The organism is Lentzea sp. NPDC055074 (genome assembly GCF_053608005.1).
This window is the reverse complement of the sequence record NZ_JBSGUQ010000002.1, coordinates 634091-691761: the sequence shown is the minus strand read 5'-3', so window position 1 is coordinate 691761 and position 57671 is coordinate 634091. Positions and strand designations below refer to the sequence as shown.

Genomic DNA, 57671 nt, shown 5'->3' with positions numbered 1-57671 from the left:
CGATGAACGGCAACGGGTATCCGCCGCCCGGCCACTCGACGCCGACCGGCAGGCGGGGGAGTCCTCCGAACTGAACGGCACCTCCCTCACCGGGACTCGCCACGATCGCGAACCGGAGTTGGTCGGCGAACTCGTCGGACTCGTCGCCGGGGATGCCTCGATCTAGTGCCGCGGTGCGAAACTGCTCGTAACGGTTCACAGCTTCCTTGTCACGTGGTGGGGCGGGCGCGGCGCCGAAGGTGGTCGCGCACCAGGAGTACGCACAGGGCGACCGCGATGATCCCGGAAGTTATCCCCAAAGCGATCGGCAGCGACAACAGGGTCGTGCAGACGTTGGCCGCGACGGCCAGAACCAGCAGAGCCCACAGGAGGGTGCGGGGAACGCCGCGGGCGCGGTTCTCGGTGGACATGACTGGTGCTCCCCGGTCGGGCGGTAGCTCGATGGCTGTCTGACGGGAAATACCGTGGCTGTCAGCGGGATGCGCGCGCATCGGCGAAAAGGCGACAACGCGACGGCTCCTACTTTGGATGTAAACCTGGCGGCCGTCGGCGGGTCGCGCGCCGTCGTGACCGATGATGGGATCCCGCTCGTCAGGTCCCGTGGAGGCCGATGTGTTCCTCGTTGCCCAGGCGCCGCACGGGCCCCGGCCGCTGTATCCGGGCCCCGCGCTCGGGACTGCCGCGGTGGCGATCGGCATGGTGTTGCTCCTTCCGGTCGCGGTGGGGTCCGAGCCCGGCCTGGGGCCGGTGCCCCGAGCCGGTGGAGCGGCGTGGTGGGCGATCGTGGTCGTGTTGCTGCTGCAGGCTTTCGTGGTCGCCTGGGCCGGCCGGGCACCCGAGGTGGCGTTGCCCGGGGTGTCCGCGGTGGCGCTGCTGTCGGTTCCGGCGGCGCCGGGAGCGGCGTTCTCGTTCACCGCGGTCGCGGTGCTGGTCTCGGTGTTCCTCGCGTTCGTGGCCCGTCCGGCGCGACCGTTGTGGGTGCCGCTGATCGCCGCGGGGGTGTTGCTGGCCGCAGGCCAGTTCGTCACCGTCGGTGCCCTCGGCGCGGCGGGGGTGGTCGCGGCCGCGGTCGGCTCGGTGGTGCAGGCGCTGCTGGTGATCGGGATGCCGCTGCTGGTCGGCTCGGTGATCGCGGCGCGCCAGGACGTGCACGAGGCGGGCCGGCAGGAGCTGGCGGCGTTGCGCCGGGAACAGGAAGCGTTGCTGGAGGTGGCGATCTCGCGTCAGCGCACGGCGTTGTCGCGGGAACTTCACGACATCGCGGCCCACCACCTGTCCGGTATCGCGATGATGGCCGCGGCGGTCGCGCGGCAGATCGACACCGACCCCGCCACGGCCAAGCGCTCGGTGACCCAGATCCGGGAGCAGAGCCGTGCCGTGCTCGCCGACCTGCGCCGGTTGGTCGGCCTGCTCCGCGAGGAGACCAGCGCGGTCCGGCCGGTGGAGACCCTCGGCGCCGTGACCGGGCTCGTGGAGACCTGGCGGGCGGCGGGCGTCGAGATCGACCTGCGGATGCCTTCCCGCTGGGAGGAACCAGGTCCGCTGGCCCAGCTGGTCGCGTATCGGATGGTGCAGGAATCGCTGGCGAACGCGGCGGCGCACGCACCGGGTGCCCCGTGCACGGTCGAGATCGGCGCGCCCCTTGAAGGACGGCTCGCGATCAGCGTGCGCAACGGCGTGCCGACCGGCCCCGGCCCGGGCCGGGGCGGCGGGTTCGGCTTGGTGGGCATGGCCGAGCGGGCTCAGCTGGTCGGAGCCGATCTCGGCTACGGGTCCACTCCGGAGGGTGGCTGGGAGGTGCGGCTGCGTCTCCCGCTCGGGGAGACGGTCAGTACGATGTCCGCGCCCGCGACCCTTCCGGAGGTCCACCATGATCCGCGTGCTGATCGCCGATGACCAACCTCTGGTGCGCGCGGGGCTGACAGCGCTGCTGGACGCCGAGCCGGACATCGAGGTCGTCGGCGTCGCCAAGGACGGGTCGCAGGCACTGGCCATGGCGCGTGAGCTGACTCCCGACCTGGCCTGCCTCGACATCCGGATGCCCGGCCGCAGCGGCATCGAGGTGGCCAGGGAGCTGTGCGCCCCGCACGCAGACCCGCAGATACCCGTGCTCGTGCTGACGACCTTCGACCTCGACGACTACGTGTTCGGCGCGCTGGAGGCCGGTGCCTCGGGATTCCTGCTCAAGGACTCCGAACCGGACGACATCGTGCACGCGGTACGCCAGGTGGCCGCCGGGCGCGGCACGATCGACCAGACGCTCACCCGGCGCATCCTGAGCGAGTTCGTGTACCGGCGACGGCTGCACCCGGTGGCCGGGCGGCGGGTGGAGGAGCTGCTCACCCCGCGCGAGCACGAGATCCTGTTGCTGCTCGCGGAGGGCATGTCCAACGACGAGATCGCCCGCACCCTCGTCGTCGAGGTGTCGACGATCAAGTCCCACCTGGCCAGGATGCTGCCCAAGATCGGCGTGACGTCCCGGCTGCAGGCCGTGGTGTGGGCCTACCAGAACCACGTCGTCGCCGTGCCCACACCGGAGCGTTCGCACTGACCCGAGCCGGCACGGGTCTTGCACCTTTGGATGGCATCCGAAGGCTTCGCTCGTAGGCATCTCGTGGCCGGCCGTCCCGGTCCGCAGGATTTGTGGACATGAAGACCTCGAACGACGTCTCGCACGCCGACCCTGGTTCCCAGCCACCGGACCGGCACCGTGCCGGTGTGCTCGGGATGGTGCGCCGTCATCCGCTGCTCAGCTTCTTCGTGCTCGCCAACCTGCTGAGCTGGGCGGCCTGGACGCCGTACATCCTCTCCGGCAACGGACTGGGCTGGTGGGACTACCGGTTCCCGGAAGTCCTGGGCACCAGCCAGTTCAGCGGAGTGCTGCCGGGCGCCTACCTCGGTCCCATCGGCTCGGCGCTGCTGGTCACCGCGATCGCCGACGGCCGTGCGGGCCTGCGGCGGTGGGCGGGCCGGATGTGGCGCTGGAGGGTTCGCTGGCAGTGGTACGCGGTCGCGCTGCTCGGTGTGCCGGTGGCGATGCTGATCACCGGGGCGGTCTTCTCCGGCGGACAGATCGCGGCACCCTCGATGATGGCGGTCGCCGCCTACGTGCCGGCCCTGCTGTTGCAGATGATCACCACCGGCCTGGCCGAGGAACCGGGCTGGCGGGACTTCGCGCTGCCGCGCGTCCAACGGCGGTTCGGCCCGCTCGGCGGCACCATGATCCTCGGCCCGCTGTGGGCCGCCTGGCACCTGCCGCTGTTCCTCACCGAGTGGGGCGGCTGGCCGGACGCGAACTGGACCCGCCCGGTCGTGTTCTCGGTGTTCTGCATCGCGTTCAACGTGGTCATGACCTGGATGTTCAACCGCACCGGGGAAAGCCTGCCCCTGTCGATGCTGCTTCACGTCAGTGTCAACAACTTCGCGTCGGTCATGTGGGCGGAGACGTTCCCCGGCATCAGCGGCGACCGGGCGATGCAGGCGATGGCGACGGGATCGATCGTGGTCGCGGTCCTCCTGCTGCTCGGTACCCGCGGACGGCTCGGCTACCGGCCACCGGTCGAGCGGCGGGATACCTGACCTCCGTCCACACGTGCCGCCGGCCCGGGGGAGTGCGCGCTTTCCTGTTCGAGACCCGGGCCGCGTGCCGGCGCTCGATCGCCCTCCGATGTGTTCGGTTTTCGGGACGGTGACAGAGATCTGTCCGCCTGTGATTCGTCGCCGGCACAGGCCGGCGCGGGTCGAGGGGGATGTGGCATGGACGCGGTCGCGGTGTTGGCTGAGACGGTCGCGACGTACCGGGCACGAGCGGCAGAGGATCCGGCCCACCTGCCGGATCTCGCCACCGCGTTGAACAACCTCGGCATCGCCCATCACCAGGGCGGTGGCACATGGACGCGGCGGAGCAGTTCGAGCAGGCGCTCGTGGCGTGGCGCCTGTTGGCGGCGGACGACCCCGCGCACCGGCCGGCCCTGGCTGCCCGCTGGGCGATCTCGGGGCCCTCTACGCCTTGTCCGGGCGACACGCGGCCGCGATCAGCCGGTACGAGGAAGCCGTTGCCCTGTACCGGATCCTGGCGACGGAGAATCCGGTGTTCACGGCGGACCTCGGCGGCGCCCTGACGAACCTGGGCGGCCGGTGCAGCGGCGTCTGCCAGCGGGACCAGGGGCCGTCGTGGAGGAGGCCGTCACGCTCTACCGGGCCTTGACCGAGCAGGAGTCCGCCCCGCTGCTCAACCTCGCGACGGCGTTGAGTAGGCGGCCTATCCGGCGTGCTCACCACACGCCGACGCCCCAGATCCCGCAACTCCGTGTGCTCCGAACGCGATCGTCGAGCTCACGAACACGTTGGGGCACAAGCCTGTTCACCGGTGCCAACGCCTCCACCGTGAGCGAGCACGAACGGTGATGCGCCGCACCGCCCCGCAGTCACGAACTTCCGGCTGCGCGCCATGTCCGCTCCGCCACCTCCAGCGGCAGTGGGCCAGAACACACGATCATTCAATTTAGGTAAGGCTAAGCTCCACAGCTGCAGGCCGGTCAGGTTGTCAGTGGGGAGGTGGACGTGCGCGATCCGGAAGTTGTTGTGGTGGGCGGAGGAAACGCCGGCTACTGCGCGGCTCACGCGGCGGCCGAACGTGGGCGACGCGTGGTGCTGCTGGAGAAGGCGCCGCGGGCTCATGCCGGCGGGAACAGCTACTACACGCTGGGTTCGACCCGGATGGTGCACGACGGGCTGGACGACCTGATCGACGTCCTCGAGCCCGATGAGCGTCACGCGCGTACCGAGGTCCCGCCGTACTCGGCGAAGGAGTTCCTCGCCGATCTGGAGCGGGTCACCGGAGGGCGGGGTGACAAGGAGCTCGCCGAAGCCGTCGTCGAAGGCTCGCGGGACGCTGTCCGCTGGCTGCATGCCCTGGGACTGCGGTTCCGGCTGATGTACGACCGGCAAGCTCATGAGGGTCCTGACGGGACCTTCGTGTTCTGGGGCGGATCGCACGTGAGCAACGTCGGCGGCGGGCCCGGGCTGATGTCGGTCCATGAGCGCATCGCGTCCCGGCTCGGGGTCGAGGTGCGCTACGACTGCCCGGTCACGGGGCTGATGACCGACGGTGGTTCGGTCGTCGGTGTCCGGGTGGGTGATCAGGAGATCCCGGCGGAGTCGGTGGTGATCGCCAGCGGCGGTTTCGAGGCGAACCCGCAGTGGCGTCAGCGCTACCTGGGGAACGGCTGGCAGCACGCCAAGGTGCGGGGCACGCCGTACAACACCGGTGACCTGATCCACGCGGCCCTGGAGATAGGTGCGGATCGCGGAGGCGACTGGTCGACCTGTCACAGCGTTCCGTGGGACGCGTCCTTTCCCGAGAACGAGAGCAACCGCGATCTGACGAACCGGCTCAGCCGGTACGGCTATCCGCTCGGAATCGTTGTCAACCGCCTGGGTCAACGGTTCTTCGACGAAGGCGCGGACTTTCGCAACTACACGTACGCGAAGTACGGCAAGGTGATCCTCGAACAGCCGGGTTCGGTGGCTTTCCAGGTGTTCGACGCGAAGTCGCGCTCGATGCTGTCGGCGTACGAGTACGAGATGCCGGGGATTGTTCCGGTTGTCGCCGACAGCGTCGAAGAGCTTGCAGTGGCCATGGATGTCGATGTCGACGGATTCGCGCGGACGGTTCGGGAGTTCAACTCGTCGATCGACACCAGTCGTCCGCTCGATCCGACCGTCAAGGACGGCCGTAGTGCGGCGGTGGAGCCCGTCAAGAGCAATTGGGCATCGGCGGTCGAAGAGGCGCCGTTCTACGCGTATCCGGTGACCTGCGGGATCAGCTTCACGTTCGGTGGCGTTCGTGGTGACGTCGACGGCCGGGTGCTCGATCGGTCCGGTGATCCCATCTCCGGGCTCTTCGCGTGCGGTGAGGCGCTCGGCGGGCTTTTCAGCGAGAACTACCCGACCGGTGCGGGCCTGATCGCGGGAATGGTGATCGGGCGACGTGTCGGCTCGCTCGCCTGAGCCGGTGTCCGGGAGTGCTGGCTCACGTGTGCCGCGACGGCTTGCGACGGACGGTCTACCGAAGTTAGCCTTACCTAAGTTTCTGGTGCTATGGTTGGCCCTCGACAAGGGGTGGCCGGTCATTGCGCCATTCGTTCGCGACCTGGGGCAAAAGGGGCCGGCTGCCGGATGACGATGGATGAGTTGGTCGAGGGCGGTGACCGCCGTCTCGGACCGGGAGATCGTGCCGGTGGCGAGGTCGACATTCTTGGTATCGGTTTTGGACCGTCGAATCTGAGCCTGGCGATCGCGATCGAGGAATTCAACGATCGTCGTCGTGCGGACGAGCGGCTGACGGCGAGGTTCGTCGATGTCCGGCCGCGGTTCGGATGGCACGACGGGATGTTGCTGCCGGGTGTGACCATGCAGATCAGTTTTCTGAAAGATCTGGTCTCGCTGCGGAACCCGGCCAGTCCGTTCACGTTTCTGAACTACCTGCACGAGCAGGGACGGCTGTCCGACTTCATCAACCTCAAGACGTTCTTCCCGACGCGACGGGAGTTCCACGGCTACCTCAGCTGGGCCGCGAGCCGGATCGGCCTCCCGGTCTCCTACGGCACGAGGGCGACCCGCATCGACTGGAGCGGCGGAAGGTTCGAGGTCACGCTCGAGTCCGCGGTCGGCGGCTCGGAGGTGACGAGGGTCGCGGCACGGCACGTCGTGCTCGGCCCCGGTAGCCGTCCGGTGCTGCCCGAGGGGATCGCGCCGGGCATCAGGGTCTTCCACAACCACCAGTTGCTGAACAGGCTCGCCGACCTGCCTTCGCGGCCGCACGGCCGTTTCCTCGTCGTGGGGTCCGGGCAAAGCGCGGCGGAGGTCGCCGCGTACCTGCACGACTCGTACCCCGACGCCGAGGTGCACGCGTCCTTCCGCCGGTACGGCTACAGCCCTTCCGACGACACTCCGTACGCCAACCGCATCTTCGATCCGGAAGCGGTCGACGAGTTCTACACGGCGCCGCCCGAGCTCAAGCAGCAACTGCTGGACTACCACTCGCAGACCAACTACTCCGCCGTCGACGCCGATCTCATCAGGGATCTCTACCGGCGTGAGTACGACGAGAGCACGCGTGGTGTGCGCCGGCTGATCGTGCACCGGGTCACCGGGATCGAGCGGCTGAGCGAGCGCACCGACGGGGTCGCGGTGACGATCCGGGACCTGGGAAACCGGGGCAGCACCACCCTCGACGTCGACGCCGTCGTCCTCGCCACCGGGTTCGGTCCCTCGGACACCCGCGGCATGCTCGGGCCGAGCATCGACGGGTCGTCCTCGTTCGAGGGGGATCTCCCGATCGTCGAGCGCGACTACCGGCTGCGGCTGCGCGGCGTTCCCGAACGGATCTTCCTCAACGGCGGGGTCCAGCACAGCCACGGGCTGACGTCGTCGCTGCTGTCCAACGTCGCGGTCCGCGCCGCCGACATCCTGCGTGCGATCACCGACGAGCAGCCCGATCACCCCGCCCGGCAACGACAGCCCGCTGCGATCCGGATCGACCCCCGATAGCGACAACGAGGAGCAGCACCCATGGCCCAGAACCCGTTCGACGACGACAACGGTTCCTTCTACGCGCTGATCAACCGCGAGGAGCAGCACTCGTTGTGGCCGACGTTCAAGCCGGTGCCCGCCGGTTGGACCATCGCGTACGGCGAACCCGGCGGGAGACCGCGTCAGGAAGTGCTCGACTGGATCGACGAGCACTGGACCGACATCCGCCCGAAGTCGTTGCGCGACCACATCTCCCGGCACTGACACCGCAGAACCCACCCCCGTACAACACACAGAGGAGCCGGAAAGATGCTTCACACAGTCCTGGGCGGAAAAATCCATCGCGCCACCGTCACCCAGGCCGACTTGCACTACGTGGGTTCGCTGACTCTCGACGCGGACCTCGCGCATGCCGCGGGTCTGTCCGAAGGCGAGAAGGTCGCGGTCGTCGACATCACCAACGGGGCGCGGCTCGAGACCTACATCATCATCGGTGCGGCCGGAAGCGGCGAGATCTGCATCAACGGCGCGGCGGCGCACCTCGTCCACCCCGGCGACCTGGTGATCATCATGTCCTACGTGCTGGCCGAGCGGTCCGAACTGGCCGACCACAAGCCCAAGGTCGTCCACGTCGACGCCCTGAACCGCATCGTCGCCCTGGGCAACGACCTCGCCGAGCCGGTCCCGGGGGCGGACGGTCAGGTCACCGGTCGCGTGAGGTGAGCCTTCGGCTCCTCGCCGGTGCCAGCACGAACGGGCGGGTTCTGATGCGCAACTGGAACCCGCCGGTGCCGTCCACGCCTGGCTTTTAAGGTAAGGGTTACCTAATATTAGGCGAGGCTTGCGTCGATGGAGCGCGGCCCTCAGCCCGGGAAAGTCGGAAAGGCCCGCCCTCAGCATGCCGAAGACCTCACGCCGTCTCACGGTGCATCCCCTGACCCTGCGGGAGGTCGAGGTCGTGCGGGTCGCGGACCTGACGCCGGGAATGCGGCGGATCACGCTGAGCGGTGAGCAGCTCCGCGAGTTCACCTCGGACCGGGCCGCTACGGGCTCACGGCGGTGCGCGAGGTGCTGACCAACGAGTTCATGACCGACGCTCCGCACCCCGCGGGGGTCGTGGGCCGCGAGACGCTCGGCATCCACGGGCTCACCGAGTCGATCCGCACCGGCCGGCCCTCCTACGCGTCCGTGACTGGGCAGACCTTCGCCGGCGTGCGAGCCGAACAGGACTACGAGGACCGCTACCTGGAACGCCTGGCGGGGTTCCAGTCCGCGCTCGCCATGTCGATCGCCCAGTCCGACCGGCTGCGCCGCGACGTGCCCGACACCATCCCCGACGAGCGGCAGCGCGCGCGGGTCGGCGTGATCGAGCAGTCCGTTTTCGAGCCCGGTCCGGCCTACGACGCCGTGTTCGTCAGCCGCGCCCTCAAAGCCCTGCCCGACCCCGACGCCGCCCACGCACTGCGCCGAGCAGCCGAGAACCTCCTGCCCGGCGGCCGGGCGCTGCTGATCGAGGAAGTCCTCGACACCGTCGCCCTGGACGAGCACGACGGCGAGGCGGACCTGCTCGGCCTCACCGTGCACGGCTCCGGGCTGCGCACCGCGGCCGAACTCGACTCGGTGATCACCCGCGCCGGACTCGTCCGCACGACCGAGCACACCGTCGGCTGGGGCGCCACCGTCCACGAACTCGTACCCGCAGGCAACCGCTGACCTGCCGTGCCCGAATGAAGAAGAGGAAGAGCACACCCATGACCACGACATCCCTGAGAGGACGCGGCGCGGCCCTGACCGCCGCGATCCTGAGCGTCGCGCTCGTCCTCACGGCCTGCGGCAGCTCCGGCGACAGCGGCGGCAACGCCGCCGGCAACTCGGGCGAGACCCGCACCGTCAAGGCGGGCAACGGCGACGTCAAGATCCCCGCCGCCCCGAAGCGGGTCGTCACGATCGGCAACACGGACCTGCCGTTCATCGACATGGGTGGCAAGCCGGTGGGTGTCACCGCGGTGCCCGAGTCCGAACTCGAGAGGTTGCCGGCGGAGCAGCGCGAAACGCACCAGAAGGCCACGAACCTCGGTGAGGAGGTGGACCTCGAGAAGGTCGCCAGTCTCAAGCCGGACCTGATCATGGTCCAGATTCCCGACGCCGAGTTCGAGAAGATGAAGAAGCAGCTCGAGTCGATCGCCCCGACCGTCTTCTGGAGCCTCGACACCGAGTGGAAGGCCCTCGCTGAGTCGCTCGCGGAGGCCGGCAACGTGAAGGAGACGCTCGGCAAGCAGAAGGCGGACTACGAGGGACGCGTCTCCAAGATGAAGACGACCTACGCGGACCGCATCAAGGACACCAAGTTCGTCAACCTCGACCGCTACGCGAACTCCGACCCCGGGACGTTCGTCATCGCGGACATCGGCTGCGTCGAGATCGCCCAGGACGACATCGGCTTCAACTTCCCCAAGGCGCCCGCCGGCTCCGACCCCCTGGCCTACACGGCCATGCCCTTCGAGCAGATCTCCAAGCTCTCCGAGTACAACGTGATCACCTACCCCGCCGACGCGAGCGGCAAGGTGACGGAGGTCTTCGCGCCGGTGGTCGAGACCAACACCTGGAAGGCGCTGCCCACCGTGCAGTCCAACCAGGCGCTCGGCGTCTTCTGCCCCGGCAACAACTCCTACGGCGCCGTCCTGCGGTACCTGGAGTCGCTCGACAAGGCACTGGCGACCCTCCCCGCCAAGAAGTGACTGATCTCGCCCTGAGGCGACCCGTCGGTCCGGGCACCAGCACGGTGTCCGGACCGCGTCGCCGTCTGATCGGACTGGTCGTCGCGCTCACCGTGCTCCTGGGGTTGCTGGTGGCGAGCATGATGATCGGGTCGACGGCCATCGCGCCCTCCGTGGTGTGGGACGCCCTGTTCACCCCGTCGAACGACATCGACCAGTTCGCGATCCGGGACTTCCGGCTGCCGCGCACCGTCGTCGGACTGGTCGTGGGCGTGGCGCTCGGGGTCTCGGGGGCGTTGATCCAGGCGCTGACCCGCAACCCGCTGGCCGACACGGACATCCTCGGACTGAACGCGGGCGCCACCTTCGCGGTGACGGTCGCCGTGGGGCTGCTCGGCGTCCGCGACATCCAGAACTACATGTGGTTCGCCTTCACCGGAGCGCTGATCGTCACGGTCGTGGTGCTCGCCCTCGGGTCGACCCGACGCGGCCAGTCGGCGGTGATGATGGTTCTCGCCGGGGTCTGCGTCGGCGCGGTTCTCCGGGGCGCCGGTTCGGCACTCGAGCTGACCAACCCGGACGCCTTCGACGCGATCCGGTCCTGGAACGCCGGGTCGATCGTGAGCCGCCCGCTCGAACTGTTGTGGCCGACCCTGCCGTTCTTCGCGATCGCGCTCCTCCTGGCCTTCGCGGTGTCCGGCTCGCTCAACGCCATGGCCCTCGGTGACGACCTGGCCGTCGCCCAGGGCGTCCGGCTGGCACGCACCCGGATCCTCGCGATCATCGCGCTGACACTGCTCGCCGGCGGCGCCACGGCGATCGCCGGGCCGATCGGCTTCGTCGGACTGATGGTCCCGCACGTCGCGCGCTGGATCGTGGGCCCGGACCAGCGCTGGATCTTCGCCTACAGCGCGCTGCTGGGACCGGTGCTGCTGCTGGCCTCGGACATCCTCGGGCGGGTCGTGATGCGGCCCGGCGAGATCCCCGTGGGCATCGTCACCGCCTTCGTCGGCGCCCCCGTGCTCATCGCGTTGGTACGGCAGAAGAAAGCGAGCGGGCTGTGAGCGCACACAGCGGACTCGATCCGCACACCGGTTCCTCCGTGACGGACTGGTCGCCGGGGACGCGCCGGGTGGACTTCGGGCGGCGGGTGCTGGTGCTGCGGCGCCGGAGCCTCGCGGTGCGGTTCGAGTGGCGCGCGGTCGTCGTCTGCTCGGTCCTCGCGCTGGCCGTCGTCTGCATGGCCGTGCTCGCGCTCATGACCGGCTCGTACCAGCTCAACCCGGGACAGGTGGTCTCCGCGCTGACCGGTGGGACGACCGGGCTCGTCCGCGACATCGTGGTCGAGTGGCGGCTGCCCCGCGTCCTCGCGGCGCTGGTGTTCGGCGCCGCGCTGGGGGTGAGCGGCGCGGTCTTCCAGTCGACCCTGCGCAACCCGCTCGCCGACCCCGGCGTCATCGGGTTCTCCCAGGGCTCCTACACCGGGGCGCTGGTCGTGATCCTCCTCGTCAACGGGACCTACTGGCAGCTGGTCGGCGGGGCCCTGATCGGCGGGATCGCGACGGCCCTCGCCGTGTACCTGCTCGCCTACCGGCGAGGTGTGCAGGGGTTCCGGCTGATCATCGTGGGCATCGGCATCTCGGCGATGCTCGCCTCGCTCAACACCTGGCTGATCCTCAAGGCCGATCTGGACCAGGCGATGGCCGCCGCGACGTGGGGGGCCGGGTCGCTCAACGGCGTCTCGACGGGCCAGGTGGTCTTCGGCGGCGCCTGCATCGCCGTGCTCCTGCTGCTGACGGCGATGTCGAGCCGGCCGATGCGGCAGCTGGAACTGGGCGACGACGCGGCCGCGGCCCAGGGAGTGCGGGTCTCGGCGACTCGTCTCGGGCTGATCGTGCTGGGAGTGGCGTTGATGGCGACGGTCACCGCCGCGTCGGGTCCGATCGCGTTCATCTCGCTGCTCGCGCCCCAGATCGGACGCCGGCTGACCCGCGGCGCGGGGATCACGCTCGCTCCCGCCGCCCTGGCAGGCGCGCTGCTCTGCCTGGCGGCGGACTACCTCGCCCAGCACGTCGCCCCCACCCCGTTGCCGGTCGGCATCATCACCGTCATCCTCGGCGGTGGGTACCTCGGCTGGCTGTTGATCACCGAGGCCAGGAGACGCCTTTGAGCACCAACACCAGCGCCGTCGACGGTCTCGAGGCAGCGGGAGACGCCCCCGCGTCCACTCCGCACCCGAGCGGCTCACGGCTCCACGTGGAGTCGGCGACGATCGGCTACGACAAGCGCGTCATCTCCCGTGAGCTGTCGGTGGCGATCCCCGACGAGTCGTTCACGGTGATCGTGGGTCCGAACGCGTGCGGCAAGTCCACCCTGCTGCGCGGCCTGTCCCGGCTGTTGAAACCGTCGGCGGGGCAGGTCGTCCTCGACGGAGCCGACATCCACTCCTTCAAGACCAGGGAGGTGGCGCGGCGGGTCGGACTGCTGCCGCAGTCCTCCATCGCCCCCGAGGGCATCACCGTGGGCGACCTGGTCGCCAGGGGCCGGTATCCGCACCAGGGGTTCCTGCGGCAGTGGACCGAGGCCGACGAGAAGGCCGTGCTGCGGGCGATGGACCAGACCTCGGTCACCGAGCTGTCCGGCCGTCTGGTGGACGAGCTGTCGGGTGGTCAGCGCCAGCGGGTGTGGGTGGCCATGGCGCTCGCGCAGCACACGAGCATCATGCTGCTCGACGAGCCGACGACCTTCCTCGACATCACCCATCAGATCGAGCTGATGGAACTGTTCACCGACCTGCACCACGTCGGCCACACCCTGGTCGCCGTGCTGCACGACCTGAACCACGCCGCCCGCTACGCCACCCACCTGATCGCGATGAAGGACGGTCGTGTGGTCGCCGAAGGCGCGCCGGCGGAGATCGTGACCGCCGACCTCGTGCACGAGGTCTTCGGACTCCGCTGCCTCGTCGTACCCGATCCGGTCGCCGGTACCCCGTCGGTCGTGCCCCTGGGCCGTGAACGCCCACCAGCGGCACCCCGAGCCTGACCTCCTTGACGTTGCAGAGAAGTGGGTGTGCTTCCGTTGACGGCTTTTGATCGTGTGGAGTTGACTGCGAGCCAGCGGGGCAACTGGGTGGCGCGGAAGCTCGCTCCCGAGTCGTCCGTGTTCCGCGCGGGTCAGCTGATCTGGCTGGACGGCCAGGTCGATCCGGTGGCGTTCGCGTCCTCGGTGAGCGCTGCTTTCGCGGAGACCGACGCGTTGCGGGTGCGTTTCGGCGACGAGGACGGTGTCCCGTTCGCCTTCGTCGACACCACAACGACTCTCTCGACCGAGATCGTCGAAGCCGGCCGTGGTGATGACCAGATCCGGGTGCTGGCCCGCGAACAGCTCGCCGCGGCACCTGCCACCGCCGCCGGGGAACCGGCGACGACCTCGACCCTCGTCCGTCGCGAGAACGGCACCTGGGCGTGGATCCTCGTCACCGACATCCTGCTGGTCGACGGCTACAGCATCTCGCTGTTCCTCCGCCGCGTCGCCGAGGTCTACACCGCGCTCCGGGCCGGTGACCCGGTCCCGGACCGGTGGCTCGGCTCCCTGAAGAGCTTCGAGCACAACGGTTCCAGCGCCGAGGAGGACGTCACCTCCTGGAGCGGCGTCCTCGGGATCGAGAGCACCGGCCACGGGCAGGACCTGTCCGAGGTCTTCGGATCTTCGAGTCGGCCGGTCGTCGTCCCGGTTCCCGACGACACCTACTCGAAGGTTCAGCGGTTCGCCCGCTCCGCGCGCGTCTCCTGGACCGATGCCCTGATCGCGGTGTGGGGCACCTACACCGCTCTGGTCGACGGTCGCGACCGCGTGGCGGTCCGGGTTCCCTTGATGTTGCGCGACGATCGCGAATCACTGAAAACGCCGAGCGCGACATCGAGGGCGCTGCCGGTCGTCACCGAGATCAGCCCGTACCACGCCGTCGCCGATGTCCTTGGTGTCGTCGCGGAGCAGATGAAGACCGCCCGGCGTCACTCGACTGTCGAAGACCACCAGCTCGCCCGGTTGTGGCCGGACGGTCAAGCGTCCTACCTCACGCTTCCGACGATCAACATCAGGCTCTTCGACTCGATGCCGCGCCTGGGCGACGTCGCCATGGTCTCCGAGACGATCAGCACCGGTCCGGTCGGGTCGCTCGACCTCGCGATCTACCGCGACCCCGACACCGGGATCCGGTTGGAGCTGTCCACGGGTTCCGCCACGGGCGATCCGCTCTTGCACGCCGAACAGTTCGGCCGCTTCCTGGGCACCGTCCTCGACGGTTCTCCCGCCCAGACCCTGCATCAGCTGAGCATCGGGTTCACCCCCGACGGCGATGGGGCACGAGGCGAGGCGCTCGACGTCGCACCGTCCACAGTGGACGCGCTGGTGCGTCGCCGGGTCGAGGCCGATCCGGGCGCGGTCGCGGTCGTCGCCGACGACGGCACCGAACTCACCCACGGCCAGTTCGACGCACGGGTGAACGCGTTCGCCCACTTCCTCGTCGATGAGGGCGTGCGGGTCGGGGATCGTGTCGCGGTCGCCATGACCCGCTCGGTGGACCTGGTGGTGGCACTTGCCGCGGTGTTGCGCGCGGGGGCGGCTTATGTGCCGATCGATCCGGGGTACCCCGCGGCACGCGTCGAGTACATCCTGGACACTGCCGCGCCTGCGCTGGTCGTCACCGAGGTGCCGCAGGACCTGGCCACTGGTGGGAAGAGCGCTCCTGTTCTGTCCCGGCCGTTGAGCGAGTCCGACGCGGCTGTCGTGATCTTCACGTCGGGAACGACGGGCAACCCGAAGGGCGTGACTCTCACGCACCGCGCGCTCGTGAACCGCCTCGCGTGGGGGCAGCGAGTGCTGGGTTACCAACCGGGCGACGTGGCGTTGTCGAAGAGCGGTGTGGGTTTCGTCGACGCGGTGACCGAGCTGTTCGGGCCGATGATCGCCGGTGCGCGAATCGTGGTCGTGCCGGCGGAGACCGCGCAGGATCCGGCCGCCCTGCTGGACACGATCGCCCGGCACCGGGTCACGCATCTGCTGACCGTGCCGAGTCTGGCCGACGTCCTGGTCCGCCACGACGACGCACCCACGGCGCTGGCCTCGCTCCGGTCGTGGGTGTCCTCCGGTGAAGCACTCACCTCAGGTACCGCGAAAACCATGCGCACCGCCGCGCCACAAGCAGTTCTGCACAACTTCTACGGCTCGTCCGAAGTCACCGGTGACGGCACGGCGGCCGTCATCACCGACACCACCTCGATCGGCGCACCGGTCGCGAACACGACCGCGCACGTTCTCGACGCGTGGCTGCGTCCGGTGCCGGTGGGTGTGGCGGGGGAGCTCTATCTGGGGGGAGTGCAGCTCGCCGACGGATACTTCGCACGCCCCGGCCTGACCGCTGACCGGTTCGTGGCCGACCCGTTCGGCGACGACGGCGCGCGGCTGTACCGCACCGGCGACGTGGTGCAGTGGAACGCTCAGGGAGAGTTGGAGTACCTCGGCCGCAGCGATGACCAGGTGAAGATCCGCGGCTACCGGATCGAACCCGGCGAGGTCCGCGCTGTGCTCGAGCAGCACCCAGGGGTGTCGGGTGCGGCCGTCGTCGCGCTGGACCACCCCGCCGGCGGAAAGTACCTCGCCGTGTACATCACCACCACGGATGCGGTGCCGTTCGACGCACTCCGCGAGCACGTGGCACGCACGTTGCCGGACTACATGGTTCCCACGACGTTCACCCTCCTGGACCGGTTCCCGGTCACCCCCAACGGGAAGCTCGACCGCCGCGCGCTGCCGCGACCGGACCTGGCCGCGAGTGCGGCCGACGGCCGGCGACCGGAGACCGGCACCGAGATCGCGCTCGCCGGCATCTTCCGCGACGTGCTGCACCTCGGCGACGACACCGATCTCGGCGTGGACAACGACTTCTTCCGCCTCGGCGGACACTCACTGCTCGCCACCCGAGTCGTCGCACGCGCCAACGCATTGCTCGGCACCGCACTCACCCTCCGCGACGTCTTCGACCACCCCCGCATCAGCGAGCTCGCCCGCATCGCCGCCAGCTCCACCGCCACAGCCGCGACGTCCGGCCCGCGAATCGGCGACCTGCCACGCCCGGCCGTCCTGCCGGTCTCCCATGGACAGCAAGCACTCTGGCTGATCGATCAGCTGGGTGGGCCGGGCGGGCGGTACGTGGTGCCGGTGGTGCTGCGTCTGGGCGGCGCCTTGGATCCTGATGTTCTGACCATGGCGGTACGGGACGTGGTGTCTCGTCACGAGTCGCTGCGCACGCTCTTGGTGGAGAAGGACGGCACGCTGCGTCAGGTCGTCGTTCCAGCGACCGAAGCGGCCGAGAGGCTCTCTCTGTCCGTTGAGGACGTCGATGCTGCCGGCGTGGACGCGCGGGTGGACGCGGTGGTGCAGGCCAGGTTCGACCTCGCGGCCGACATCCCGATCCGCGTCGCGCTGTTCCGCGCCGGTGCCGATGACTGGGTGTTCGTCGTCGCGGTCCATCACCACGCCGTCGATGAATGGTCGTTCCCGTCGCTGCTGAGCGACCTCTCGGCCGCCTACCAGGCGCGGGCCGCGGGGGAGGAGCCCGGGTGGACGCCGTTGCGGGCCCAGTACGCGGACTACGCGATCTGGCAACGCGACGTCCTGGGTGAGGCGTCGGACGCGAGTTCGCCACTGTCCCGGCACATCGCCTACTGGCGTGACGTCCTCGCGGACGCGCCCGACGAGTCCACGATCGCGCTGGACCGGCCCCGGCCGGTGGCACCGACCCACCGCGGCGCGGATCTGCGGTTCACCGTCGATCCCCAGGTCGTCACCGGCCTGCGTCAGGTCGCGGCCGAGCAGGGCGTGAGCATGTTCATGGCGCTCCAGACCGCGACCGCGCTGACCGTGTCGGTGCTGGGCGCCGGTGCGGACGTGGTGATCGGTTCACCGGTCGGCGGACGTACCGAGGACGGCCTGGAAGACCTCGTCGGGTACTTCGTGAACACCCTGCCGATCCGCCACCGGTTCCACGCCGGTGACTCGATCACCGACGTCCTGCGCAACACCAGGCGGACGGTGCTCGGCGGGTTCGAGCACCAGGCCGCGCCCTTCGAGGCGATCACCCGTGCGCTGGGCACCGAGCGAGCCGTCGGCCGCAACCCCCTGTTCCAGATCATGCTCACCCACCGCGTCGCGGACAGCCGCCGCCCGAACGGCCTGCACATCGGGAACGTCACGACGACACCGAGCCACGCGGCGGTGGGTGCGGTCAAGACCGATCTCGACCTCGACGTCTTCGACTCGCTCACCGGTCTGTCGGGGAAGCTCTCCTACGCGACCGATCTGTTCGACGGCGCCACGGCGGAGCGGTTCGTCGCCGTCTTCACGTCGGTGCTGGAGACGATCGCCGCCGGTGCGGAGGCGCGGATCGGTGACCTGGACCTGTTGCCCGCGAAGGAAACGCGGCAACTCGACGCGTGGTCCCGCGGTGAGACGGTCGACGTTCCCGAGACGACTCTGGACGAGTTGATGCGCCGCCAGGTCACGGCGAGCCCGGACGCGGTGGCGGTCATCGCCGATGACGGCACCGAACTCACCTATCGGGACCTCGATGCGCGGGTCGACGCTCTCGCCCACCTCCTCGTCGAAGAGGGCGTGCGGGTCGGGGACCGGGTGGCGGTCGCACTGCCGCGCTCGGCCGATCTGGTGGTCGCTCTGGCCGGGGTGATCCGTGCCGGCGCGGCGTACGTGCCGATCGACCCCGAGTACCCCGCCGAACGCGTCAAGCACATCGTCGAGGACGCCGAACCACGTGTGGTGATCACGGACCGGCACATCGACCTGGTGCGCCAACGCCTCGACGCCGGCGTGAGCGGCCTGCCGCAGGTCTCGCGTCCGCTGCTCCCCTCAGACGCCGCGTACGTGATCTTCACTTCCGGCACCACCGGACGCCCCAAGGGCGTTCAGGTCACCCACCAGGCCATCGTCAACCGGCTGTGGTGGATGCGTGACCTCTACGGGATCGGTGCGTCGGACCGGGTGCTGTTGAAGACCCCGTTCACGTTCGACGTGTCGGTGTGGGAGTTCTTCCTGCCTTTGGTCACCGGCGCAGCGGTCGTCGTGGCGCAGGAGGGCGGGCACAAGGATCCGCAGTACCTGCTCGAAGTGATCGAGCGTCGCGCGGTGACGGTCACCCACTTCGTGCCCTCGATGCTGCAGGCCTTCCTCACCTCGGGCCCGGACCGCAGGTCGGTGTCCTCGGTGCGACGGGTGTTCTGCTCCGGCGAGGCGTTGCCCGTGTCGCCCGCGGCCGGTGCCGTCGCGCTGTTCGAGAACGCGGAGCTGCACAACCTCTACGGGCCGACGGAGGCGGCCGTGGACGTGACCGCTCACCCGGTCGTCCAGGCCGGGCTCGTCGATGCGGTGGGGGTGCCGATCGGTGTCCCGGTGGCCAACACGACGACGCGTGTCCTCGACGCGTGGTTGCGCCCGGTCCCGGTCGGTGTGGCAGGGGAGCTCTACCTGGGCGGGGTGCAGCTCGCGGATGGCTACGTGGCTCGCGCGGGCCTGACGGCCGACCGGTTCGTGGCTGACCCGTTCAGCGACGACGGCGCGCGGTTGTACCGCACGGGCGATGTGGTTCAGTGGAACTCCTTGGGGCAGTTGGAGTACCTGGGGCGCAGCGATGACCAGGTGAAGATCCGCGGCTACCGGATCGAGCTCGGCGAGATCGGCGCCGTCCTCGAACAGCACCCGGACGTGTCGGGTGCGGCGATCGTCACCTTGGACAACCCGGCCGGCGGGAAGTACCTCGCGGCCTACGTGACCACGGTCGGTGCCACCGAGGACGACGTGCTGTTCGACGCGCTGCGCGAGCATCTCGCCCAGTCGCTGCCCGACTACATGGTGCCCGCGGCGTTCGTGCGCCTGGACCGGTTCCCGGTCACCGCCAACGGGAAACTGGATCGCCGCGCGTTGCCGCGACCGACCCCGGCCGCCGGCACAGCCTCCGGCCGGCCACCGGAGACCGGCACCGAGATCGCCCTCGCCGGTGTGTTCCGCGCCGTACTGCACCTCGGCGACGACGTCGACCTCGGCGTGGACGACGACTTCTTCCGTCTCGGTGGCGACAGCATCTCCGCGGCAGGACTCGTTGCCCGCGCTCGTGAGCACGATCTGACGCTCAAGCTGTCCGAGGTGTTCGTGGGGCGCACGATCGGCGCTCTCGCCGCGCTGCTCGCTCCGCCGGCACCCGCCGTTTCCGCCGAGCCGGTGCTCGTGCCGACCTCCGCTGCCCTCGAACGCTTGCGCGAGGCCGACACCGCACCCGACGAGTACGTCTTCACCGAGCTCGTCACCCTGCCCGCGAGGTCGGCGGTCGCTTCGTCCTTCCGCTCACTCGTCGCCTCCACGGACGCGCTGCGCCTGTCGGTCGACGCGACCGGCCGGCGGCTCTGGTTCACCCACCTGCTGCCACCGGACGCGGTCCAGCCCCAGATCGTGGAGCTGGCCGCGGGGGCAGACGTCGACGCGATCAGGTCGGCCGCCGTTGATCTCGTCGACATCTCGACCGGGTGCCCGGCCGCCCTCGCTCACACGCAGACGGTCGCGGTGCTCGCCGTCCACGCGGCAGTCGTCGACCGAGCCTCGCTGCACCTTCTGGCACAGGCACTTCAGCACGTGGAAGTGTCCCGCTCGGCAGCTCTCGTCCCGGCGCTCGAAGCGGTCGAAGCTGCCGGCGACGCCGTCGCCACGGACGGCCTCGACCGCTGGAAGGGACTTCTCGCCCGAGCCCAGACGATCGACGAAGCCACTTTCGCCCCTGGCACCGTCTCCCCCTTCCGCTGGGACGGTTCCCTCACCGAAGACGTTGTCCGCGAAGCCATCCGCGACGCGCTCCGCTCGACGGGAGTCGCACCGCTGATCGGCGGTGTGGTCGACGAGGACGTCCCGCTGACCCCCGAGGACGACACGAGGTCGGTCGGTCCGTTCACCGCGGCCGCCACCACCGCTCTCGACGAAGCCGAGCCGGCCAGGTCCGCAGAGCTGGTCCTGTTGCGGTACCACAACAAGGCCGGACGCCGAGCACTGCGGCGTGCCCCCTCGCCCGCGGTGATCCTCACGCGGGTCTACGGGGACACCGCGGCACCGGAGGGTGTCGAGCGGTTGTACCGCGCGGTCATCCGGTACCACCTGGCCCCGGACGCGACGACGATCACCTTCCTCGGCTTCGCGGACGAGGTGGTCAGCGATCTCCGGGCAGCTCTGGCAGATCAACTCCGTTGCTAAGGTTTTGTTGTCCGACAACGAGGAGTCGCAGTGCCACGTCGTGCCCGTCCCACCTTCGTCCACACCATCGCCCTGCGGGAGCTGGAGGTGGCGCGGGTCGTCGACGTCACTCCCGGGCTGCGCCGGGTGACCCTGACCGGTGACCAGCTGGGATCGTTCACCGGAAGCGACGGCACGACGTTCCCCGCGTTCACCACCAACGGTTTCGACGACAACGTCCGGTTGATCTTCCCGTATCCCGGCGAGAGCGAACCGGTGGTCCCGGTCTACAAGGACGGCAAGTTCAGGTGGCCCGCCGACCCGCCGGCGCTGTGGCGGGTCTACACGGTGCGACGCCACGACGCGCAGGCTTGCGAGCTCGACATCGACTTCGTGAAACACGGTGTGGGTGTCGCCACGACGTGGGCGTACCGGGCGAAGCCGGGCGACCGCCTCCACGTCGGGGGACCGTCGGCGTCGAGCGGCTGGCCCGAGGGGTACGACCGGTTCCTCGTCATCGGTGACGACACGGCCATCCCGGCGATCGACCGGTTGCTCCGGGAACTGCCCGGCGGAACGCAGGCCGAGGTCTACGTCGAGGTCGCCGAACAGCAGCACCGGATCGACTTCCCGGCGCGTCCCGGCGTCGAGGTGACCTGGGTCGTGCGGAACGGAGGGGCACCGGGTACCGAGCTGCTGCTGCGGGCGGTGCGCGAGGCCGGCCCGCGAGAGGGCTCGATGTTCGCCTGGCTCGCCGGGGAACAGTCCGTGGTGCGTGATCTGCGGCGGTATCTCGTCGAGGAGCGCGGTGTCGACAAGGCCGACATCGACTTCACCGGCTACTGGCGGCGCGCGGAGGTCGTGGCGTTGGACGAGGACCCGGCCCTGCCGGACCCCGAGCGCAACGACGGGGCCTTCGAGAAGTTCCACGAGATGTCCGAGTTGCTTCCGCCGCTGGCGATCCGGGTGGCCGCGAACCTCGGCATCGCCGACTGCATCAGCCGCGGCGTGCGCACCGCGTCCGCGCTCGCGCGGCACACCGGCGCGAACGAGCGCTCCCTCGCGAAGTTCTTGCGGTACCTGCAGGCGATCGATCTCCTGGAACGGCAAGGAGACGAGTACGGGCTCACCGAGACCGGCGAGTTCCTGACCAACGAGTCCGTGCTCGACCACCTGGTCTCCAGCGGGGTCGAGTTCCGCATGACGCAGGCCTTCTTCGGCCTGGAGGCGGCGGTCCGCCACGATCGTCCGGTGCTGGAGTCGGTGACCGGCCAGGACTGGGACGCCCTCCGCGGCGACGCGACCTTCGAGCACAAGCTCTTGGAGGACAAGTCCCGGTTCGCGCAGGTGCTCGCCGAGCCGCTCGCGAAGTCGCCCGTACTGGCGGGCGTCGGGAAGGTCGTCGTCCACGCGGCCGGTGCGGTTGTCCACGCCGACCACCTCACGGCGGGGCATCCGGAGGCGACGGTGACCGTCGTGGCGCTCCCCACCGCGGCGGAGTGGTTCCGCCAGGACATCCCGACCAGCATCGACGATCCGGCACGACGCGACCGGATCCGGATCGTCGAGCAGTCGGTGTTCGAGAGGACCGAACCCGCGGACGCCGTGCTGATCATCTACACGCTCGGGCAGCACCGGGACGCGGAGGCGAGGCTGATCCTCCAGCAGGCCGCCGCGAGCCTGAGCCCTGGTGGCCGGCTGCTGCTGGTGGAGGACACGTTCGATCCCGCCGAGTTGGACGAGCACGACGCGGAGCGCGACATCCTGCAGTTGACGCTGCACGGATCCGGGTACCGCACCGAGGCCGAGCTCGATGCGGTCATCGCCAGCGCTGGGTTGACCGTGGTCCAGAAGTCGCTCGTCGGGTGGGGCAACACGTTGCGAGTGCTCGCACCGTGATCTGAGGTGGTGGGTCCGGCCGGGGTCGTCCACGACGAACCCGGCTACCGCCCTACCTCAGGGTCAGGAAGCTACTTCCTCACCGGCCTGGAGCTTCTCCATGACCTCGATCCAGTGACCCAGTCGCGAGTCCTCGGCCAGGGTGATGAAGTCGATCCGGTCCACTCCCGCGGTGCGCCACCGCTCCACCAGATCCATCAGGCGCACCGAGTCCATCCCCTGGTCGCGGAGGCTCAACTCGTAGTCGATCTCCGCGGGCTCGAGGAACAACACGTCGGCGACGTCGGCGATCAACTGCTCGGTGCTCAGGCTCATCAAAACTCCTCGTTCATTGCTTGTCTGACCTCTTTGGACGGTTCCCACCGGGGTGTCACACGGTGGTGATCAGCGCTTCCTCGCCGCTGTACGGGCGCAGGCCGTCGGTCCGGCCCGCGAAGTAGCGCTCGGCCAGATCGGCCGCCGAGACGTACTCGAAGCCGGTGAAACCCGCCTGCCGCGCCAGTTCGACGATCTGGTCGGGCTTGTAGAAGCCGATGAACGGCGTACCGGCCCGCCGGTTGCCCTCACGGGAGGCCCGCCGGATCTGCACGTCCTCGGGCAGGAGGTCTTCGAGGTGGCGGAAGAACGTGAGGACCAGCGAGGAGCCGGACGGCAGACTCGCCACCCGCTCGAGCGTCGCCGCGGTGGCCTCCTCGGTCAGGTACATCGTGACCCCGAGCCAGGACACCACCGCGGGACGCGAGGCGTCGAACCCCGCCGCCTGCAACCGCTCCCACCAGTCGTCGTTCGCCTCGAAGTCGACCGGGACCAGGCGCAGCCAGTCCGGGACGCCGTACCCGAGCTCGATCAACCGCTGCCGCTTCCACCCCTGCGTCTCCGGCTGGTCGATCTCGAAGACGGTCATGGTCGAGCCCGCGTCGGGATGACGCTGCGCGTAGGTGTCCAGGCCCGCGCCCAGGATCACGTACTGGTCGACGCCGCGGCTCACGGCCTCCGCCACCAGTTCCTCGGTCAGCCGCGCCCGCGCGACGACCGTGGCGCGCTTGCCCCGAGAGCCGTCGGGGACCATGTCGCCGCGCTCGAGCCATTCGTCGTCGTCCTGCGCCAACCGTGCGCCGAGCACGTCCTCGAGGACGTGCGGCGGCTCGTCCACCTTCGTGTGCAGGGCGCGCCACAACGCAGTCCGCACCGCCGTGTTGTCCGGTGTGCCGACAAGGTTGCCCGTCATGAGCCGTTCCTTCCTACCTCGTTGTTCAAGCTTCGTCCGGCCTCCCACGCGCTCCACAGCCCGCCGTACACGCCGCCGGCGGCGACCAGCTCGTCATGGGTTCCGGTCTCGATGATCCGGCCCTGTTCCATGACGACGATCCGGTCGCAGGTCGCGGCCTGGGAGAGGCGATGCGCGATCACCAGCCCGGTGCGCCCGCGCAGGGCCGCGTCGGCGCCCCGGTCCAGCAACCCCGCGTGGGTGGAGCCGGCCTCGGCGGTCGCCTCGTCGAGGATCGCGAGCTCCGGGTCGGCGAGCAGCAGCCGGGCGAGGGCGAGCTGCTGGGCCTGTGCGTCGGTGAGCGGATGTCCGCCGGTGCCGATCGTCGTGTCGAGACCCTCCGGCAGCAGGTCGAGCAGACCGGCCGCCCCGGTGGCCTGCAGCGCCGCGTGGATGTCGTGGTCGGTGGCCTCGGGGGCGGCGAGCGTGAGGTTGTCCCGCACCGTGCCGGCGAACACGTGCGTCTCCTGGGTGATCAACGTGGTCCGGCCGGGCTGCGCCACCGTCCCTGCTTCGGGCAGGTGGATGCCGGCGATGACGGCGGCGAGCGTCGTCTTCCCGGCCCCGGAGGCGCCGACGACAGCGATCCGCTGCCCCGCGGGGACGTCGAGGGTGAGGTCGTCGAAGAGGCGAGGGCCGTCGCCGTAGCGGAACGAGACCTCGTGCAGCCGCACGGCGATGCCCGCGTCCGCCTTCGGCGCCGGCTCGGCCGCTTCCTCCGGGATCGTGGCGACCCCGATCATGCGGCTGAGCGACGCGAGGGCCGACTGGAGGTCGTCGACGACGTACAGCAGCTCGTTGATCGGCCCGAGCACGCGCAGGACGATCAGCGTCGCGGCGGTGGCGCCACCGACCGTGGACGCGTCCGCGTCGATCAGGACGAAGCCGACGACGAGGACGGTGGCCAGGCTCAGGCATTCGCCCAGGTTCAGGCGGAGGCTGAGCATCGCCATCACGGTGCGGGCGCGGAGCGTGTGCACCGCGACGCCCCAGGACGCGGCCATCACGGCGTGGTGGCGTTGCTCGGTGAGCCCGAGCCCGAGCACGGTGCCATAACCGCGCTGCGACTCGAGGATCTGCTGTGCACGGGCGCTCATCGCCGCGCGTTCGGCGCCGTACACCCGCGGGCCGATGCGGAGGTACCAGCGCATGACGAGCACGTAGACGGGCAGTACGACGGCGAAAGCCGCGGCGTACGGCCATTCCAGCGTCGCGAGCCCGCCCAGCGACGCGACGATGGTGAACGCGCTGACGGTGAGAGCGGGGATCACGGCGGGTGCGGCGTCGGCCACGGCGGTGACGTCGTCACTGGTCCGGGAGATCAGGTCCCCGGTCCCGGCGCGTTCGACGAGGTGCTGGGGGAGTGTCATCGCGCGGCCCACGAGCTGTTCGCGCAGCGCGGCGAGGATGGTGTGGTAGACGCGGGTGGCGAGCACGATCGTCACCGCGGTGCCGGCCGCGCCGAGAACCGCCGAGAGCGCCATGACGGCCGTGACCGTCAGCACGGTGCCGAGGTCGGCGGTCCCGGCCTGCACCCGGTCGACGAGGAACCCGATGATCACGGGCGGGACCAGGTTGACGGCGGTGCTGACGAGCCCCAGCACTCCGACGGCGGCGAGCCGGAGCCGGTGCCCGCGGCTGAGCCGCCACACCTCCCTGGCCGTCTCCCTGCTGCCCGCGACCGGCAGCGCGTGCCCTGTCGTCCCGCTCATGACGTCGTCCTTGCGTGCACCGGCGCGTCCTCGAGCAGGTCGACGACGCGGTCGCAGCTGCCCAGCAACGCGGGGGAGGAGGTGATCAGCAGGGTCGAGTGGCCCGCGCGGACGTCGCGCAACCCCTTCGCGATGGTGTGCTCGGTGACCGAGTCGACCGCCGTCGTCGGGTCGTGCAGCACGAGCACCGGCGCGTCGCTCGCGAGGGCGCGGGCGAGCGCGAGGCGCTGGAGCTGGCCGCCGGAGAAGCGGTTGCCGTCCTCGCCGACGGGGAGGTCGAGATCGGCGGCGAAGTCACCGCAGGCGGCGGCGCGCACCGCGGCTGTCACCAGCTCGGGCGTGGCCGCGGTGGCGGTGAGGTTGTCGCGGATCGTGCCGCTGAACAGCATGACCCGGTGCGGCGTGAACATGACGCGGGAGCGGTACTCCTGCGCGGTCAGCTCCCCCGCGGCGATCCCGTCCAGCCGCACCGCGATCTCGCTGCCGTCATCGCGCGGATCCAGCAACGCCTCCGCGACGCGGGCAGCGGTCAGGTCGTCCGTGCGCACTCCCACGAGCTCACCGGGCTCCACCCGGATCGTCGCGTCGGGCGTGGACACCTCCAGCACCGGCAGCGGCCCGACCACCGGCCGCGCCGCGTCGTCGGGCTCGGGCGTCGCCGCGACGTCGGCCTTCAGCACGTCGAGGATGCGCGCGGAGGAGGCACGGGATCCGGCGAGGTTGGGGATGGAGTCGTTCGCGATCGACTGGATCTGCGGCAGCAGCGCCTGAGCGAGGCCCACGGCGGCGATCAGCTCGCCGATGCTCAGCTGCCCGTCCACGGCGAACCAGCCCGCCAGACCCATCACCGCGGCGACGAAGACACCGGTGACCACACCGGAGCCCATCAGGAACCGCCCCAGCACTCCCGCGTTGCGCTTGGCGCCCACGAGGGTCTCCTGGCTCGCCCGCCGGTACCTCCTGGTCGCCTCGGGCTCGGCGCGCATCCCCTTGACCACCCGGTAGCCGGCCACGACGTCCGTGGCCAGTCCGACCGTGGTGGCGAGAAGTCCCTGGTACTCACGGGTGTCCCGGGACAGCCGCTCGCTGAGGACGCCCATCAGCCACACCGCCACGGGCGCCCCCACGAGCACCGCGAGGCCGAGCAGCCAGTGCGTCGTCAACAGCGACACGGCGATGAACCCGATGGTCGTGATCCTCGCGATCGGCATGATCACGAGCTGGACCCCGTTCGCCAGGCGGGCGACGTCGTTGGTCATCAACGAGACGACCCCGCCGTCCGGTGCGTGGGCGCCGCCGCCGACCGGATGCAGCACGCCGGTCGAGAGAGTGCTCCGGATGCGGTGCTGCAGCAGCTGGATCGCATACGCGGTCAGCTGGACGGCGAACTTCGCCGCCACCGTCAACAGGACGTACAGGGCCACCAGCGCACCGAGCCACAGCGCCAGCTGGCTCGCGTTCCCGGTCGCCAGCGCCCGGTCGATCGCGAGGCCCATCACCACCGGGACCGCCGCCTCGCCCACCTGCCACGCGATCGCCGCCAGCGTCGCGGGAACGGTGATCCGCTTCGCGGAGAGGATCACGCGCAGCAGGAACCGGCCGGCCGTGGTCTCCGAGCCGGTTTCGAACGGCTGGACCTCGGGCGGATCGGTGGGCGCCTGCCAGAGCACAGGTAGCCGACGGGTCAAGGGACCCCGCCCCAACGGGTCGGGGTGCGAGACGTTGCTCACGGCCGCCCCCGGTTCGTGCCCAGCAGGGGGATGTCTTGCAGCGACCTGTCCGGGATCGAACACCGGTAGGCCGTCGTCACAGGGCGGTGGGGTGGTGGCACGGCGCAAGGTTAGCCTAGCCTTCTTTGGCGTAGTAGTGATCGTTGCCTCGGTCTGCTCGACCTGGTCTCAGAGAAGTGGGTGTGCTTCCGTTGACGGCTTTCGATCGTGTGGAGTTGACTGCGAGCCAGCGGGGCAACTGGGTGGCTCGGAGGCTTGCCCCTGAGTCCTCGGTGTTCTGCGCGGGTCAGCTGATCTGGCTCGACGGTCCGGTCGATCCGGTCGTGTTCGCGTCCTCGGTGAGCGCGGTCTTCGCGGAGACCGACGCACTGCGGGTGCGTTTCGGTGACGAGGACGGCGTCCCTTTCCAGTACGTGGACGCCTCGACGGCTCTCACGACGGAGATCGTCGACGCCGGTCATGCCGATGACCGGATCCGGGTGCTGGCCCGCGAACAGCTCACCGGACCGCGGGCCACCGCCGGGGAGCCGACGACGTGCTCCACCCTGATCCGCCGCGAGAACGGCACCTGGGCGTGGATCCTCGTCACCAACATCCTGCTGGTCGACGGCTACAGCCTCTCGCTGTTCATCCGCCGCGTCGCCGAGGTCTACTCCGCGCTCAAGGCCGGTGACCCGGTCCCGGACCGCTGGTTCGGGACCCTGGAGAACACCAACGGGCACAACGGTTCCAGCGCCGAGGACGTCACGTACTGGAGTGGCGTCCTCGGAATCGAGCACGCCGGCCGCGAGGAGGACCTGTCCGAGGTCTTCGTGTCCTCGAGCCACCCGGTCGTCGTCCCGATCCCGGACGACCTCCACTCCGAGGTTCAGCAGTTCGCCCGCGCCGCACGGGTGTCCTGGACCGATGCGCTGATCGCGTTGTGGGGCGTCTACACCGCTGTGGCCGAGGGTCGTGACTGCGTCGCGGTCCGGGTTCCCCTGATGCTGCGCGACGATCGCGAGTCCCTGACGACACCGAGTGCGCTCTCGAGGGCGATCCCGGTCGTCACCGAGATCAGCCCGCATCACACCTTCGGACATGTCCTCGACGTCGTCGCGAACCAGCTGAGGACGTCCCGGCGTCACGCGACGGTCGAAGACCACCAGATCGCCCGGTCGTGGCCGAGCGGCCAGGCCTCGTACCTCGCTCTCCCGACGATCAACATCAGGCTCTTCGAGTCGACGCCGCGCCTGGGGGACGTCGCCGCGGTCTCCGAGACGATCAGCACCGGTCCGGTCGGGTCGCTCGACCTCGCGATCTACCGCGACCCCGGCACCGGGATCCGGCTGGAGCTGTCCGCGGGGTCCGCCACGGGCGATCCGTTCCTGCACGCCGAGCAGTTCGGCCGCTTCCTGGCCGCCGCCCTCGACGGGTCGCCTGATCAGACGTTGCACCATCTCAGTGCCGGCTTCGCGCCCGACGGGCCAGATCCGTTGTGGGGGCGAGGCGAGACGCTCGACATCGCTCCCTCCACAGTGGACGCGCTGGTGCGCCGCCGGGTCGAGGCCGATCCGGGCGCGGTCGCGATCGTCGCCGACGGCGTCGAACTCACCTACAGCCAGTTCGACGCACGGGTGAACGCCCACGCTCACCTCTTGATCGAGCAGGGTGTGCGGGTGGGCGACCGCGTCGCGATCTCCATGGCGCGCTCGGTGGACCTGGTCGTGGCACTTGCCGCGGTGTTGCGCGCGGGAGCGGCTTATGTGCCGATCGATCCGTCGTATCCCGCGGAACGCATCGACTACATCCTCGACAACGCCTCGCCAGCGCTGGTCATCACCGAAGTACCGCACGACCTGGCCGCCGGTCAGAAGGCCGCACCTGTTCTGTCCCGGCCGCTGAACGAGTCCGACGCAGCTGTCGTGATCTTCACCTCGGGGACGACGGGCAACCCGAAGGGCGTGGCTCTCACGCACCGCGCACTCGTGAACCGCCTTACGTGGGGCCAGCGAGTTCTGGACTACACGCCGGACAGCGTGGCGCTGTCGAAGAGCGGTGTGGGTTTCGTCGATGCGGTGACGGAGTTGTTCGGGCCGTTGATCGCCGGTGCGCGGATCGTCGTGGTGCCCGCGGAGACCGCGCAGGATCCGGCGGGCCTTCTCGGGACGATCGCCCACCACCGGGTCACGCATCTGCTGACCGTGCCCAGCCTGGCCGACGTCCTCGTCCGCCACGACGACGCGCCGGCGGCGCTGACCTCGATCCGGTCGTGGGTGTCCTCCGGTGAAGCACTCACCTCAGGCACCGCGAAGACCATGCGCACCGCTGCACCGCAGGCAGTACTGCACAACTTCTACGGTTCGACCGAGGTCACCGGAGACGGCACGCTGGCCGTCATCACCGGCGACACCCCGATCGGTGTGCCGGTCGCGAACACGACGGCACGAGTTCTCGACGCGTGGTTGCGTCCGGTGCCGGTCGGTGTGACAGGTGAGCTCTACCTCGGGGGAGTGCAGCTCGCGGACGGCTACGTCGCTCGCCCTGGCCTGACGGCCGACCGGTTCGTGGCCGATCCGTTCGGTGAAGACGGTGCGCGGTTGTACCGCACCGGTGACGTGGTGCGGTGGAACTCCCTGGGACAGTTGGAGTACCTGGGGCGCAGCGATGATCAGGTGAAGATCCGCGGCTACCGGGTCGAACCCGGTGAGGTCCGCGCTGTGCTCGAACAGCACCCAGGTGTGTCGGGTGCGGCGATCGTCGCGCTGGACCACCCCGCCGGCGGGAAGTACCTCGCCGCGTACATCACCACTACGGACCCGGTGTCGTTCGACGCACTCCGCGAGCACCTGGCGCGGTCGCTGCCGGACTACATGGTCCCCACGACGTTCACGCGCCTGGACCGGTTCCCGTTGACCCCCAACGGGAAGCTCGACCGCCGCGCGCTGCCGCAACCGGACCTGACCGCAGGGGCGACCGACGGCCGGTCACCGCGAACCGACGCCGAGATCGTCCTCGCCGGCATCTTCCGCGACGTGCTGCACCTCGACACCGATCTCGGCGTGGACAGCGACTTCTTCCGCCTGGGCGGGCATTCGCTGCTGGCCGCACGAGTGGTCGCACGGGCCAACGCACAACTCGGCGCCGCGCTGACACTCCGCGACGTCTTCGACCACCCCCGCATCAGCGAGCTCGCCCAGATCGCCGACACGTCCACCGGAACCACCGAGACGTCCGGCCCGCGAATCGGCGACCTGCCCCGCCCCGCCCTGGTTCCCGTCTCCTACGGACAGCAGTCGCTCTGGTTCACCGAGCAGATCGCAGGGCGTTCGGTCTACCGGACCGAGATCGTGCTGCAAGCAGGCGTGCGGCTCGACCTGGACGCGTTGGCGACGGCGGTACGCCGGGTGGTCGCTCGTCACGAGATCTTGCGCACGATCCTCGTGCCGGACGAGGAGTCCTCGTCGCTCCGCCAGATCATCTGCGCGGAGCCCGGCGACGACACCTCGGTCCTGGAGGTCGAGGACGTCGGTGCCGAGCCGATCGGCGACAAGATCGCCCGAGTTGCCGCGCTGCCACTCGACTTCACCTCCGAGTTCGGGCTGAAGTTCCACCTGTTGCGCCATTCCGACGGCGACGTCCTGGTGGCCTACGGGCATCACATCGTCACCGACGCGGACTCCTTCGGGATCCTCGTGCAGGAACTCAACAGGTTCTACCTCGAAGCGGTCACCGGCGGTTCGACCGAGGTCGCGCCACTGTCGATCCAGTACGCCGACTTCGCGGTCTGGCAGCGCCACGTGCTGGGCAGCCGGAAGGATCCGGAGTCCCGCTACCAGGCGGACCTGCGGTACTGGCAGGACATGCTGTCGGATCTCCCGACGGAGACCGTCCTGCCCCTCGACCACGCACGCGACGCCTCCGAGGAGAGGACCATCCGGCCGGCGACGACGTCCCTCACCGGCGAGGAGACAGCGACGGTCGACGAGTTCCTGTTCGAACACAAGGCGACACCGCTGCAGGCGTTGATCGCGGCGTTCTCACTGGCCCTCTGGGACGAAGGTGCCGGTGACGCGGTGCCCATCGGCACCCCGGCGAGCCTGCGCGACCAGCCCGAGTTGCAGGACCTCATCGGGTACTTCGTGAACACCGTCGTGGTGCGCGCCGACGTCGAGGAGGAAGCCGGCTTCGCGCAGACGCTGCTGCGGTGCCGCGATCGCATGCTCGAAGCCGCCGACCACAAGCTCGTTCCGTTCGAGCACGTCGTCGAGGCGGTGAACCCGCCGCGGCAGGTCGGGATCAGTCCGCTCTTCCAGGTGATGGCCGCCTACGTGGATCGCGGTGGAGATCCGGGGGCGGCGTCGGTGCTCACCAACTACGCCTCGACCACCGCGGACGGCCCGCTGGCGGCTCAGCCCGCGCTGTTCGATCTCGTGTCGAGCATCGAAAGGCTGGACGGCGGCGCGTTCGGGGTGAACCTGAACGCGGCCCGCGAGTTGTTCTCGGCGGAGACCACGTCACGGCTGCTGAGGAAGACGGCGCGGTTCCTCGTGCTCGGCTCCCGGCACCCGGACTTGACGGTGAAGCAGCTCGCCCTGATCGTTCGTGCCGGTGACGTGAGCCGGACCGGGGCTGTCGACGGCGTGCACCGCTTCCGGCTGCCGCTCGAGGACTTCGACATCAGCGTGGCTCCGCTCTGGCGGGCCGCGATCGACCACGTCGGTCACGCCCTGTCGGGAGCGGGCCTCACCCTGCGTCTGGCGGTCGGCGACAACGGCGCCGGTGCTCTGGTCGCCGAGACCGGCAACCCCGAACTGCTGGACGCGGTGGGGGAGAAGCTCACCGAGCTGGTCACCGCCTACCAGGCGAAGATTCCGATGGTCGTCGTCCCGCCCACTCCGGCAGCGGCCGGGTGCAAGGACGACGAACTGGCGGCAGTCCTCGACGATCCGTTCTGGGAGGACTGGGTAGACCAGCTCGCCGACGCGACCCCCACCGCGCTGCGGCAGCGAGACGACTCGGAAGCGTCCAGCGCTACGGCTGGACGAGCGGTTCCCGTCACGGACGAGACCTCGCTGTCGTCCGTCGTGCTGAGGGCCGTGGCCAAGGCCTTGGCCGGGGTCGCCGAAGGTGACCTGCTCGTCGAGCTCCAGGAGCCCGACGGTCCACTGAGGACACGTGTGTTCCCCGTGCTGCTCGATGATGGTGATGTCATCGGACTGAGCCCCGAACGAGCGGCCGAGTACGCCGCGCTCGCCGGACACCCCCGGTTCAGCCGCTTCTTCGACGATCTTCCGATTCCACCGGTCCGGGTGGGCGTGTTCCGCAGCCGAGCGGAGCTCGTCACCGAGCCCGCGGGTGCCGGCGCGCCAGAGGACGGACTCGGCATCCAGGTCCTCGTCGCGGCGGGTGGGTCCGACGACCACGTCGTCCGTGTCCGGGTGGAGTCGGCGGACACCGTCGACGTCGACACGAACGCGCTGGCCTCCGCCATCACCGAGGAGATCGGCAGGACAGGAGTCCCCGCCCTCGGCCGCGAGCGTCGAGACGCACTCGCTCTGCGCCGCGCGGACCGGGTCACGCTGACGCCCGGCGAGGAGGAAGCCATCCGGGCCCGCTACGGGCGCGACGCCCAGATCCTCCCGCTCGCCCCGTTGCAGCGCGGGTTGTTCTACCACCTGCTGCGGTCCCAGGAGTCCGACGACCACAACACCTACGTCTCGCAGGTCACCCGGCAGCTCGCGGGAGATCTCGATCCCGGGCGGATGGTGGCGTCCATCGCCGGTGCGATGGAGCGGTACCCCAACCTCCAGGCGGCGTTCGTCCCTCCCGGTGACGTGCAGGTGATCCCGTCCGGCGTCGAGGTCCCGGTGCGGGTCATCCGGCGGGACGAGTGGGACGGCCTCGGGATCGACGTGGAGCAGTTCCTGGCGGCCGAGCGCGGTGAGCCGTTCGACTTCGAGGTCCCGCCGCTGATCCGGTTCACGCTGATCGAACACGGCCACGAAACGTGGACGCTGGTCATGAGCTTCGAGCACATCCTGCTGGACGGCTGGTCCATCAACGCGGTGTTCGGCGAGGTCCTCAGCATCTACGCGGACGACGGTTACGCCGACCGGGTGCGTCCGGCGTCGTTCCGCTCCTATCTGGACTGGGTCGACGACCAGGATCCCGAAGCCGCGTACCGCGCCTGGGACCACTACCTCGCGGAGCTGACCGGCCCGACGTTGCTGTGCCCCGACTTCGCCGACCTCGGTGACGCGCAGAGCGAGACCGGTGAACTGCACCTCGACCTCAGCCCGGCGGAGGCGTCGAGGGTGTTCCGCACCGCGCGGGATGCCGCGGTCACGGTGGGCACGGTGCTGCAGACCGCCTGGGGGATCGCGCTCAGCCGGCTCGTCGGGAGCAACGACGTCGTCTTCGGCAACACCGTGTCCGGCCGGCCGCCGTCGTTGCCCGACGCCGACCGCATCATCGGGCTGCTGTTCAACACCGTCCCGATGCGGGTGAGCCTGCCCCCGTTCGAAACGACCCGGCAGTTGCTGGCCAGGGTCCAGTCCGAGCAGTTGCACGTCATCGACCACCCGCACGCCGCTCTGACCCAGATCCAGACCAACGCGGGCGTTCCGGTTCTGTTCGACACGCTGTTCGTGGTGCAGAACGTGCCGCTGGGCCAGAGCACCGGGAAGGACAAGGCCGGGTTGCGGGTCGTCGGCGCGAAGGTCGACGACGCGACCCACTACCCGGTGACGTTCGCGATCGACCCGGAGGAGCGCGACGGAGCGGCGACCGTGCACGTGCGCCTGTCCTACCGCCGGGACGTTTTCGACGCTCCGGCCGCCGAGCTGGTGCTCCAGCGCTACGTGCAGGTCCTCACGTCTCTCACTCGCAGGCTCGACGAGCCCGTGGGCACGGTGTCGGCGCTGTTGCCGACCGAGACCGACCCGCACACGGGTGTCGCCGCCGATCTCGTCCGCGACGTCGAACCGGTCACGGTCGCCGAGTTGCTGGACCGCCAGGTGCGGCTGTCCGGAACGGAAACGGCGCTGGTCGCCGGAGATCGCGTGTTCACCTTCGCGGAGTTCTCCGCCGAGGTGAACCGCTACGGCCGGCTTCTGCTCGACGAGGGAGTGCGCCCGGAACACCGGGTCGCGCTGCTGTTGCCGCGCGACGAGCGGATGGTCATCGCGATGTTCGCGGTGTTCGCCATCGGCGCCGCCTACGTCCCGGTGGACGCCGAGCTGCCGGACGAGCGGATCGGCTACATGATCGAGATCGCGGACCCGACCGTCACCCTGGTGACCGGCCGCGACGTGGACCGGCTCACCGGCGCGGTCGGCAAGGTGGTCGACCTGGACGCCGAGACGACGGTGGATCGCGTCGCGCGGATGGCCACAGGTCCGATCACGGAGGCGGAACGTGGCGGGCGGGTGTCGCTGGACAACCTCGCGTACATCATCTTCACCTCGGGAACCACGGGACGGCCCAAGGGGGTCGCCGTCGGCTACCGCGGCCTGACGAACATGTACTTCAACCACGTCGAGAAGATCTTCGACCGGGTGGTGGACCACCAGCGCGGTCGCCGGATGAAGATCGCGCACACGACGTCGTTCTCCTTCGACGCCTCGTGGGAGCAGCTCTTCTGGCTGTTGAACGGCCACGAGGTGCACGTCATCGACGAGGAGATGCGCCGCGACCACCAGCGGCTGCTGGCGCATTACGACGAGACGCGGATGGACGGGTTCGACGTGACCCCGTCCTACGGGCAGCTGCTCGTCGAAGAAGGACTGCTCGACCGGGACCGGCCTGCCGGCAGGTCCGTGTCGTCGGACGCACCCGGTGTCGTCTTCGTCTCCCTCGGCGGCGAGGCCGTCCCGGACCGGTTGTGGCAACAGCTGCGCGGCGCACCCGGAGTCGAGTCGTACAACCTCTACGGGCCAACGGAGTACACGATCAACGCCCTCGGCGCCGACCTGGCCGACAGCGCCACGTCGAGTGTCGGAACGCCGATCTTCAACACCCGTGCCTACATCCTCGACGAGAACCTGGACCCCGCGCTTCCCGGCGTCGCCGGTGAGCTCTACCTGGCCGGCGACGGAACGGCGCGCGGATATTGGGGCCAGTCCGCGCTGACCGCCGAGCGTTTCGTCGCCTGCCCGTGGGAACCGGCGGAACGCATGTACCGCACCGGCGACCTCGCCCGGTGGAACGACGACGGGATGATCGACTACCTCGGTCGCGCCGACGAGCAGATCAAGATCCGCGGTTACCGCATCGAACCGGACGAGATCCGGGACGTGGTGCAGAAGTTCCCCGAGGTGACGCGCGCCGAAGTGGTGGCTTTCGAGCACTCCACGGGGAAGCAGCTGGCCGCCTACTACAGCTCCACCGCGGACGTCGACATCAGCGAGGCGTTGCGCGACCACCTGGCCAGGTACCTGCCCGACTACATGGTCCCGGCGGCCCTCGTCCTGGTGGACTCCTTCCCCCTCACCCCGACCGGGAAGCTGGATCGCCGGGCGTTGCCCGCGGCCGACGTGGCCGCGTCCGGACTGGGCACCGGCCGGGCGCTCGAGTCGGACACTGAGCTGGCGCTGGCCGCGATCTTCCGCGATGTGCTCGACCTCGACGAGGGTCTGGTCCTGGGCGCCGCCAACGACTTCTTCCGCCTGGGCGGGCATTCGCTCGCGGCGATGCGGCTGGCGTCGCAGATGAACCGCAAGTTCCCCGTGACCATCGCGATGCGGGACGTCATCACCGCTTCGACGATCGGCGAGCTGAGTGCGTTGGTGGACAAGAAGATGCACCCGGACACCGATCCGGAGGCCGACGTCACCGCGATCGCGACCCGGTTCACCCAGTCCCTGAACGGGCGCACGCTGTTCTGCGCACACCCGAAGTTCGGTGCCTCGTCCATGTACTCGGAACTGGCGGCGTACCTGCCGCCCGGTGTCGGGCTGGTCGGCATCGACGACCCGGCGATCATCGGCCTGGACGTCGAGTTCGACGACCTCGACGACCTCGCGTCGACCTATGCCGACGTCATCCAGGGAATGCAGCCGGCAGGGCCGTACGAACTGCTGGGATGGTCATATGGCGCGCACATCATGTTCGCCGTGGCGCGCCGGCTTCTCGCCCGTGGGGAACGGGTCCGCCCTCTGGTGATCGTGGACGCGATGCCCGCCGGTTCGGAGAACTCGACGGAGCTCCTCGAACGACCGGGAGGTGCCGAGTCGATGCGGGACGAGATGCGGAAGGCCTTCGGCGAGGAGGCGTACGCCGAGTTGCTCGCCGACGCGAAGCAGCTCAAGGCGGTCGAGACCGCCGGCCGTCGGTGTGACGTCCTGACGTCCGCGCCGACGAAGGGCGTTCTCGACGTCGAGGCGCTCGTGGTCGCGTCCTCCGCGACCCACGCGCCCCGGGTGGCGGAGCTGGGCCGCGAGGACGCGCTGGGATGGGCCGGTCACCTGACCGACTTCGCGTTCTTCGTCGCCGAGGACGAGGACCACCAGTCGATCCTCGAACCCGGCTCCGGACTGCTGAAGTGGGGGCCTTTGCTGACGAACCTGTTGTCCGGCTGAGCCGTCGGGGGCGGTACGGCTCGCCGTACCGCCCCCGGCTCGCCGACGGGCCGCTCAGGTGACGGCGGCGGCGTCCTGCAGGCTGTCGAACAGGGCCGCGCGGCGCATGTAGGCCCGCGCGGTGTCGAACTTCTCGGCGGTGCGGCGCATCTCGTCGAGCTTGTGCCGGCGCACCTCGGGATCGCGTTCCTCCAGCAGCCGCTTGTTGGCGATCGTCTGCGCCTGCACGTAGTTCACCGCCGCATGGCGACGCTGACGGCTGTACAGGTCGAGCAGGTCGTCGCCGGCCGAACCGGCGATCACCTGCTCGAGCTTCTCCGTCAGGTTGACGGCGTCGTGGATGCCGCCGTTCATCCCCATGCCGCCGATCGGGTTGTTCACGTGCGCGCTGTCGCCGGCGAGCAGGACGCGTCCCCGGCGGAAGGTCGCGGCCACGCGCTGGTTGACTCCGTACACGTCGCGGTACTCGACGTGGTATCGGCCGGACTTCGGGAGGAACTTCTGCAGCCGTTCCTCGACGCGCGCCGGTGACAACGCGGTGGCGTCGTCCTCGTCCCGGCCGATCGGCAGGATCACCCGCCAGAGCCCCTCGGGTGTCTCTCCTCTCACCTTGAACACGTTGGCCCACTCGTTGGGGTCCGAGAAGTAGTTGCGGTACACCAGATCCGGCTTCACGGTCTGCAGGTCGAAGCTGGTCGCGATCTTGATGAACCGCTCCGGATAGGTGAAGCCCTCGAACTCGATGCCGGCGAGCCTGCGCACCGTCGACCGGCCACCGTCACAACCGACGACGTAGGCCGCCGACATCCGTTCGGTGCCGGCGGGGGAGGTGTACTCCACCTCGACGCCGCCCGCGGTCTCGGTCAGACCGGTCAGTGCGTGGGAGAACCGCACGTCGAAGTCGGACTCGTTCGCGTACTCCGCGGCGATGGCGGCCGTCAGCTTGTACTGCTCGAACTGCAGCACGTAAGGGAACCGGACCTCGTCCTTGAGGCGGCCGAGGTCGAACTCCGCCACGACCTCCCCGGTCGGCCGGTCGTGGAAGCGGTAGACGCTCGAGAGCAGGCTGTGGTCCCGGATCTTCTCGGTGACGTCCAGCTCGTCGAGCATCTCCAGGGTGCTCGGGTGGATGGTCGCCGCGCGCTGGTCCTTCACCGGTGCCGGCTCGGACTCGAGCACGGTCACCGGGATTCCGCGCCGGTTCAGCGCCAGGGCGCAGACCATTCCGACAGGGCCCGCGCCCACGACGAGGACACGTGTGTTCTTGTTCGGCATGCGGCTAGCTCAGCTCGCGCTGCAGACGCTTGCTGACCTTGCCGACCGCGGTGTACGGGAACTCGGCGACGACCTCCACGACGTCGGGGAGCTTGAACGTCGCGAGACCCTTGTCGCGCAGGAACTGCCGCAGCTTGGCCAGGGTGAGCTCGGCCGAGCTCTCCGGCGTCCGGGGAATCAGGTACGCCTTGATGCGTTCGCCGAGAACCTCGTCGTCGACGCCGACGACGGAGACGTTGTGGACGCCGGTGTGCGTGAGCAGCGCGTTCTCCAGCTCCTCCGGCGCGATCTTCTCGCCGCCCCGGTTGATCTGGTCCTTCGACCGGCCCACGACCCTGATGAACCCGCGCTCGTCCCGCTCGACGATGTCACCGGTGCGGTAGTAGCCGTCGCTGGTGAACGCCAGCGCGTTCTGCTCGGGGTTGCGGTAGTACCCGCGGATCACCGACGGTCCTCGCGTCAGCAGGTGACCAGGTGCACCTGGTGGCACGTCGTTGCCCTCGTCGTCGATGACGATGCACTCGTCGGCCGCCGAGGCCGGCCTGCCCTGGTACCGCACGCTGGTGGCCCGGTCGACGTCGGCGGGATTGCTGACGACGAGACCCTCACCCATGCCGAAGCTCTGCGACAGCTGCACGCCGAACTCCGGTTCGACCCGGCTCGCCACGGACTCGGTCAGCTTCGCGCCGCCGCACATGAGCGTCTTCAGGCTGGAGAGGTCGTAGCGCTTGCGGAGCGAGGAGTTCAGCCAGGCCAGCAGGATCGGGGGCACCAGCGAAGCGCGGGTCACGCCGTGCTTCTCGATGAGCGGGAACGCCGTGTCGGGGCTGCCGTTCGGTGCGATCACGATGGTGGCGCCCACGCTGAACGCGCCGAGGAACCCGGGCGAACGCGTCGACATGCTGTGGCAGATCGGGATCACCAGCAGATGCACGGTGCGCTCGGTGATGCCGCGCTCCCCAACGCTGCGCCGCAGGGCGTAGCCGTACGTCTGGTGGGTGTGCGGCATCAGCTTCGGGACACCCGTTGTGCCGCCGGACATCTGCAGCAGAGCGACGTCCTGCGGGCTGCACCGGCGCGCGTGCTCGAGCGATCCCTTCGACTGCAACGCCTTGTACTCGGCGCCGCCGCCGTTGGGGTCGAGGACGACGGTGTGCTCCAGGTTCGGCCACCGCTGCTTCAGGTCGGCGGCCATCGCGGCGAGATCGGTGCCGCTGTCCGAGGCCACCGTGATGTAGGCACGCGCCTCGGTGATCTCGACGAAGTGCTCGATCTCGGCGCGGCGGTGCGCGACGGGGGCGACGACGGGAACCGCCCCGAGCTCCCACAGGGCGAAGACGATGGCGATGTACTCGTAGATGTTGGGCAGGTGCACCACCACCCGGTCGCCCCGGCTCAGCCCCAGGTCCTGCAGACCGGCGGCGAGGCGCAGGACCTCGTCCGTGAGCTGCGCATAGGTCAACTCGGCCTTGCGGTCGATGACGGCGAGCTTGTCGGGACAGCGTTCCGCGGTGGCGAACAACAGCTCCGGCAGCGTCTGATCGCGCCAGTACCCCTTGGCGACGTACTCGGCTGCCGTCTCCGGCGGAAACGGAACGACCCCGTCAAGCGCCAGCGGTTCGATGCTCATTGGTTTCCCTTCGAGGAGCTGCCTCCCAGCCCGTGAAGGGAAGGCTACCCTAAGGTTTCCGTGATGAGCGGTGATGGATTCGCCACAAAAAGTGCACGGTGTCGATCACTCATCTGGCCGGCCGAGCCGGGCTCGCGCCGCCGCTGCCAGAAGACGGCAACGTGGCCCCCATCGATCGACCGGGGGCCGGAGTTCTTGTAGCGCCAAGGAAAGCGTCCGGCTTCGCGATCGCGTCGAGCGCCGGTTCCCGTTGACTGGTGGTCAGGCGCCGGGTCACCTCGTCGAGGTGCCCGTGCGCCGCCATCACCACTCCTCGTCGCACGAGCTCCAGCCAGCTCCTGCAACGATGCGTGCGCGGTCTGTCGATGCCCTGTTGTCGTTTCGGGTCAGCCCAGGTCGAGCACGGCGTCGAGTCCGACCGTCACTCCGGTGAGGTTCGAGACGGCGCGCAGCGAGGTGAGCACGCCGGGCATGAGGGACTCGCGCGTCACCGAGTCGTAGCGCAGCCTCAGGATCTCGCCGTCGATGCCGAACAGCACCTCCTGCGACGACATGAACCCGCGGACTCGGACCGAGTGCACGGAGACTCCCTCGATCTTCCCGCCGCGCACGCCGTGGGGGTCGAGGTAGGTCGCGTCGGGCGACGGGGCGCACCCCGCTTCGGCGCGGGCGCGACCGATCAGTTCGGCCGTGTGCTGCGCCGTTCCCGACGGCGCGTCCACCTTGCCGGGGTGGTGCATCTCGATGATCTCGACAGACTCGAAGTACGGGGCGGCCTTCGTGGCGAACCTGGTCATCAGCACCGCGCTGATCGAGAAGTTCGGAACGACGAACACGCTGACATCACGGTGGTCGACCAGCGCGTCGCGGATCTGCTCCACCGACCGCTCGTCGAAGCCGGAGCTCCCCACCACCACGTTGAGCCCGTGCTTGATGCACCAATGGACCTGCTCGTGGGCAACGTCCGGCGGCGAGAAGACGAGCACGACATCAGCGTTGTGGTCGAGGATGTCTTGCACGTCGTCATCAATGTCGATCTCGGCAACCACGGTCAAGTCGGAGCTGGCTTCCATGGCGCGAACCGAAGCCACGCCCATCCGCCCGCGAGCCCCCAACACAGCAACTCGAGTCATATGGGTAGCCTAACCTACGTTGACTGACCGGCTCTAGTGCTCTGGGTCTCACGGGATGGGAACCGCGAGCGTGCGGATCTTGCCACGGCGTGCAAGGCCCTGCGTCGCGAGGCGCGGTGGAGCACCGTCAATCCGGTCGTCGAGTTCGCATGGCCGTCCGATGTGCGAACGGATGCTCGCTTGTCGCGCCGGCTGGAGCCGGGGGAGGGGCCCGGCGAGCCGTCTGTCCACAAAGGACTTTTTTGAGCGCTGCGCATGGACGAGGAGTCGGGCGACCGCTCAACGCGACCTCGGACGCAATCGCGCTGTGCCAGGCGTTCGCGGCTCTCTAGTCGGTGGACCAGGCGCCCAAGGCGTTGATGGCGGCGTCGATGAGGGTGGAGTCGGTCGGGGCGCGCTCGATGGTGCTGCGGTAGTACATCGGTCCGATGGTCATGGCGGCGGCGTCGCGGCTGGGAAGCGCGAGGACGATCTCGCCGCGTGTCCGGGCGTCGTCGAGGACTGCTGCCAGTCGTGCGGTGAGGATGCCGGCGAACTGTGCGCGGCGGGCGTCCATGGTCTCGTCCCAGAGCGCTGTGTTCGCCAGGGTGGTGGACACGGCGCGTACGTCGTCGAGCTCCAGTTGCCGGGCGATCGCGGTGAGCTCCCGGTGGAGCCAGTCGCGCGTGGGGACGGTGGGCTTGTCGAGGAACGGCATCGGGACGGTCGCCATGGCCTCGACCAGAAGCGGTTCGGGCCGAGGCCAGTGGCGGTACACCGTCGCGCGCCCGACGCCCGCGCGTTCGGCGACCTGCACGTGGGTCACGGCGGCCGGGCCGCTTTCCAGCAGGAGCTCGCGGGCGGCGTTGAGGATCGCCTCGCGGCTGCGCTGGAACCTCGGGTCCGTCTCGTTGGTCACGCGCCGATCTTATGAGACAAGTTGACTTGTAGCGACCTCGGCGAGCATGATTCGAAGTATGAGACAAGATGTATCGCAGAAGACCGTCGCCGTTCTCGGTGCGACGGGAGCCACCGGTCGGCAGGTGGTCTCGACCGCTCTGCGGCGTGGGCACCGCGTGGTCGCGCTGGTCCGCCGGGCGGGATCGTTCGCGCCGGCCGAGAGCCTTCACGAAGCGGTCTGGCCCGAGGTGGCGGACGCCTCGACGCTCACCCGCGCCCTGGCCGGCGCCGACGTGGTGATCAGTGCACTGGGCGGTGCGGAGAAGGGGCCGACGACGGTGTGCACCGACGGCATCAGGTCCGCGGTCACCGCCATGAAGGCGTCCGGGGTGCACCGCTTGATCGCTGTCAGCGCGCACGGCGTGCTCGAGACGCACGACAAGTCGCTGTACTCGGTGGCGGTGTGGGCGAACGTGGCCGACAGGATGCGCGACAAGGAGACGATGGAGCCGCTCATCACCGCGTCCGGTCTGGAGTGGACGATCGTGCGGCCGCCCAAGCTGTCGGACCACGACGCGATCGGGAAGCACAAGACCGGCACCGACCTGCGCATCCGGTTGTGGAGCTCGATCGGGCGTGCCGACCTCGCCGCCTTCCTCGTCGACGAGGCCGAGAACTCCCGCTACGTCCACGCCCACCCGCGGATCACCCGATGAACGCCGCCGTGCCCGACCTGACGGGCAAGGTCGCCGTCGTCACCGGCGCGACCGGGGGCATGGGACAGGTGATCGCCACCGACCTGGCCCGCGCCGGTGCGCACGTGGTCACCGTCGCTCGCGACCCCGCACGCGCCGATGCCTTGTGTGCCCACATCGGCGCGACGGACCGGGTCGACGTCGTCGCGGGAGACCTGTCGCTCCGCGCGGACGTCGTGGCCTCGGCGGAGACCATCCGGGATCGCTACGACCAGATCCACATCCTGGTCAACAACGCCGGTGCGCACTTCTCGGAGCATCGCGTCTCGGCGGACGGCATCGAGATGCACGTGGCCCTCGACTACCTGGCCGCCTACGGCCTCACCACGTTGCTGGACGTGCCGTTGCGCCGTGGCCGGGCTCGCGTGGTGAACGTCGCCAGCGACACGCTCAACGACACCCGGCAGGTCAAGCTGGCAGGCAGGCCACGTCCCGCCACTGTGGACCTCTCCGGTGTCGAGAGCCTCGCGGAACTGAACCCCGCCAACGGATTCGTGCCGTTCGAGGCCTACGCCCGGGCGAAGCTCATGACCGTCACCGCCGGCTACGCCCTCGCTCGTGTCCTCGCCGGCGACGGAGTGACCGTCAACGCGCTGCATCCGGGGATCGTCGCCACCGGCATCATCGACGACCTGGTGCCTGCGTTCCTGCGTCCCGTCGGCACGCTGATCCGCCGCGGCCTGCTCACTCCCGCTGAGGGTGCGAGGAGTGCGATCCGGCTGGCCACCGATCCCGCCCTCGCGGGTGTGACCGGCCGGTACTTCAACCGCGACACCGAGTCGGCCACCCCGCCGGTGTCGCACGATCGGTCCGTCCAGGAGAAGCTCCTGGCGCTGAGCCACGCCCATCTCGCCGCCTGAAAGCGAGTCCTGCCACCGCGGTCGGCTCTCGGTGCTCGCGCGGGTGGTGCGTGCCTGGCCGGCGGTGACGACGGCCATCAGGCGCGTGCGGTCGCTCAGCCCTACCTCTGGTCGTCCTTGGAGGCGGGCTGGTCGCACGGGGCGGGCGTCGAACCGAGGGCGTCGAGTTGTCGTTGTACCCGCGCGGCGTCGTCGTCGCGGCCTTGGTCCCGGTACAGCTCCAGTGCCTCCTGCCACACCAGGCGGGCCTGCTCGTCCTGTCCGAGCGCGGCGTGGGGATGGCCGAGGTGATCGAGCGTGGTACCGACCAGGTAGGTGTGGCCGAGAGCGCGGTACGAGGCGAGGGCCTGGCGGTAGTGCTCGATGGACTGCCGGTGGTCGCCGGTGCGGTGGACGATGAACCCGAGACTGTCCAAAGTGGCCGCCTCACCCTCGGGATCGTCGTGACGCCGGAACAGGGTGAGGGCGGCGGAGCAGTGGTCCAGGGCGCTGCCGAAGTCGCCCAGACGCGCGGCGAACCAGCCCACGATGTTGTGCGCCTCGGCCTCCCGCACCGGCTGGCCGAGGGTGAGGTAGAGGTCGAGGGCGTGCCGGGCGTGGTCCAGGGCCCTCCGGTCGTCCTCCCTCTCACCCCAGGCGCGTGCGAGCATCTGGTGGGTGTGCGCCTGTTCGGTGGGGTCGTGGTGGTGCACGGCCAGGGCGACGGCCTGTTCCAGGTGTTCGATGGCCTCCTCGTGCAGGCCCAGCTGGGTACAGGCGTCGCCGAGGTAGCGGTGGGCGCGGCTGCGGGCGGCGGGCTGGGGCAGGTGAGCGGCGGCGTCCAGTGCGGCCCGCCACGCGGTGACCGCGTCGCGCAGGTGGCCCCGCCGGTAGTGGAACGGGTGCAGTGCCCGGGCGAGGTGCCAGACGACGTGGTGGCGACCGAGAGCGGTGGCGGCGCGTTGCGTGGCCAGCAGGGTGGCGTGCTCGGCCTGCAGCCAGGTCATCGCGGACGCGGCGTCGGGCAGCGGGTGCGGCCGGACGCCGGGCGTGGGTGGCTCGGGGTGCGGGAGCGTGCGGACGGGGTCCAGAAGCCGTGCGGCGGCGACGGCGGTGTGCAGGTGGAAGTCCATCACCCGCACCAGGGCTGCCTCCCGCACGTCGCCGGGCAAGTGGTGGGCTGTGGTGGCGGCGTAGGCGCGGACCAGGTCGTGCATCGCGTACCGGCTGTCCGGCCGCCTTTCCAGCAAGGACGCCTCCTCCAACACGGACAGCGCCTTGCGCGCGCGGGCGGGAGACAGGCCGGCGAGGGCTGCCACGGCGGGCAGGGTCGTATCAGGACCAGGGGCGATTCCCAGCAACCCGAACACGGTGCGTTGTTCGTCGGTGAGCCGGTGCAGGGACCACGACAGGACAGCGGGCAGGCTGGCGGCCGGATCGGTGTCGTGGTCGAACATCTCCAACCCGAACTCGAGCAGCTCGGCGGCGACCTCGGCCAGCGGGAGGCCGGGGCGGGCGGAGGCTTGGCGGGCGGTGATCGACAGAGCCAGCGGATAGCTCCCGCACAACGCGACCAGCTCGTCCACGGCGTCGGCCTCCGCGGCGACGCGGTCCGCGCCCAGACGTGCGGCCAGCAGGGCACGCGCCTCGTCCTGCGTCAGGACGTCCAGCGTCAGGCCGCGCGCACCGTGCCGATCGAGCAGCGAGGCGAGCCGGGCGCGGCCGGTGACCAGCACGGTGGAGCCCGGGGTGCCCGGCAGCAGAGGGACGACCTGCTCCGCGGTGGCGGCGTTGTCCAGCACGATCAGCATCCGCCGGCCCGCGACCAGGCTGCGGTAGAGCGCCGCCTGGGCGTCCAGGTCGGTCGGTACGCGGCCGGGATCGACTCCGAGGGCGTCGAGGAACCTGCGCACCGCCGCCTCGGAGGTCATCGGTTCCTGCGTGGGGCTGAACCCGTTCAAGTCCACGAACAGCTGCCCGTCGGGGAACCGTTCGGCGTGCAGGTGCGCCCACGTCAGGGCGAGCCACGTCTTGCCGATTCCGCCGGCCCCGCCGATCGCCGTGATCACCACCGCGGTGGCTGCTCGTGTCACGGAACCGTGCGGCGGTTCGACGGTCAGCGCCTGGTCCAGGCAGGCCAGTTCGGCACCGCGTCCGGTGAACCACCGTGGTGGCGCGGGCAACTGCCGGGGCACCGGCCGTTCCGCGTCCGTCGCCGGTCGCTTGTCGGTCGCCGTCTTCTCGAACGCCTCCGCGGAGGGCGTGATGAGGGCGGGGTCATCGGCGAGGATGCGCCGGTGCAGGTCCTGCACGGCGACGCCGGGTTCGATGCCCAGTTGTTCGATCAGCCTGGTGTGGAGTCGGCGATAGTGGGCGAGCGCGTCGGTCGTGCGTCCGGCTCGGTGCAAGGCGAGCATGAACTGGACGGCGACGCGTTCGTCCACGTCTTCCTGTTCCACCAGCCCGAACAGCTCGGGCAGCACCTCGGTGTGCCGGCCGCGGCGCAACGCCACGTCGACGCGGTCGAGCCGGGCGGCGAGGTGCTCCCGCTCGAGGCCGGTGCGCTCGGCGGCCAGCCAGGGGGTGTCGAGGCCGCTGAACGGCTCACCCCGCCACAGCGCCAATGCCTGGTCGAACAAGCCGAGAGCGTGCTCGTCGTCCGCACCACGGGCGCGCGTGAGCAGGTCGCGGAATCGGAGCACGTCCACGACGTCCGGATCGGCGAGCAGGACGTAGCCGGTGGAGCGGCGTTCGATGCCGATGCCCGCCGGTGCCAGCAGCAGACGCAACCGGGACAGGTAGTTCAGCAGAACCTGCCGGCTCCGCAACGGCGGATCCTGCGACCACACCCGCTCCAGCAGCCGGTCCACCGTCACGACCTGGTTCGCCTCCACCACCAGCACCGCGAACACACACCGCTGCCGCGCGTGCCCCACCTCGACCCGCCGGTCCCCGATCCGGACCCCGACCTCTCCCAAGACCTGAAGCGCAACCACCACGACTCCCTCTGCCGCCGTCCGGCGCACGTTCCCCGATGGGGATTCGATCGCAAACGCGCCCGTCCGGGGACGTTTCGCGCCGACGCGACCCAAAAAGTTGTGGGTGACCGTCATCGACACCGTCCCGGCGATGATGTCGACCGCGAACGGATCTCGAGTTCTGACATGAACACCGACGCAACGCTGTCGGAGCCGGCGGGGACTTCCAGGTGTGAGAACCACTGCGGAGCGAGAGCGGGAGCGTCACATGCGGGCAGAGCCCGAGAACGACGGCGAGGAGGACGACCAGGCGCTGTGGGAACGAGCAGCGGGCGGCGACGTCGACGCCTTCGGTGACCTTTTCCGCAGGCACTCGAGCGCGGTGTGGAACCACGCCTACCGGTTGACCGGCTCGTGGTCGGCGGCGGAGGACCTGACCTCGGCGGCGTTCCTCACCGCGTGCCGCCGGATCGGCGGGCTGACGCTGGTCAACCGCAGCGCACGCCCCTGGCTGTTCGCCGTGATCGGCAACCTGGCCCGCAGGGAACGCCGCGGGCGAGGGCGGTTCGCGGCGGCGCTGGCCCGTCTTCCGAGGAGCGGGAGCGTCCGAGACCACGCCGACGACGTGGCGGGCAAGGTCGATGCGGACCACCGGCTCCGCCAGGTGCTCGACGCGGTGGCCGAGCTGCCCAGGGCCGAGCGCGAGGCCGTCGAACTCTGCCTGGTGGGCGACCTGTCCACCGCGGAGGCCGCGGCCGTGCTCGGCGTCACCGAAGCGAGTGTCCGTTCGCGGATATCCGTGCCCGCGGCCGGCTCCGCGCCACCACCCCGATCGCCACGACCACCGAGGAGCGGTGATGGACGCCGACATCGATCTGCCCGCGGACCGTCCCATGCCCGTTGAGCTCCGGGAACGCCTGTGGGAGCGGCTCAGGCCGGAGGTGGCGGCCTCCCTCACCGGCAGGGGTCGCCGTTCGGTCGTGCTGCCGCTGTCGGCGGCGGCCGTCGTAGGGGTGCTCGTCGCCGGAGGTGTGCTGGTGCTGGGCCAGGACGACCCGTCTCGCCGGGTGGTCCCCGCCTCCGACCCGGCCGACGTGCGGCTCGCGCACGACTGCGTCGCCACCACCGCGGCCTCCGGGGGCGAGGTGCCCGACCCGGAGAGCTGGACGCCGGGCGTCAAGATCGACGCGAGCACCGGCTCCGGCAACGGCGCTCCCTGGCCGGAGTTCCTGATGATCCGCAACGCGAGGGCTGCGGCGGTGTGCCTGGTCGCCGGCAGCTCGACCGGTGGCATCACCGGCGCCGACGCGGCCGAGATGCGAGGTCGCGGCAAGCACGGCTACGCCACGCTCACCGCCGCGCGCCCGTTCGACTACACGGACGCCTGGAACTTCCTCGACGGCACGAGCATCCAGTTCGGGATCACGACCGACGACGTGGTCGCGGTGTCGGTGGTGAGGGAGGACGGCACCGTGACGCCCGCGCTGCTGCACGACGGCACCTTCGCGGTGAAGATCGACCGCGGCGAGTTGTGCGGCAGGTCCGGCGACCCCGGCGCGACGCCCGCGGCGAGCAACGTCCTGCGGGCGACGCTCCGCGATGGCCGGGCCGTCGAAGGACCGCTGTGCAAGCCCGCAGGGTAGGCGCCGCCCGGTCTGCTGCGCACGAAGTGTCCATCCACATGCGACAGACAGGTCACCCGTGCCTTCGACGAACCACCCGATCAGGCGGTTTGGGCTGGGGGGTTGCGCGTCGGAGCATCTGATGCCGCAGCTCATCGGCAGGCTGACGTCACGGCGACCGATGACGTGTGGAAGGAACAACGACCCGATGATCCGGATTCTGCCGACCAAGGACCAGCGAGTGCGAGTGACGTGGGCGCTTCCCCGGCACGAGCCCCCGGGGCCGGTGAGCGTGGTCGGTGACTTCAACGACTGGACGCCGGGAGTGACCGCACTCCGGGCTCGTTCCAACGGCAGCCGCTCCGCCACCGTCGTCGTGGCGCCGGGCACCACCCTCCGGTTCCGCTACCTCGGCCCCGACGGTCACTGGTTCGACGACGAGGACGCGGCGGCGCGCGATGACCACGGGTGCCTGATCGTCGTGTGACGGCAACAAAAGCGCCGAGACGGTCTCAACCGGCCGGCAGCTCACCTCGGCGTCGCCGACCTCATCGCCTGAACCTCCGGCAGGGCACGCCCGGCCGGAGGTGCGGCGATGAGGTCCACAGCGTCATGGCGCCTTGATCAGCTCCGAGGCTCGTCCTCGGTCGCGCCGATCGGCTCCAGGTCGTCCGGAGCGGGCATGTGACGGATGCTGTCACTGCCCTTGTGGTCGTGGGCGCGGCTGTACTGGGAGTCCAGCACCCTTCCCAGCTTGTGCGCCGCACCGGCGTACGCGTCGTCCACGGTGGTCGCGTGGTGGGTGACCGCGACCGGCTGCTTGCCTCCCGGACGCGCCTCGATCACGCACTTCTTGTCGTCCGGCTTGCCGCCCCCGTCCTCGCTGAGGTGCACCTCCACGCGGGTCAACCATCCGCTGAACCGGGACAGGCTGCTTTCCAGGTCGGTGGACACATAGGTGGCCAGTCGTTCGCCACCGTGGATGTTGTGGTCGGTGTTGACCTGGATCTGCATGAGCACCCTCCGAAACGGGACAGAAATGGTTCTGGTCGGTACCACCGGAGCGGCCTGTTCAAACGCGGCGGCGTTGCGCACCACCCTGCCATGACCGTCGCCCGGTCGCTCGGACCTGTCACGGACGCAGGAGGATCTTGCCCTTTCGGCCGGGAGCCGCGTTGCCCCGCGCGGCCTCGGCGATCTCCTCCAGCGGGTAGACGTGCTCGACCGGCAGGGTGAGCGTGCCCGAGGCGATGCCCGTGACCAGCTCACCCAGCAGGGAGGCCCGCTTGCCGGCCTCCATCGCGGGAAAGACCTTGCTGCCCCAGAAACCGGTGACGGTCACCTGTTTGAAGATCACGTCACCCGAGCCGATCTCGAGGGTGGGGGAGGCCATCGCGCCGAACACGACGAGCCGGCCGCCCTCGGCGAGCAGTGAGACGACGTCGCCCGCGGCCGTGCCGCCGACGGAGTCGACCCCGGCCTTGATCGGGGCGTCGCCGACGATCTCGCGGACCCGGTCGCGCCAGCCGTCGTCGTCGGTGGCGACGACGTCGCCGATGCCCTGCTCGCGCAGTTCGGCCACGCCGTCGGCGCGGCGCACGAGGCCGAGGACGTGGACGCCGCGGGCCGCCGCCAGCTGGGCGACGAGCCTGCCGACGGCTCCGTTGGCGGCGTTCTGGACGAGCCAGTCACCCTGGGCGAGATCCAGTGAGTCGAGCAGCGCGATGGCGCTGAAGGGCATCGACACCAGCTGGCTCGCTGCCTCGTCACCGATGGCGTCGGGAACCGGGATGAGCGTCTTGGCGGGCGCGACCACGAGCTCGGCCCAGGCGCCGAAGGTGCCGCCGGAGACCCGCTGGCCCACGGCGAGGCCGTCCACGCCCTCGCCGAGCGTCTCGACGACCCCGACGAACTCGGTGCCGGAGCGTGCGGGCATCTCGGGCTTGAACCCGTAGGTGCCGCGCACGGTCCACAGGTCGTGGTTGTGGATCGGGGAGAGCAGCACCCGCACCAGGACCTCTCCGGGACCGGGTTGCGGAGCGGGCACCTCCCGCACTTCGAGGACCTCGGCGGGGTCACCGAACTTCTGCTGGACCAGTGCGCGCATGACGAGCCTTTCCGTAGGAGCGAGGGACGAGTCCCTGCTCCGACCTCACACCATGCGCAGCGAGGTCGCACCCCAGAACAGCAGAACGACGGAGTAGGCCACGAACAACCACCCCGCCGTCGTGCGGGAGCATCGGGCCTTGCGTCGCAGCAGCCGCGCGACCCCCAGCCAGGCCAGCGCCAGGAGTCCCGCCAGCGGGGGCAGCGCCAGCAGACCCCGGGCACCCGCGAACAGACCCGCCCAGTAGTCGAGGGGCAGCGACACGTCGAACGCGATGCTGCTCGGCACGCCGACCATCAGCGCCACGACGCCCCAGACGGCCGAGACGGTCGTCCAGCGCGATCGCGCGCCGGCCGAGAGCGTGCGCCAGTTCACCAGCGTCACCCCGGTCGCCGCGACGGCGCCGCCGCAGAAGAGCCAGCCCACGACCGTCGAGACGACGGGAACGGGCCCCACCAGGTCGCCGAGCACCGGCAGCAGCAGCTCCCACATCAGGAAGTGCCCGCCGACGACCGCGACGACGGCCCCGATGGCGAGCCAGGCCTGAGTGCCCTGCGTCTGGCGCTCCCACCAGGTGCGCTCCGCGTGGCCGCGGGCGGCTCGGGACGCGGCGTCCAGCATCGCGCCCTCCCTGGCCTTCCTGGCCTCGCCCGCGGACACACGGCCCGCGCTGTTGCGCCGCCGCTGCGCCTTCGACCGCCCCGCTCGTCCCCGTCCCACGACGGCAGCCTAGTTCGACCGCGATCACGCCGACCCCGGTGACCTGCGCCCGCTCGGACGCCGTGTATCGGCGATGTATCGGCCGTGTATGTCACCCCCGGACGCTGGGGGAGCAGTGCAGACATGCGAAAAGGGGATCTCATGCGGTTCACGAAAGTCACGGTCGCTGCCATCGGCCTGCTCGGTGCGGCCCTGATCGGCACCGCCGCTCCGGCCGGCGCGGCGAGCGGGGAAGCGTTCAGCCCGAACGTCGGGATCGCGCAGCCGTGGCTCGCCGACTCGGCCACCACGTCCGCCGCCGAAGGCGACGTCAGCATCCAGCAGACGGCGGACGGCGCCATCAAGTGGATGGCCGACCGCCGCGGCAGCACGGCGTACGAGGGCTACTGCGAGCGCGCCGTCCGCCTGGCGTGGAACCGCTCGACGCACCACGCGTCGGCGATCGACCACTGGCGGTCCTCGGACGGCGCCCGCCACACCACCGGCACGCCGCCCAGGGGAGCGTTCGTCTTCTGGAACATCAGCCAGTACGGCCACGTGGGCATCGCGGACGGCAACGGCGGCTTCTGGTCGACCAGCGTCGGCGGCAAGATCGGTCACCCCGGTTCGCTCGGCTACTTCAACAACTACCTGGGCTGGAAGTACGGCAACAGCAACTGATCCAGTGACTCCGCCGCGCGGGCGAGTGCTCGCCGCGCGGCGGGTTCGCCTTCCCGGTTCCCGGTGCGGCGGTAGGTTTCCAGCGACTGCAGCAGGAGGTCGTGCGCCTCCTGCGGGTGGCCGTTCGAGATCAACGCCTCGGCCAGCTCGACCTGGGCGAACGCCGTGCACCGCTCGTCGGTGAGGTCTGTCAGGATCGTCACGGCCCGGCGCGCGCTGACCAGCTCCTGCTCGTGCTCGCCCGTGCTGCGGTAGAGCGCGGAAAGCCGCACCAGCACGAGAGCTTCGCGGTGTGCGTCACCGAGGTCCGCGGCGAGCCGCCGGGCGTTCGTGAGCCATTTCCGCGCCTCCCGCGGCCTGCCGAGCGAGCCGTGGACCCCGCCGATCGACGCCCGCACGTGGGCGACGGAATGCAGATCGCCCGCGAGCTCCAGCAGCCGCAGACCTTCGGTGTAGAACTCCATCGAGCGCTCGTACTCCGCCCGCAGCCGGTACACCACGCCGATGCCCGCGAGGGAGACGCCCTGGCCGCGGTCGTCGCGCAGCGAGCGGTAGAGCTCCTGTGCCGCAAGCAGTCCCTGCTCGGCCTCCGTGAACTCACTGCGGTAGATGTGCACCTGGGAGATGCCGCGCAGCAACGCCGCCTCGCCCGCCCTGTTGCCCGCCGCGCGAACACTCCGCAACGCCCGCGCGTGCGTGCGCGCCCAGTCCTCGTAATGGCTGTGCAGGTCGAAGAACGGCACGCACGCCGCCGCGAGCTGCCACGCCACCTCGTCGAGGCCCGCGTCCGCCGCGATGTCGACCGCGCCGCACAACGTGCGCCGTTCCGCCTCGAACCACGCGACGGGCTCGGTGAGCAGGTGTTCCGGTGCCGCGACCGGGGCGACGTCGGCGATGGTGGTGCCGAACGTGACGGGCAACCGCCGTGCGGCCGTGACCGCGAGCCAGAGCCACGCGTGCAACGTCCGTTCCAGCGCGGCCCGGCCATCCGGCAGCGAGTGGTTCAGAGCGTGGCACCGCAACAGGTCGTGCAGCCGGTAGCGCGGCTGGCCGATGCCGTCCGCGCCGAAGGTCTCCAGCAGATGAGCGTCGACCAGCCCGTCCACGAGGTGCTCGGTGCCCGGTTCGTCGAGCAGGGGCTCGACCACCCAGCTCGGGAAGTCGTGCGGGCCGAGCAACGCCAGCCGCACGAACGCCTGGGACTCGGGCGGGGACAGCTGCCGGATGCTCAGGTCGAAGCTCGCCCGCACGGCCAGCTCACCGGAGGTGAGCTCGCGCAACCGCGTCGACTCGTCGACGAGCCGCTCCCGCAGCACCTGCATCGACCACCTGCCGCGCCCGGCCAGCCGCGCGCCCGCCACCCGGATCGCCAGCGGCAGGTGCCCGCACGCCTCCGCGATCGCCGCCGCCTCGCCGGGCTGGGCGCAGACCCGATCCGCGCCCGCGATGGCGGCGAGCAGCTCCGCCGCCTCCTGCGGGGAGAACGGTGACAGCTCCACCTGCAGTGCGCCGGGCAGCTCCGAGAGTCTGCGCCGGCTGGTCACCAGGACCGCGCAGCCCGCGTCGGCCGGGAGCAGGGGCACGACCTGGCTCACCGAGGCGGCGTCGTCGAGCACCACCAGCATCCGCCGACCGGCGAGCTTGGAGCGGAACAGCGAGGCTCGCGCGGTGACCTGCGCGGGCAGTCCGGCACCCGTGATCCCCATGGCGTGCAACAGTTCCGTGAGCACCTCACCCGGTTCGCGCGGGTGGTCGGAGGTGCCGCCGAGGTCGACGTAGAGCTGTCCGTCCGGGAAGTGGTCACCGACCTGGTGCGCCACCCGGATCGCGAGCGTCGACTTGCCGACACCGGGAGGCCCGGTCACCGCGGCCGGTGCGGAGCCCCGCCGCAGCGCCGTCGTCAGCACCGCGATCTCTCCCGCGCGGCCGCAGAAGTCGGACACCGTCGGCGGTAGCTGACGGAGGGGAGCGGATGCCGGTTCGTCGCGCAGCACCGCGAGCTGGGCCTCCCGCAGCGCGGATCCGGGCTCCAGCCCGAGCTCGCCGGTGAGCCGCACGCGCATGTCCGCGTAGACCTGCAACGCCTCGGCACGCCGGTTGTCCTGATGCAGGGCGAGCACGAGCTGCCCGCACACGCTCTCGCGGTAAGGGTGCTCCGCCAGCAACCCCCGGAGCTCCGGGATCGCCTCGGCGTGCTCACCCGAGGCCACCTGCAGCCCGAGCCGCTGCTCGGTCGCCGCGAGCCGGGCCTCGTCGAGCCGGGCGAGCGCGGGCGTCCACGCGTCGTGGTCCGGCAGGTCCTCGAGCGGCCGGCCACGCCACAGGCACTCCGCCCGCCGCAACAACCCCAGCGCCGCCTCGGGACGCCGGCGGGCCTCCGCGACGAGCTCGTCGAACATCAGCGAGTCGAGCTCGTCAGCCCCGAGCTCCAGGACGTAACCGGTGCCGTGGGTGCGCAGCCGCTCATCGAGCAGCCGCCGCAGCCGCCAGACGTAGGTCCGGACGTTCTGCACCACCGACCGCGGCCGAGCCGCGGGCCACAGGGCCTCGATCAGCTGGTCGAGCGAGACATCGGTGTTCGCGTGCAACGCGAGGTGCGCGAGCAAGGCCCGCTGTTTGACGCCCCCGAGACTCTCCCTGCGGCCGTCCCGCCAGACCTCCAGAGGGCCCAGCACCCGCACACTCACCCCGCTGATGGCTCCTCCGCTCCCCAGGACCTGCTCAGGTGTTCGTCCATCGGACGACGTCGGCGCCCGTCGCGTTCCGTCACGCCACGATTCCGGGGCGTGCGGGATCGACAACGCGGCGACGTGACGACTCGCCGTGTCGACTGGAAGGATGCTGATCTCCTGCTGGCGAAGGAGGCGGGCCGGCGTGGAAGACGAACTGATGGCCGAGGTGACGGCGGCTGTCCAGCGTGGGCGGGCAGGGGAGCGAGATGCCGCCCGCGCGGAGCTGGAGTCGATGTGGGCGGAGGTCGAGCACGGCGGGGGCGATGACTTCCACCGCTGCGTCATCGCGCACTTCCTGGCCGATCTGCAGGACACCCAGCACGACGAACTGATGTGGGACGAGCGTGCCCTCGCCGCGGTCCGCGGTGTGAGCGACGAGCGTGCCCAGCAGTTCGATCAGTCGTTGCGGGTTCGGGGGTTCATGCCGTCGCTGTACCTGAGTCTCGCCGATGACCATCGGCGGCTGGGCGACGCGACGAGCGCGCACGAGTTCCTCGAGAAGGCCCGGGCCACCTCTGACGCGCTGGGCGAAGATCCGTACGGCGAGCTGGTCAGGGGCATCCTGGGCCAGGTGAGGCGAGCGTTGGCCGAGGGCTCGACCGAGCCACTGCCCACCCCCTGACGTGGGAGGAGCTCACCACGCCGCGGCACCGGCGAAGGACGTCGGTGCGGGCTGGTACCCGAGGCGCGTTCGGGCGGCCGTGATGTCCAGCGTGCGCTCGCTGGCCAGGTGGCTGATGGCGTACCTGGTCAGGCGGGGAGGCTCGGCCCGGCCCGCCAGCCGCCAGACGGGCTCGACCACCGATGCCAGAGACCAGGCGAGCTTCAGCGGAAGGTAGCGGATCCGGACGTCCAGGCCGCGTTCCCGCAGCAGGTCTCTCAACGCGCTTTCCAGCACGACCGGCGAGGAGTCCGCCACGTTGTAGACGCCGGGTTCGCCGGCGCAGGCCAGCAGGCTGGCCTGCGCGAGGTTGTCGATCGACGTGAGCGACTGCAGCGCCTGCCCGTCGCCCGCGAGGAACAAGGTCCGGCCGCGGATCGCGCTCAAGATTCGTGGCAGCAGAATGGGGTCGCCCGGGCCGTAAACGGCATGGGGCCTGAGGACGACACTGTTCGGACGTGCCAGCACCAGCCCCTCCGCCTCGGCCTTCGTCGCACCGTAGTCGGTGAGGTAGCGACTCACCGGGGCCGCGGACTCGGCCGCCGAGACGGTCGGCTCGAACGGGTCGTACACGCTCGCCGACGACATGTGCACGAACCGTGCGTCGGGGAAGGTCTCCAGGACGCTTCGCGTACCGGCGACGTTCACCCGCCAGATCTCCGCCCGAGAACCCCAGTCGGTCACGGCGGCGGCGCAGTGCACCACGGCGTCGACGACGGGCGGATCGATCAACGGCCCCGCCGTGATGTCCCACGAACGCGACCCGTAGGCGTGCACCTGCCACCCCCGTGCTTCGGCGGCACGGCACACCGCCCCACCCACGAAGCCGGTCGCCCCCGTCACCGCGAGCCGCATCAGCGGGCCAGTCTCGCGCGGAGGGCGGATCGGTCGAGCTTCCTGGTGCGGCCCGACAGCGGCAGTTCCGGCAGGACCACGACCTCGTCGGGCAGGGCGTAGACGTCGATCAGGTCCGGCAGCGAGGCCTGGACCCGCGTGGCCAGTTCGGGACCGGCGTCAGGGGCGGGCACGAGTGCCAGCACGATCCGCTCGTCGCCCATCTCGTCCGGCACGCCGATCATGACGGCCGCCGCGACCCCCGGCAGGCGGGAGATGGCCGGTTCGTACAGGCCGGGATACACGTTGGTTCCCTTGCGAAGGATCATGTCCTTCTTCCGGCCGGTGAGCACGATCAGGTCGCCCTCCAGACGAGCCAGGTCGCCGGTGGCGTGCTCGGTCAACGGTGGCGATCCCAGATATCCGCGGCACAGGTTGGGTCCGGACGCCATCAGCTCCCCGTCCTCGGCGACGCGTACCCGCACTCCTGGCAGCGGCCGGCCGAGGAGGTCGCCGTCGTGCGCGAGCTTCTCCTCGGCGGTCGCGATCGCGACCGGGAGGATCTCGGTCATGCCGTAGACGGCGAGCAGGTCGACCTCGGGCAGCGCGGCTCGTGCACGTCGCAGCAGAGGTGGCAGGACCGGTGCGGAACCCAGCAACACCTGGCGCAGCGACCGCGGCAGCGCCACCCCGCTGTCGAGGATCGCGGCCAGGTCGGAGGGCACCAGGAAGGTGTGGGTCGCGCCCTCCAGGCCTGCCGCCAGCGCGGCGGGCTCGGCGGCGGGCGCGAACCCGTAGGGCGGCATGGACCAGTGCGCGCCCGCGATGAGCGCGGGCAGTCCGAGCATCATCTGGTCGGTGTGCACACGGGAGTGCTCATCCAGCTCGCACCGCGTCGCCAGCACGGTCAACGCGGCCGCGAGCGAACCCCTGGTGTGCACGACGGCTTTCGGCTCGGCCGTGGTGCCCGAGGTGAACACGACCACGGCGTCCTGGTCCGGTTCAGGGTCGGGCAGCGGCGCGCCGGCGACCGGTTTCGCGAGCCTCCGCGTGGACACCGCGCTCAGCGGCACACCGGGCAGCCACGGCCCGGACCTGATGTGCCGCACCGGCAACGCGGTGTAGTCCGGCAGGAGCACGCCTCGGCGGCGAGCCAGGGCGCGCAGCGGGCCGGGTGCGCTGACCGCGTACAGCAGGGACTCGGCCGCCGCCCACCCCGGCCCTGCCAGTTCGGTGCGCCTCGCGAAGAGCTCCTGCCCGCCGCCGGGGTCGACGAACACCACCGTGCCGCCGGCCGCGACGGTGCCGAGAGCCAGCACGATCGCGTCGGGCCCCGGCCGCACCGAGAACAGCATCCGGCTTCCAGGCGTGAAACCCCTGGAGCGCAACCGATGCGCTGTGCCGAGCACGCGGTCGGCCAGCTCGGCGTAGGTCGTCGTCCTTCCGCGTCCGTCGGTCAGCGCGGGCCTGCGGCTGTGACGCCGGGCCGCCTCCAACACCCCGATCAGCAGGTCGTCAGCCACGGCGCACCACCAGTCTCGAGTAACAGGGGATCAGCACCCGCCGGGCGGCGCTGCGGTCCACAACGGACAAAGGGGCGGCGTCGAGCACGGCGCCGAGCACCGCGCGGATCTCCGCCTGGGCCAGCGGCATGCCCAGGCAGAAGTGCGGTCCCGCGCCGAACCACAGCTGCCTGATCTGCGGCGGGTGCCGGCGTTCTGGATCGAAGGACCCCAGCGCGTGGGCCGCGGAGATGGTCGCGATCACCACCCGGTCGCCTGCCCGGACCCGCACACGGCCGATCCGGGCGTCCGCGGCGACGCTGCGCAGCATCACCGGCGACGGCACGGTCACCCGCAACGCCTCGGCGACCGCGTCGTCGACCAGGCTCCTGTCCGCGGCCAGCCGGTCCAGCCAGCCGAAGTCGTGCAGCAACGCCACCAGGCGCGGCACGTACGACACCAACGTCTCGGTCCCCGTCAGCACGAACGCCGCCACCGCGCCGAGCGCCTCCTGCTCGGTCAGCCCGAGCTGCCGCATCCGGCCCGGCACGGTCGCCGGGTCGCCGTCGGCCCACGCCCGCGCGGCCGGCCGGGTGAGCACACCCAGCGACTGCCGGCACCGCAGCACCTGCGCGG

Annotated in this window: 40 protein-coding genes and 1 pseudogene (2 of these 41 running past the window's edge); 23 read left to right on the top strand and 18 right to left on the bottom strand. The window is 70.2% G+C overall.

Going from position 1 to position 57671, the window contains the following annotated elements:
• A protein-coding gene (locus ACWF7A_RS07310) for a DUF1963 domain-containing protein (protein ID WP_452249555.1) crosses the window boundary here: on the bottom strand, window positions 1-199 show its 5' end (the start). The gene continues 653 nt to the left of window position 1, outside the view; the window shows 199 of its 852 coding nt (coding positions 1-199); it begins with the start codon at window positions 197-199; its stop codon lies beyond the left edge, outside the window.
• 10 nt (window positions 200-209) lie between these two features.
• Window positions 210-410 (bottom strand): hypothetical protein, encoded by a 201-nt coding sequence (locus ACWF7A_RS07305; RefSeq protein WP_452249554.1) that lies wholly within the window; start codon window positions 408-410, stop codon window positions 210-212.
• A 202-nt stretch (window positions 411-612) separates the two neighbouring features.
• Between ACWF7A_RS07305 and ACWF7A_RS07300 the strand changes: the two genes are divergently transcribed.
• The 15 genes from ACWF7A_RS07300 to ACWF7A_RS07230 all read left to right on the top strand — a co-directional run bounded on the left by ACWF7A_RS07300 (window position 613) and on the right by ACWF7A_RS07230 (window position 22439).
• Window positions 613-1896, top strand: a complete 1284-nt coding sequence (locus tag ACWF7A_RS07300) for a sensor histidine kinase (protein WP_452249553.1) — start codon at window positions 613-615, stop codon at window positions 1894-1896.
• Window positions 1871-2551: a response regulator gene (locus ACWF7A_RS07295; protein WP_452249552.1), complete on the top strand. Its 681-nt coding sequence runs from the start codon at window positions 1871-1873 to the stop codon at window positions 2549-2551. The genes ACWF7A_RS07300 and ACWF7A_RS07295 overlap by 26 nt, the downstream gene beginning before the upstream one ends.
• 98 nt (window positions 2552-2649) lie before the next feature.
• Window positions 2650-3579: a CPBP family intramembrane glutamic endopeptidase gene (locus ACWF7A_RS07290; protein ID WP_452249551.1), complete on the top strand. Its 930-nt coding sequence runs from the start codon at window positions 2650-2652 to the stop codon at window positions 3577-3579.
• Between the two features lie 978 nt (window positions 3580-4557).
• Entirely contained in the window at window positions 4558-6012 is a 1455-nt protein-coding gene (tcuA, locus tag ACWF7A_RS07285) for an FAD-dependent tricarballylate dehydrogenase TcuA (RefSeq protein WP_452249550.1), read from the top strand.
• Window positions 6013-6180: 168 nt separating this feature from the next.
• On the top strand, window positions 6181-7554 hold the full coding sequence (locus tag ACWF7A_RS07280; RefSeq protein WP_452249549.1) for a lysine N(6)-hydroxylase/L-ornithine N(5)-oxygenase family protein: 1374 nt from the start codon (window positions 6181-6183) through the stop codon (window positions 7552-7554).
• Between the two features lie 21 nt (window positions 7555-7575).
• Window positions 7576-7800, top strand: a complete 225-nt coding sequence (locus ACWF7A_RS07275; RefSeq protein ID WP_452249548.1) for an MbtH family protein — start codon at window positions 7576-7578, stop codon at window positions 7798-7800.
• Between the two features lie 45 nt (window positions 7801-7845).
• Entirely contained in the window at window positions 7846-8259 is a 414-nt protein-coding gene (gene panD / locus ACWF7A_RS07270; RefSeq protein WP_452249547.1) for an aspartate 1-decarboxylase, read from the top strand.
• 202 nt (window positions 8260-8461) lie between these two features.
• Entirely contained in the window at window positions 8462-8611 is a 150-nt protein-coding gene (locus ACWF7A_RS07265; RefSeq protein ID WP_452249546.1) for a siderophore-interacting protein, read from the top strand.
• Entirely contained in the window at window positions 8605-9249 is a 645-nt protein-coding gene (locus ACWF7A_RS07260; RefSeq protein ID WP_452249545.1) for a methyltransferase, read from the top strand. Before ACWF7A_RS07265 ends, ACWF7A_RS07260 begins: the two co-directional genes overlap by 7 nt.
• A 38-nt stretch (window positions 9250-9287) precedes the next feature.
• On the top strand, window positions 9288-10274 hold the full coding sequence (locus ACWF7A_RS07255; protein WP_452249544.1) for an ABC transporter substrate-binding protein: 987 nt from the start codon (window positions 9288-9290) through the stop codon (window positions 10272-10274).
• Complete coding sequence (locus ACWF7A_RS07250; RefSeq protein WP_452249543.1) at window positions 10271-11317, top strand: FecCD family ABC transporter permease; 1047 nt, start codon at window positions 10271-10273, stop codon at window positions 11315-11317. Before ACWF7A_RS07255 ends, ACWF7A_RS07250 begins: the two co-directional genes overlap by 4 nt.
• On the top strand, window positions 11314-12423 hold the full coding sequence (locus tag ACWF7A_RS07245) for a FecCD family ABC transporter permease (protein WP_452249542.1): 1110 nt from the start codon (window positions 11314-11316) through the stop codon (window positions 12421-12423). Before ACWF7A_RS07250 ends, ACWF7A_RS07245 begins: the two co-directional genes overlap by 4 nt.
• A gap of 86 nt (window positions 12424-12509) precedes the next feature.
• Entirely contained in the window at window positions 12510-13298 is a 789-nt protein-coding gene (locus ACWF7A_RS07240) for an ABC transporter ATP-binding protein (protein WP_452249569.1), read from the top strand.
• Between the two features lie 60 nt (window positions 13299-13358).
• On the top strand, window positions 13359-20561 hold the full coding sequence (locus tag ACWF7A_RS07235) for an amino acid adenylation domain-containing protein (protein WP_452249541.1): 7203 nt from the start codon (window positions 13359-13361) through the stop codon (window positions 20559-20561).
• Window positions 20562-20591: 30 nt separating this feature from the next.
• Complete coding sequence (locus tag ACWF7A_RS07230) at window positions 20592-22439, top strand: SIP domain-containing protein (RefSeq protein ID WP_452249540.1); 1848 nt, start codon at window positions 20592-20594, stop codon at window positions 22437-22439.
• A gap of 63 nt (window positions 22440-22502) precedes the next feature.
• Here ACWF7A_RS07230 and ACWF7A_RS07225 read toward each other — a convergent pair whose 3' ends face one another.
• From ACWF7A_RS07225 to ACWF7A_RS07210, 4 genes are read right to left on the bottom strand one after another with little or no spacing between them, the layout of a single operon-like run.
• Window positions 22503-22754 carry a phosphopantetheine-binding protein gene (locus tag ACWF7A_RS07225; protein ID WP_452249539.1) on the bottom strand — a complete coding sequence of 84 codons (252 nt, stop codon included), beginning with the start codon at window positions 22752-22754 and terminating at the stop codon, window positions 22503-22505.
• Window positions 22755-22809: 55 nt separating this feature from the next.
• The gene (locus ACWF7A_RS07220; protein WP_452249538.1) at window positions 22810-23667 is read right to left on the bottom strand and encodes a class I SAM-dependent methyltransferase; all 858 of its coding nucleotides are present in this window, start codon (window positions 23665-23667) and stop codon (window positions 22810-22812) included.
• Window positions 23664-25418 (bottom strand): ABC transporter ATP-binding protein, encoded by a 1755-nt coding sequence (locus tag ACWF7A_RS07215; RefSeq protein WP_452249537.1) that lies wholly within the window; start codon window positions 25416-25418, stop codon window positions 23664-23666. Before ACWF7A_RS07215 ends, ACWF7A_RS07220 begins: the two co-directional genes overlap by 4 nt.
• Entirely contained in the window at window positions 25415-27148 is a 1734-nt protein-coding gene (locus ACWF7A_RS07210) for an ABC transporter ATP-binding protein (protein WP_452249536.1), read from the bottom strand. Before ACWF7A_RS07210 ends, ACWF7A_RS07215 begins: the two co-directional genes overlap by 4 nt.
• A gap of 215 nt (window positions 27149-27363) precedes the next feature.
• Here ACWF7A_RS07210 and ACWF7A_RS07205 point away from each other — a divergent pair, with 215 nt between their 5' ends.
• The gene (locus ACWF7A_RS07205) at window positions 27364-36708 is read left to right on the top strand and encodes an amino acid adenylation domain-containing protein (RefSeq protein WP_452249535.1); all 9345 of its coding nucleotides are present in this window, start codon (window positions 27364-27366) and stop codon (window positions 36706-36708) included.
• Window positions 36709-36762: 54 nt separating this feature from the next.
• Here the strand turns inward: ACWF7A_RS07205 and ACWF7A_RS07200 are convergent, their stop codons facing one another.
• The 4 genes from ACWF7A_RS07200 to ACWF7A_RS07185 form a co-directional block, all read right to left on the bottom strand.
• The gene (locus ACWF7A_RS07200; RefSeq protein WP_452249534.1) at window positions 36763-37983 is read right to left on the bottom strand and encodes an FAD-dependent oxidoreductase; all 1221 of its coding nucleotides are present in this window, start codon (window positions 37981-37983) and stop codon (window positions 36763-36765) included.
• 4 nt (window positions 37984-37987) lie between these two features.
• Window positions 37988-39613, bottom strand: coding sequence for a (2,3-dihydroxybenzoyl)adenylate synthase (locus ACWF7A_RS07195; protein WP_452249533.1), 1626 nt, complete (start codon window positions 39611-39613; stop codon window positions 37988-37990).
• A gap of 386 nt (window positions 39614-39999) precedes the next feature.
• The gene (dapB, locus tag ACWF7A_RS07190; protein WP_452249532.1) at window positions 40000-40746 is read right to left on the bottom strand and encodes a 4-hydroxy-tetrahydrodipicolinate reductase; all 747 of its coding nucleotides are present in this window, start codon (window positions 40744-40746) and stop codon (window positions 40000-40002) included.
• A gap of 328 nt (window positions 40747-41074) precedes the next feature.
• Window positions 41075-41644: a TetR/AcrR family transcriptional regulator gene (locus ACWF7A_RS07185; protein WP_452249531.1), complete on the bottom strand. Its 570-nt coding sequence runs from the start codon at window positions 41642-41644 to the stop codon at window positions 41075-41077.
• 58 nt (window positions 41645-41702) lie between these two features.
• Here ACWF7A_RS07185 and ACWF7A_RS07180 point away from each other — a divergent pair, with 58 nt between their 5' ends.
• Together ACWF7A_RS07180 and ACWF7A_RS07175 are read left to right on the top strand one after the other, a co-directional pair.
• Window positions 41703-42341 carry an NAD(P)-dependent oxidoreductase gene (locus ACWF7A_RS07180; RefSeq protein WP_452249530.1) on the top strand — a complete coding sequence of 213 codons (639 nt, stop codon included), beginning with the start codon at window positions 41703-41705 and terminating at the stop codon, window positions 42339-42341.
• Window positions 42338-43240: an SDR family NAD(P)-dependent oxidoreductase gene (locus tag ACWF7A_RS07175; protein WP_452249529.1), complete on the top strand. Its 903-nt coding sequence runs from the start codon at window positions 42338-42340 to the stop codon at window positions 43238-43240. Before ACWF7A_RS07180 ends, ACWF7A_RS07175 begins: the two co-directional genes overlap by 4 nt.
• Before the next feature lie 101 nt (window positions 43241-43341).
• Here the strand turns inward: ACWF7A_RS07175 and ACWF7A_RS07170 are convergent, their stop codons facing one another.
• Window positions 43342-46218, bottom strand: a complete 2877-nt coding sequence (locus ACWF7A_RS07170; protein WP_452249528.1) for an AfsR/SARP family transcriptional regulator — start codon at window positions 46216-46218, stop codon at window positions 43342-43344.
• Window positions 46219-46465: 247 nt separating this feature from the next.
• Here ACWF7A_RS07170 and ACWF7A_RS07165 point away from each other — a divergent pair.
• The 3 genes and pseudogenes from ACWF7A_RS07165 to ACWF7A_RS07155 all read left to right on the top strand — a co-directional run bounded on the left by ACWF7A_RS07165 (window position 46466) and on the right by ACWF7A_RS07155 (window position 48306).
• Window positions 46466-47055: pseudogene (locus ACWF7A_RS07165) on the top strand (RNA polymerase sigma factor).
• Window positions 47055-47840 carry a hypothetical protein gene (locus tag ACWF7A_RS07160; protein WP_452249527.1) on the top strand — a complete coding sequence of 262 codons (786 nt, stop codon included), beginning with the start codon at window positions 47055-47057 and terminating at the stop codon, window positions 47838-47840. The pseudogene ACWF7A_RS07165 and the gene ACWF7A_RS07160 overlap by 1 nt, the downstream one beginning before the upstream one ends.
• A gap of 187 nt (window positions 47841-48027) precedes the next feature.
• Window positions 48028-48306, top strand: a complete 279-nt coding sequence (locus ACWF7A_RS07155; RefSeq protein WP_452249526.1) for an isoamylase — start codon at window positions 48028-48030, stop codon at window positions 48304-48306.
• 137 nt (window positions 48307-48443) lie between these two features.
• Here the strand turns inward: ACWF7A_RS07155 and ACWF7A_RS07150 are convergent, their stop codons facing one another.
• The 3 genes from ACWF7A_RS07150 to ACWF7A_RS07140 all read right to left on the bottom strand — a co-directional run bounded on the left by ACWF7A_RS07150 (window position 48444) and on the right by ACWF7A_RS07140 (window position 50646).
• Window positions 48444-48833: an HPF/RaiA family ribosome-associated protein gene (locus ACWF7A_RS07150; protein ID WP_452249525.1), complete on the bottom strand. Its 390-nt coding sequence runs from the start codon at window positions 48831-48833 to the stop codon at window positions 48444-48446.
• A 118-nt stretch (window positions 48834-48951) separates the two neighbouring features.
• Window positions 48952-49926, bottom strand: a complete 975-nt coding sequence (locus tag ACWF7A_RS07145) for a zinc-binding dehydrogenase (protein ID WP_452249524.1) — start codon at window positions 49924-49926, stop codon at window positions 48952-48954.
• A 45-nt stretch (window positions 49927-49971) separates the two neighbouring features.
• Entirely contained in the window at window positions 49972-50646 is a 675-nt protein-coding gene (locus tag ACWF7A_RS07140; protein ID WP_452249523.1) for a hypothetical protein, read from the bottom strand.
• Window positions 50647-50787: 141 nt separating this feature from the next.
• Here ACWF7A_RS07140 and ACWF7A_RS07135 point away from each other — a divergent pair, with 141 nt between their 5' ends.
• The gene (locus tag ACWF7A_RS07135) at window positions 50788-51306 is read left to right on the top strand and encodes a hypothetical protein (protein ID WP_452249522.1); all 519 of its coding nucleotides are present in this window, start codon (window positions 50788-50790) and stop codon (window positions 51304-51306) included.
• Here the strand turns inward: ACWF7A_RS07135 and ACWF7A_RS07130 are convergent.
• Window positions 51273-53993: a BTAD domain-containing putative transcriptional regulator gene (locus ACWF7A_RS07130; protein WP_452249521.1), complete on the bottom strand. Its 2721-nt coding sequence runs from the start codon at window positions 53991-53993 to the stop codon at window positions 51273-51275. The genes ACWF7A_RS07135 and ACWF7A_RS07130 overlap by 34 nt on opposite strands.
• Before the next feature lie 187 nt (window positions 53994-54180).
• On the opposite strand from ACWF7A_RS07130, the gene ACWF7A_RS07125 reads away from it, so the two are divergent.
• Complete coding sequence (locus tag ACWF7A_RS07125) at window positions 54181-54660, top strand: hypothetical protein (protein ID WP_452249520.1); 480 nt, start codon at window positions 54181-54183, stop codon at window positions 54658-54660.
• 12 nt (window positions 54661-54672) lie between these two features.
• On the opposite strand, the gene ACWF7A_RS07120 is transcribed toward ACWF7A_RS07125, so the two are convergent.
• The 3 genes in view from ACWF7A_RS07120 to ACWF7A_RS07110 are tightly spaced (each overlapping or abutting the next) and all read right to left on the bottom strand, a layout consistent with a single transcriptional unit that may run on beyond the window.
• The gene (locus ACWF7A_RS07120) at window positions 54673-55554 is read right to left on the bottom strand and encodes an NAD-dependent epimerase/dehydratase family protein (RefSeq protein WP_452249519.1); all 882 of its coding nucleotides are present in this window, start codon (window positions 55552-55554) and stop codon (window positions 54673-54675) included.
• Window positions 55554-57056 carry a class I adenylate-forming enzyme family protein gene (locus ACWF7A_RS07115; RefSeq protein WP_452249518.1) on the bottom strand — a complete coding sequence of 501 codons (1503 nt, stop codon included), beginning with the start codon at window positions 57054-57056 and terminating at the stop codon, window positions 55554-55556. Before ACWF7A_RS07115 ends, ACWF7A_RS07120 begins: the two co-directional genes overlap by 1 nt.
• Window positions 57049-57671: the 3' portion of a cytochrome P450 gene (locus ACWF7A_RS07110; protein WP_452249517.1), read on the bottom strand. Its footprint extends 514 nt past the window's final position; 623 of the gene's 1137 nt are visible here — the last part of the coding sequence; the start codon falls outside the window, past its right edge; its stop codon occupies window positions 57049-57051. Before ACWF7A_RS07110 ends, ACWF7A_RS07115 begins: the two co-directional genes overlap by 8 nt.

Excerpts from the sequence above, each read along its gene's own strand:
- ACWF7A_RS07305 (WP_452249554.1), bottom strand. The coding sequence starts at position 410 with ATGTCCACCGAGAACCGCGCCCGCGGCGTTCCCCGCACCCTCCTGTGG.
- ACWF7A_RS07295 (WP_452249552.1), top strand. The coding sequence starts at position 1,871 with ATGATCCGCGTGCTGATCGCCGATGACCAACCTCTGGTGCGCGCGGGG.
- ACWF7A_RS07290 (WP_452249551.1), top strand. The coding sequence starts at position 2,650 with ATGAAGACCTCGAACGACGTCTCGCACGCCGACCCTGGTTCCCAGCCA.
- ACWF7A_RS07280 (WP_452249549.1), top strand. The coding sequence starts at position 6,181 with ATGACGATGGATGAGTTGGTCGAGGGCGGTGACCGCCGTCTCGGACCG.
- ACWF7A_RS07275 (WP_452249548.1), top strand. The coding sequence starts at position 7,576 with ATGGCCCAGAACCCGTTCGACGACGACAACGGTTCCTTCTACGCGCTG.
- panD (WP_452249547.1), top strand. The coding sequence starts at position 7,846 with ATGCTTCACACAGTCCTGGGCGGAAAAATCCATCGCGCCACCGTCACC.
- ACWF7A_RS07255 (WP_452249544.1), top strand. The coding sequence starts at position 9,288 with ATGACCACGACATCCCTGAGAGGACGCGGCGCGGCCCTGACCGCCGCG.
- ACWF7A_RS07225 (WP_452249539.1), bottom strand. The coding sequence starts at position 22,754 with ATGAGCCTGAGCACCGAGCAGTTGATCGCCGACGTCGCCGACGTGTTG.
- ACWF7A_RS07220 (WP_452249538.1), bottom strand. The coding sequence starts at position 23,667 with ATGACGGGCAACCTTGTCGGCACACCGGACAACACGGCGGTGCGGACT.
- ACWF7A_RS07215 (WP_452249537.1), bottom strand. The coding sequence starts at position 25,418 with ATGAGCGGGACGACAGGGCACGCGCTGCCGGTCGCGGGCAGCAGGGAG.
- ACWF7A_RS07200 (WP_452249534.1), bottom strand. The coding sequence starts at position 37,983 with ATGCCGAACAAGAACACACGTGTCCTCGTCGTGGGCGCGGGCCCTGTC.
- ACWF7A_RS07195 (WP_452249533.1), bottom strand. The coding sequence starts at position 39,613 with ATGAGCATCGAACCGCTGGCGCTTGACGGGGTCGTTCCGTTTCCGCCG.
- dapB (WP_452249532.1), bottom strand. The coding sequence starts at position 40,746 with ATGACTCGAGTTGCTGTGTTGGGGGCTCGCGGGCGGATGGGCGTGGCT.
- ACWF7A_RS07180 (WP_452249530.1), top strand. The coding sequence starts at position 41,703 with ATGAGACAAGATGTATCGCAGAAGACCGTCGCCGTTCTCGGTGCGACG.
- ACWF7A_RS07175 (WP_452249529.1), top strand. The coding sequence starts at position 42,338 with ATGAACGCCGCCGTGCCCGACCTGACGGGCAAGGTCGCCGTCGTCACC.
- ACWF7A_RS07160 (WP_452249527.1), top strand. The coding sequence starts at position 47,055 with ATGGACGCCGACATCGATCTGCCCGCGGACCGTCCCATGCCCGTTGAG.
- ACWF7A_RS07155 (WP_452249526.1), top strand. The coding sequence starts at position 48,028 with ATGATCCGGATTCTGCCGACCAAGGACCAGCGAGTGCGAGTGACGTGG.
- ACWF7A_RS07150 (WP_452249525.1), bottom strand. The coding sequence starts at position 48,833 with ATGCAGATCCAGGTCAACACCGACCACAACATCCACGGTGGCGAACGA.
- ACWF7A_RS07145 (WP_452249524.1), bottom strand. The coding sequence starts at position 49,926 with ATGCGCGCACTGGTCCAGCAGAAGTTCGGTGACCCCGCCGAGGTCCTC.
- ACWF7A_RS07135 (WP_452249522.1), top strand. The coding sequence starts at position 50,788 with ATGCGGTTCACGAAAGTCACGGTCGCTGCCATCGGCCTGCTCGGTGCG.
- ACWF7A_RS07120 (WP_452249519.1), bottom strand. The coding sequence starts at position 55,554 with ATGCGGCTCGCGGTGACGGGGGCGACCGGCTTCGTGGGTGGGGCGGTG.